General features: G+C 48.3%; 66 protein-coding genes, 1 pseudogene and 1 other annotated feature (2 of these 68 cut by a window edge). Of the genes and pseudogenes, 15 read left to right on the top strand and 52 right to left on the bottom strand.

Annotated elements, in window-relative coordinates; translation table 11 throughout:
• Positions 1 to 184: the end of a heme ABC transporter ATP-binding protein gene (locus FH968_RS04585; protein WP_139877866.1), read on the top strand. It extends 596 nt beyond the left edge of the window; only the last 184 of its 780 coding nucleotides appear in the window; its start codon lies beyond the left edge, outside the window; the stop codon is at positions 182 to 184.
• A gap of 14 nt (positions 185 to 198) precedes the next feature.
• On the opposite strand, the gene selO is transcribed toward FH968_RS04585, so the two are convergent.
• From selO to btuC, 7 genes are all read right to left on the bottom strand, one after another.
• Positions 199 to 1,644, bottom strand: a complete 1,446-nt coding sequence (selO, locus tag FH968_RS04580) for a protein adenylyltransferase SelO (RefSeq protein WP_139877864.1) — start codon at positions 1,642 to 1,644, stop codon at positions 199 to 201.
• Between the two features lie 64 nt (positions 1,645 to 1,708).
• Complete coding sequence (locus FH968_RS04575) at positions 1,709 to 2,440, bottom strand: EAL domain-containing protein (RefSeq protein ID WP_139877862.1); 732 nt, start codon at positions 2,438 to 2,440, stop codon at positions 1,709 to 1,711.
• A 168-nt stretch (positions 2,441 to 2,608) separates the two neighbouring features.
• Entirely contained in the window at positions 2,609 to 3,583 is a 975-nt protein-coding gene (locus FH968_RS04570; RefSeq protein ID WP_139877860.1) for a LacI family DNA-binding transcriptional regulator, read from the bottom strand.
• A gap of 19 nt (positions 3,584 to 3,602) precedes the next feature.
• Positions 3,603 to 4,064, bottom strand: coding sequence for an NlpC/P60 family protein (locus FH968_RS04565; protein ID WP_139877858.1), 462 nt, complete (start codon positions 4,062 to 4,064; stop codon positions 3,603 to 3,605).
• Positions 4,065 to 4,144: 80 nt separating this feature from the next.
• Entirely contained in the window at positions 4,145 to 4,894 is a 750-nt protein-coding gene (gene btuD / locus FH968_RS04560; protein ID WP_223271288.1) for a vitamin B12 ABC transporter ATP-binding protein BtuD, read from the bottom strand.
• Positions 4,891 to 5,439 (bottom strand): glutathione peroxidase, encoded by a 549-nt coding sequence (locus tag FH968_RS04555; protein WP_139877854.1) that lies wholly within the window; start codon positions 5,437 to 5,439, stop codon positions 4,891 to 4,893. The genes btuD and FH968_RS04555 overlap by 4 nt, the downstream gene beginning before the upstream one ends.
• A gap of 26 nt (positions 5,440 to 5,465) precedes the next feature.
• Positions 5,466 to 6,449, bottom strand: coding sequence for a vitamin B12 ABC transporter permease BtuC (gene btuC / locus FH968_RS04550; protein ID WP_139877852.1), 984 nt, complete (start codon positions 6,447 to 6,449; stop codon positions 5,466 to 5,468).
• A gap of 336 nt (positions 6,450 to 6,785) precedes the next feature.
• Between btuC and FH968_RS04545 the strand changes: the two genes are divergently transcribed.
• The gene (locus FH968_RS04545) at positions 6,786 to 7,733 is read left to right on the top strand and encodes a VirK/YbjX family protein (protein WP_139877850.1); all 948 of its coding nucleotides are present in this window, start codon (positions 6,786 to 6,788) and stop codon (positions 7,731 to 7,733) included.
• A gap of 57 nt (positions 7,734 to 7,790) precedes the next feature.
• Here the strand turns inward: FH968_RS04545 and ihfA are convergent, their stop codons facing one another.
• The 10 genes from ihfA to FH968_RS04495 form a co-directional block, all read right to left on the bottom strand.
• Positions 7,791 to 8,090, bottom strand: coding sequence for an integration host factor subunit alpha (gene ihfA / locus FH968_RS04540; protein ID WP_034455972.1), 300 nt, complete (start codon positions 8,088 to 8,090; stop codon positions 7,791 to 7,793).
• Positions 8,091 to 8,094: 4 nt separating this feature from the next.
• Positions 8,095 to 10,482 (bottom strand): phenylalanine--tRNA ligase subunit beta, encoded by a 2,388-nt coding sequence (gene pheT, locus FH968_RS04535; RefSeq protein WP_139877848.1) that lies wholly within the window; start codon positions 10,480 to 10,482, stop codon positions 8,095 to 8,097.
• Between the two features lie 14 nt (positions 10,483 to 10,496).
• Positions 10,497 to 11,480: a phenylalanine--tRNA ligase subunit alpha gene (gene pheS, locus FH968_RS04530; protein ID WP_139877846.1), complete on the bottom strand. Its 984-nt coding sequence runs from the start codon at positions 11,478 to 11,480 to the stop codon at positions 10,497 to 10,499.
• A gap of 55 nt (positions 11,481 to 11,535) precedes the next feature.
• Positions 11,536 to 11,659: a sequence feature (Phe leader region), on the bottom strand.
• The gene (gene pheM, locus FH968_RS23830) at positions 11,610 to 11,654 is read right to left on the bottom strand and encodes a pheST operon leader peptide PheM (protein ID WP_106120997.1); all 45 of its coding nucleotides are present in this window, start codon (positions 11,652 to 11,654) and stop codon (positions 11,610 to 11,612) included. (Overlaps the previous feature by 45 nt.)
• 119 nt (positions 11,660 to 11,778) lie before the next feature.
• Positions 11,779 to 12,135 (bottom strand): 50S ribosomal protein L20, encoded by a 357-nt coding sequence (rplT, locus tag FH968_RS04520; protein ID WP_000124850.1) that lies wholly within the window; start codon positions 12,133 to 12,135, stop codon positions 11,779 to 11,781.
• A gap of 45 nt (positions 12,136 to 12,180) precedes the next feature.
• On the bottom strand, positions 12,181 to 12,378 hold the full coding sequence (gene rpmI / locus FH968_RS04515) for a 50S ribosomal protein L35 (RefSeq protein ID WP_005968897.1): 198 nt from the start codon (positions 12,376 to 12,378) through the stop codon (positions 12,181 to 12,183).
• 96 nt (positions 12,379 to 12,474) lie between these two features.
• Positions 12,475 to 13,017 (bottom strand): translation initiation factor IF-3, encoded by a 543-nt coding sequence (infC, locus tag FH968_RS04510; protein WP_139877844.1) that lies wholly within the window; start codon positions 13,015 to 13,017, stop codon positions 12,475 to 12,477.
• A gap of 3 nt (positions 13,018 to 13,020) precedes the next feature.
• Positions 13,021 to 14,949 carry a threonine--tRNA ligase gene (gene thrS / locus FH968_RS04505; protein WP_139877842.1) on the bottom strand — a complete coding sequence of 643 codons (1,929 nt, stop codon included), beginning with the start codon at positions 14,947 to 14,949 and terminating at the stop codon, positions 13,021 to 13,023.
• A gap of 477 nt (positions 14,950 to 15,426) precedes the next feature.
• Entirely contained in the window at positions 15,427 to 15,678 is a 252-nt protein-coding gene (locus FH968_RS04500; RefSeq protein ID WP_139877840.1) for a hypothetical protein, read from the bottom strand.
• Positions 15,679 to 16,071: 393 nt separating this feature from the next.
• A complete protein-coding gene (locus tag FH968_RS04495; protein ID WP_139877838.1) occupies positions 16,072 to 16,830 on the bottom strand; it encodes a YdiY family protein in 759 nt (252 codons plus the stop codon).
• Between the two features lie 288 nt (positions 16,831 to 17,118).
• On the opposite strand from FH968_RS04495, the gene pfkB reads away from it, so the two are divergent.
• Both pfkB and ghoS read left to right on the top strand, forming a co-directional pair.
• A complete protein-coding gene (pfkB, locus tag FH968_RS04490) occupies positions 17,119 to 18,048 on the top strand; it encodes a 6-phosphofructokinase II (protein WP_139877836.1) in 930 nt (309 codons plus the stop codon).
• Between the two features lie 89 nt (positions 18,049 to 18,137).
• Positions 18,138 to 18,434, top strand: a complete 297-nt coding sequence (gene ghoS, locus FH968_RS04485; protein WP_139877833.1) for a type V toxin-antitoxin system endoribonuclease antitoxin GhoS — start codon at positions 18,138 to 18,140, stop codon at positions 18,432 to 18,434.
• Between the two features lie 170 nt (positions 18,435 to 18,604).
• On the opposite strand, the gene FH968_RS04480 is transcribed toward ghoS, so the two are convergent.
• From FH968_RS04480 to FH968_RS04465, 4 genes are read right to left on the bottom strand one after another with little or no spacing between them, the layout of a single operon-like run.
• A complete protein-coding gene (locus FH968_RS04480; RefSeq protein WP_139877831.1) occupies positions 18,605 to 19,093 on the bottom strand; it encodes a DUF2514 domain-containing protein in 489 nt (162 codons plus the stop codon).
• Positions 19,090 to 19,569 (bottom strand): TIGR02594 family protein, encoded by a 480-nt coding sequence (locus FH968_RS04475; RefSeq protein WP_139877829.1) that lies wholly within the window; start codon positions 19,567 to 19,569, stop codon positions 19,090 to 19,092. Before FH968_RS04475 ends, FH968_RS04480 begins: the two co-directional genes overlap by 4 nt.
• Entirely contained in the window at positions 19,566 to 19,853 is a 288-nt protein-coding gene (locus tag FH968_RS04470; protein ID WP_370451471.1) for a phage holin family protein, read from the bottom strand. The genes FH968_RS04475 and FH968_RS04470 overlap by 4 nt, the downstream gene beginning before the upstream one ends.
• Entirely contained in the window at positions 19,837 to 20,241 is a 405-nt protein-coding gene (locus FH968_RS04465) for a putative holin (RefSeq protein ID WP_139877827.1), read from the bottom strand. The genes FH968_RS04470 and FH968_RS04465 overlap by 17 nt, the downstream gene beginning before the upstream one ends.
• Before the next feature lie 196 nt (positions 20,242 to 20,437).
• Between FH968_RS04465 and FH968_RS04460 the strand changes: the two genes are divergently transcribed.
• Complete coding sequence (locus tag FH968_RS04460; protein WP_139877825.1) at positions 20,438 to 21,448, top strand: acyltransferase; 1,011 nt, start codon at positions 20,438 to 20,440, stop codon at positions 21,446 to 21,448.
• 35 nt (positions 21,449 to 21,483) lie between these two features.
• Here FH968_RS04460 and FH968_RS23825 read toward each other — a convergent pair whose 3' ends face one another.
• Positions 21,484 to 23,835 (bottom strand): hypothetical protein, encoded by a 2,352-nt coding sequence (locus tag FH968_RS23825; RefSeq protein WP_223271286.1) that lies wholly within the window; start codon positions 23,833 to 23,835, stop codon positions 21,484 to 21,486.
• 96 nt (positions 23,836 to 23,931) lie between these two features.
• On the opposite strand from FH968_RS23825, the gene FH968_RS04450 reads away from it, so the two are divergent.
• Both FH968_RS04450 and FH968_RS04445 read left to right on the top strand, forming a co-directional pair.
• Entirely contained in the window at positions 23,932 to 24,303 is a 372-nt protein-coding gene (locus tag FH968_RS04450; protein ID WP_370451470.1) for a hypothetical protein, read from the top strand.
• A gap of 84 nt (positions 24,304 to 24,387) precedes the next feature.
• Positions 24,388 to 24,540, top strand: coding sequence for a transmembrane anchored protein (locus tag FH968_RS04445; RefSeq protein ID WP_139877823.1), 153 nt, complete (start codon positions 24,388 to 24,390; stop codon positions 24,538 to 24,540).
• A 34-nt stretch (positions 24,541 to 24,574) separates the two neighbouring features.
• Here the strand turns inward: FH968_RS04445 and FH968_RS04440 are convergent, their stop codons facing one another.
• The 16 genes from FH968_RS04440 to FH968_RS04365 are packed head-to-tail and all read right to left on the bottom strand — an operon-like array spanning position 24,575 to position 41,544.
• Complete coding sequence (locus tag FH968_RS04440; RefSeq protein ID WP_139877821.1) at positions 24,575 to 24,850, bottom strand: hypothetical protein; 276 nt, start codon at positions 24,848 to 24,850, stop codon at positions 24,575 to 24,577.
• Positions 24,847 to 27,612: a hypothetical protein gene (locus tag FH968_RS04435; RefSeq protein ID WP_139877819.1), complete on the bottom strand. Its 2,766-nt coding sequence runs from the start codon at positions 27,610 to 27,612 to the stop codon at positions 24,847 to 24,849. The genes FH968_RS04440 and FH968_RS04435 overlap by 4 nt, the downstream gene beginning before the upstream one ends.
• Positions 27,612 to 29,498: a hypothetical protein gene (locus FH968_RS04430; protein WP_139877817.1), complete on the bottom strand. Its 1,887-nt coding sequence runs from the start codon at positions 29,496 to 29,498 to the stop codon at positions 27,612 to 27,614. The genes FH968_RS04435 and FH968_RS04430 overlap by 1 nt, the downstream gene beginning before the upstream one ends.
• Complete coding sequence (locus tag FH968_RS04425; RefSeq protein ID WP_139877815.1) at positions 29,495 to 32,335, bottom strand: hypothetical protein; 2,841 nt, start codon at positions 32,333 to 32,335, stop codon at positions 29,495 to 29,497. The genes FH968_RS04430 and FH968_RS04425 overlap by 4 nt, the downstream gene beginning before the upstream one ends.
• A gap of 9 nt (positions 32,336 to 32,344) precedes the next feature.
• The gene (locus FH968_RS04420) at positions 32,345 to 32,884 is read right to left on the bottom strand and encodes a hypothetical protein (protein WP_139877813.1); all 540 of its coding nucleotides are present in this window, start codon (positions 32,882 to 32,884) and stop codon (positions 32,345 to 32,347) included.
• Positions 32,884 to 33,348, bottom strand: coding sequence for a hypothetical protein (locus FH968_RS04415; protein ID WP_139877811.1), 465 nt, complete (start codon positions 33,346 to 33,348; stop codon positions 32,884 to 32,886). The genes FH968_RS04420 and FH968_RS04415 overlap by 1 nt, the downstream gene beginning before the upstream one ends.
• Complete coding sequence (locus FH968_RS04410) at positions 33,348 to 35,825, bottom strand: hypothetical protein (protein ID WP_139877809.1); 2,478 nt, start codon at positions 35,823 to 35,825, stop codon at positions 33,348 to 33,350. The genes FH968_RS04415 and FH968_RS04410 overlap by 1 nt, the downstream gene beginning before the upstream one ends.
• A 1-nt stretch (position 35,826) precedes the next feature.
• The gene (locus FH968_RS04405; protein WP_139877807.1) at positions 35,827 to 36,432 is read right to left on the bottom strand and encodes a hypothetical protein; all 606 of its coding nucleotides are present in this window, start codon (positions 36,430 to 36,432) and stop codon (positions 35,827 to 35,829) included.
• Positions 36,432 to 36,752, bottom strand: a complete 321-nt coding sequence (gene gp10 / locus FH968_RS04400; RefSeq protein ID WP_139877805.1) for a capsid staple protein — start codon at positions 36,750 to 36,752, stop codon at positions 36,432 to 36,434. The genes FH968_RS04405 and gp10 overlap by 1 nt, the downstream gene beginning before the upstream one ends.
• 50 nt (positions 36,753 to 36,802) lie before the next feature.
• Positions 36,803 to 37,153: a hypothetical protein gene (locus FH968_RS04395; protein ID WP_139877803.1), complete on the bottom strand. Its 351-nt coding sequence runs from the start codon at positions 37,151 to 37,153 to the stop codon at positions 36,803 to 36,805.
• 9 nt (positions 37,154 to 37,162) lie between these two features.
• Complete coding sequence (locus FH968_RS04390) at positions 37,163 to 37,597, bottom strand: Bbp16 family capsid cement protein (RefSeq protein ID WP_139877802.1); 435 nt, start codon at positions 37,595 to 37,597, stop codon at positions 37,163 to 37,165.
• A gap of 54 nt (positions 37,598 to 37,651) precedes the next feature.
• Positions 37,652 to 38,635 (bottom strand): major capsid protein, encoded by a 984-nt coding sequence (locus FH968_RS04385; protein WP_139877800.1) that lies wholly within the window; start codon positions 38,633 to 38,635, stop codon positions 37,652 to 37,654.
• Between the two features lie 11 nt (positions 38,636 to 38,646).
• Positions 38,647 to 39,360: a peptidase gene (locus FH968_RS04380; protein WP_139877798.1), complete on the bottom strand. Its 714-nt coding sequence runs from the start codon at positions 39,358 to 39,360 to the stop codon at positions 38,647 to 38,649.
• Positions 39,357 to 39,656: a hypothetical protein gene (locus FH968_RS04375; RefSeq protein WP_139877796.1), complete on the bottom strand. Its 300-nt coding sequence runs from the start codon at positions 39,654 to 39,656 to the stop codon at positions 39,357 to 39,359. The genes FH968_RS04380 and FH968_RS04375 overlap by 4 nt, the downstream gene beginning before the upstream one ends.
• Complete coding sequence (locus FH968_RS04370; RefSeq protein WP_139877795.1) at positions 39,653 to 41,326, bottom strand: portal protein; 1,674 nt, start codon at positions 41,324 to 41,326, stop codon at positions 39,653 to 39,655. Before FH968_RS04370 ends, FH968_RS04375 begins: the two co-directional genes overlap by 4 nt.
• An 11-nt stretch (positions 41,327 to 41,337) precedes the next feature.
• Positions 41,338 to 41,544: a hypothetical protein gene (locus FH968_RS04365; RefSeq protein ID WP_139877793.1), complete on the bottom strand. Its 207-nt coding sequence runs from the start codon at positions 41,542 to 41,544 to the stop codon at positions 41,338 to 41,340.
• A 210-nt stretch (positions 41,545 to 41,754) separates the two neighbouring features.
• Between FH968_RS04365 and FH968_RS23630 the strand changes: the two genes are divergently transcribed.
• Together FH968_RS23630 and FH968_RS23820 are read left to right on the top strand one after the other, a co-directional pair.
• Positions 41,755 to 41,892, top strand: a complete 138-nt coding sequence (locus tag FH968_RS23630) for a hypothetical protein (protein WP_189388986.1) — start codon at positions 41,755 to 41,757, stop codon at positions 41,890 to 41,892.
• 74 nt (positions 41,893 to 41,966) lie between these two features.
• On the top strand, positions 41,967 to 42,494 hold the full coding sequence (locus tag FH968_RS23820) for a hypothetical protein (protein WP_223271285.1): 528 nt from the start codon (positions 41,967 to 41,969) through the stop codon (positions 42,492 to 42,494).
• An 8-nt stretch (positions 42,495 to 42,502) separates the two neighbouring features.
• Here the strand turns inward: FH968_RS23820 and FH968_RS04355 are convergent, their stop codons facing one another.
• The 14 genes from FH968_RS04355 to FH968_RS04290 all read right to left on the bottom strand — a co-directional run bounded on the left by FH968_RS04355 (position 42,503) and on the right by FH968_RS04290 (position 51,236).
• Positions 42,503 to 43,969 carry a terminase gene (locus tag FH968_RS04355; RefSeq protein WP_139877791.1) on the bottom strand — a complete coding sequence of 489 codons (1,467 nt, stop codon included), beginning with the start codon at positions 43,967 to 43,969 and terminating at the stop codon, positions 42,503 to 42,505.
• On the bottom strand, positions 43,962 to 44,552 hold the full coding sequence (locus FH968_RS04350) for a terminase small subunit (protein WP_139878040.1): 591 nt from the start codon (positions 44,550 to 44,552) through the stop codon (positions 43,962 to 43,964). The genes FH968_RS04355 and FH968_RS04350 overlap by 8 nt, the downstream gene beginning before the upstream one ends.
• A 122-nt stretch (positions 44,553 to 44,674) precedes the next feature.
• Positions 44,675 to 45,013 carry a hypothetical protein gene (locus FH968_RS04345; RefSeq protein WP_139877788.1) on the bottom strand — a complete coding sequence of 113 codons (339 nt, stop codon included), beginning with the start codon at positions 45,011 to 45,013 and terminating at the stop codon, positions 44,675 to 44,677.
• Positions 45,006 to 45,455 carry a hypothetical protein gene (locus FH968_RS04340; RefSeq protein ID WP_139877786.1) on the bottom strand — a complete coding sequence of 150 codons (450 nt, stop codon included), beginning with the start codon at positions 45,453 to 45,455 and terminating at the stop codon, positions 45,006 to 45,008. Before FH968_RS04340 ends, FH968_RS04345 begins: the two co-directional genes overlap by 8 nt.
• A 36-nt stretch (positions 45,456 to 45,491) precedes the next feature.
• Entirely contained in the window at positions 45,492 to 45,965 is a 474-nt protein-coding gene (locus FH968_RS04335) for a hypothetical protein (RefSeq protein ID WP_139877784.1), read from the bottom strand.
• Positions 45,962 to 46,351 (bottom strand): hypothetical protein, encoded by a 390-nt coding sequence (locus FH968_RS04330; protein WP_139877782.1) that lies wholly within the window; start codon positions 46,349 to 46,351, stop codon positions 45,962 to 45,964. Before FH968_RS04330 ends, FH968_RS04335 begins: the two co-directional genes overlap by 4 nt.
• Positions 46,348 to 46,962 carry a hypothetical protein gene (locus FH968_RS04325; protein WP_139877779.1) on the bottom strand — a complete coding sequence of 205 codons (615 nt, stop codon included), beginning with the start codon at positions 46,960 to 46,962 and terminating at the stop codon, positions 46,348 to 46,350. The genes FH968_RS04330 and FH968_RS04325 overlap by 4 nt, the downstream gene beginning before the upstream one ends.
• The gene (locus FH968_RS04320) at positions 46,959 to 47,438 is read right to left on the bottom strand and encodes a hypothetical protein (RefSeq protein WP_139877777.1); all 480 of its coding nucleotides are present in this window, start codon (positions 47,436 to 47,438) and stop codon (positions 46,959 to 46,961) included. The genes FH968_RS04325 and FH968_RS04320 overlap by 4 nt, the downstream gene beginning before the upstream one ends.
• Before the next feature lie 101 nt (positions 47,439 to 47,539).
• A complete protein-coding gene (locus FH968_RS04315) occupies positions 47,540 to 47,884 on the bottom strand; it encodes a DUF1064 domain-containing protein (protein WP_139877775.1) in 345 nt (114 codons plus the stop codon).
• A gap of 194 nt (positions 47,885 to 48,078) precedes the next feature.
• The gene (locus tag FH968_RS04310; protein WP_189388983.1) at positions 48,079 to 48,570 is read right to left on the bottom strand and encodes a replication protein P; all 492 of its coding nucleotides are present in this window, start codon (positions 48,568 to 48,570) and stop codon (positions 48,079 to 48,081) included.
• The gene (locus FH968_RS23815; RefSeq protein WP_223271284.1) at positions 48,548 to 49,258 is read right to left on the bottom strand and encodes a DnaT-like ssDNA-binding domain-containing protein; all 711 of its coding nucleotides are present in this window, start codon (positions 49,256 to 49,258) and stop codon (positions 48,548 to 48,550) included. The genes FH968_RS04310 and FH968_RS23815 overlap by 23 nt, the downstream gene beginning before the upstream one ends.
• A gap of 250 nt (positions 49,259 to 49,508) precedes the next feature.
• Positions 49,509 to 50,678, bottom strand: a complete 1,170-nt coding sequence (locus FH968_RS04300) for a DNA cytosine methyltransferase (protein ID WP_139877771.1) — start codon at positions 50,676 to 50,678, stop codon at positions 49,509 to 49,511.
• Entirely contained in the window at positions 50,675 to 50,869 is a 195-nt protein-coding gene (locus tag FH968_RS04295; RefSeq protein ID WP_139877769.1) for a hypothetical protein, read from the bottom strand. Before FH968_RS04295 ends, FH968_RS04300 begins: the two co-directional genes overlap by 4 nt.
• Positions 50,870 to 51,017: 148 nt before the next feature.
• Positions 51,018 to 51,236, bottom strand: a complete 219-nt coding sequence (locus FH968_RS04290; protein ID WP_139877767.1) for a hypothetical protein — start codon at positions 51,234 to 51,236, stop codon at positions 51,018 to 51,020.
• Positions 51,237 to 51,390: 154 nt separating this feature from the next.
• On the opposite strand from FH968_RS04290, the gene FH968_RS04285 reads away from it, so the two are divergent.
• The 6 genes and pseudogenes from FH968_RS04285 to FH968_RS24155 form a co-directional block, all read left to right on the top strand.
• Positions 51,391 to 51,972, top strand: a complete 582-nt coding sequence (locus FH968_RS04285) for a helix-turn-helix transcriptional regulator (RefSeq protein ID WP_139877765.1) — start codon at positions 51,391 to 51,393, stop codon at positions 51,970 to 51,972.
• Between the two features lie 162 nt (positions 51,973 to 52,134).
• Positions 52,135 to 52,284, top strand: coding sequence for a hypothetical protein (locus tag FH968_RS23625; protein ID WP_189388980.1), 150 nt, complete (start codon positions 52,135 to 52,137; stop codon positions 52,282 to 52,284).
• 278 nt (positions 52,285 to 52,562) lie between these two features.
• Positions 52,563 to 53,759 (top strand): annotated as a pseudogene (locus FH968_RS04280) (PD-(D/E)XK nuclease-like domain-containing protein); the annotation flags it as partial.
• Between the two features lie 14 nt (positions 53,760 to 53,773).
• Positions 53,774 to 54,853: a RecT family recombinase gene (locus FH968_RS04275; RefSeq protein WP_139877760.1), complete on the top strand. Its 1,080-nt coding sequence runs from the start codon at positions 53,774 to 53,776 to the stop codon at positions 54,851 to 54,853.
• A 52-nt stretch (positions 54,854 to 54,905) separates the two neighbouring features.
• The gene (locus tag FH968_RS04270) at positions 54,906 to 55,160 is read left to right on the top strand and encodes an AlpA family transcriptional regulator (protein ID WP_139877757.1); all 255 of its coding nucleotides are present in this window, start codon (positions 54,906 to 54,908) and stop codon (positions 55,158 to 55,160) included.
• Positions 55,087 to 55,234: the beginning of a PerC family transcriptional regulator gene (locus FH968_RS24155; protein WP_370451469.1), read on the top strand. 329 nt of this gene lie beyond the right edge of the window; only the first 148 of its 477 coding nucleotides appear in the window; it begins with the start codon at positions 55,087 to 55,089; its stop codon lies off the right edge, out of view. Before FH968_RS04270 ends, FH968_RS24155 begins: the two co-directional genes overlap by 74 nt.

Raw genomic sequence — 55,234 nt, 5'->3', positions numbered from 1 at the left:
TGATTTGAATCTGGCCGCACTTTGGGCTGACCGAATTGTGTTGTTGCATGAGGGGCGATTAGTCGCAAATGGTTCGCCGCAAGAAGTGTTGGACGAAACCACGCTGCAACACTGGTATCAGGCTGATCTCCGGGTATTCCGTCATCCAGAACACCCGGTGCCACAGGTTTGGTTAAAACAATGAGCGAGAAAAATGCCTTAACTTGAACAACTCACTTCTAACCGTTTTCCCCAATCAGGTGGGCGTTGAGTGAACTCGTTCGGGTGTTCGGCATACGGTTGTTTCAACGTTTCATGCAGTTGCGCCAGAACACTCACATCGCCCTGCTCTGCGGCGTCGATGGCTCGCTGAGCCAGCCAGTTTCGCAAAACAACTGAAGGATTCGCGGCTTTCATTGTCAGTTGGCGCTGCTCATCGTTTATCTGCTCGGTCTGTAAACGTGCACGATAACCCGTAAACCAGCTATCAAAACCGGCGCGGTCGATAAATTCATCGCGCAGCGGCGAGCTTGCTGAGTTTTGTTCAGTCAGGCTTAACATTCTGAATGTACGCGTGTAATCACTACCTTCTTTTGCCATCAACGCGAACAATTCCGTGAGAATTTCGTTGTCAGCGACTTGTTCGGTCACCAGCCCCAGTTTGCCTCGCATTAACTCCCCAAATGCTTTCATCAATGCGAACTGATAGTGTTCGAGCAATTCGTTGAGCCATTCCACAGAAATAAACGGTGACAGCGTTTGTGCCAGGCGCTGCAGGTTCCAGAGCCCTACAGCCGGTTGATTATCAAAGGCATAGCGCCCCTGATGGTCAGAGTGGTTGCAGATGAAGCCGGGCTGATAATCATCAAGAAAACCATACGGGCCGTAATCCATGGTCAAACCCAGAATCGACATGTTGTCGGTGTTCATCACACCATGCGCGAATCCTACTGTTTGCCAGTGGGCAATCATCTGCGCAGTGCGTTCGACGACATCACGGAACCAAAGTTGATATTTGTCAGTTTCATCAAGAAGATGTGGCCAATGATGGGCAATGACGTAATCCGCCAGTTGCTGAACTTTTTGCGGTTCACGGCGATAGTAAAAATGCTCAAAGTGACCGAAGCGGACATGGCTTTGTGCGACGCGCAGCAACATGGCACCTTGCTCGGTGGTTTCACGTTGTACCGGCGTATCGCTGGTAACAATGCTCAGCGCACGCGTGGTGGGAATACCCAAACCATGCATCGCTTCACTGGCCAGAAATTCCCGCACGGTTGAGCGCAGCACTGCTCGTCCATCACCCATGCGTGAATAAGGCGTTAAACCCGCCCCTTTCAAATGCCAGTCGAATTTACGGCCATCAGTTAATTGTTGCTCGCCGAGCAAAATGCCCCGCCCGTCGCCAAGCTGGCCCGCCCAGACACCAAACTGGTGTCCGCTATAAACCTGCGCTAATGGCTGCATACCCTGCAGCAGCGTTTCACCGCTCCAGATACCGACGTGGGATTCGTCAAACAGTGAGGCATCAAGCTCAAGGTCATCGGCCAGGGGACGGTTATAATAAAATAGCCGGGCATTATGCAGTGGCGTTGGTTTTAAAGACGTATAAAAGCCGGGCAACTCGTCGTGCCAGCTATTGTTAAATACAGGTTTATTAGTCATGGAACCTCCTGCCGATAGTGTAGTGCTTGTGCGCAGTTTTAAACACGGCACATTGGCAGGGGTATTAGCTCAATGTAGAAGAATCCGGATTAGGCCAGTCTTCCAGCGCTTGAGGTGTAATCCCGGGCCAGAGATTTCCTTGCATGCAATATGTGCTTAAAGAAAGTACTTTCTGGTGAGCGACTTCGTCATCAATACCGGTAATAACTAATGATTGGCACAACGGTGAAAGTTGCGCGAGCATCGCTAACATGAAGGGCTCAAAAGAACGCTGTTTAATTTGTTTATGTATAAATGTTTTATCCAAAAACACACGTTTAAATAGCCCATCACAGAGTGATTTAGTGGTCGCAATTCCTGCACCAAAATTTGCCAGTGCTAATGGATAGCGCTTACTTAATGCGACTAAACGGGCATTTTCTTTCCCCATATTTAACTCGGGAAAATCCTCACTGATGGCAAATTCAATGAACGGAAGACGCGCCAGGCGGGAAAACAACTCTGTATTGGCTAAAATTTCCTCAGCGATTACCACGCTTATATTAAGCCAGGCAACTATACTTTGAGCCTTAAAGAACTCTTGATAGTTTTCAATTAATTCTATTTTCTCTTTGAATAATATTAATTGTTGTTCTGCTGTAACAACCGGCATAACTAATTCTGTAGGAATACGCACCGGCGCATCAACCCCAACAAAATTAGCTATTAATTCAAAGCCTAAAACCTCACCATCTGGCAAGTAAACAGGATTAAAATAAAAATCTGGACGATATTGTGCATCGAGTGCAAGAATCATTTTGCCAACCGTTTATCGAAAGAGGTGGATGGCATCGCGACACGATGAGCATCCAGCGTTAACTGGATTGATTTTATTAGAATTAAATGCAATTTCATCCCTGATGAGTGAATTAGAATCTTCTTTGAATCTAATTATATTATCCTGGATATCTTTCTATCGCCAGTTTTAGCGAATATGGCGAACAGAATCACGGTAGATTATCTCAGGAGAAAAAGATTCATTCTCACATTGGATATCTAATAATTTCCTGATAGCAGAACGAGCCATTTCTGTTATTGGAAAATGGACACTGGTGAGTGCCGGACGAACAAAGGCTGCACGTTCCCCGCTGTCGTAACAAATAAGGGAGATATCCTGGGGAATTCGCAGACCACGCTCGGTGATAGCCAGCATGGCACCGATTGCCAGTTCTTCGTTACAACAATAGATTGCCGTCGGCTGCATATTTTCAAGCAATTGAGAGGCCAGCTGATAGCCAGCAGGCATATCATACTCTCCGCCAAGCACGGCTATGGGTTCAAGCTTTGCTTGCTTCATTGCATCGATAAATCCCTGCTTGCGCAGCAGGCTTGACGAACGCCCGCTCGGCCCGTGCAAACACGCAATTGCAGTATGGCCCGCATCGATAAAGACTTGAGTTGCAAGCTTACTCGCCGCACGGTGATCAAACACGACACAACGTTGTTCAAGACCCGGGACATCACGGTCTAATACAATGAATTTGCGGTCTTGCTCTGCCAGATGTTGAAGGGTTTCATCTGTGATGGCGCGAACGTGCAATACCAGGCCATCGCAGCGCAGATTAAAAAGGCGCTGAATCGCGTTCAACTCTTTTTCTGCCGTGTCACGCCCTTGTGTCACTAATAACTGCTTACCATGTAATTCGGTTTCGCTTTGTACGGTGTCCATCAACGCGCCAAAAAAGCCGCCTCGATAGGAAGTGGTGACTAACCCTAAGGTGTTGCTTTGGCTGGATGCTAATGCGCGTGCCGCCGGATTCGGTGTATAACCTAATTCGATAATCGCCGCTTCAACTTTGATTCGGGTTTGCGCTTTGACTTTGCTGTCGCCATTCACCACGCGTGAAACGGTTGCCCGGGACACACCTGCACTTGCAGCAACATCTTCCAGAGTAACCATGAACTATCCTTTCGAAGGACTAGATACGGCGAGCTTGCCAGAACTTTTTACGCCAGTAGACGTTATCAAGTGACGAACGCATGACACCGCGACTGGTCGAAGCATGAATGAATTGATTGTCCGTGTCGTATATACCAACGTGTAGGCCACTTTCACCAGAACCCGTTTTAAAGAAAACCAGATCGCCAGGAAGTAAATCGTCTTTATCAATTTCAGTACCAATTTGCGCCTGTTGGCGGGTTTCACGCGGCAATTGCAGCTCAAATCGGTCACGGAAGGTGAGTGAAACAAAACCGGAGCAGTCGACACCCCGACGGCTCATTCCACCATAACGATACGGTGTTCCATGCCAGCCGTTGAGTTGATCATTGAGCTTAGCAATAACCGTTATCGAGTCTGAAAGACGAGAGTTAGGTGGCGGTGCATGATGGCTACACCCTGCGAGTACCAGACACGCCACTACAATAATCCATACACGCATTTTCAGGCTAATCCTCACCCGTTTATAATTTCCAGTAATTTAGCGCTTACCCATGATTTGGTGCAAGTTTTTACCATCAACTAGAGTGGGGCTATTAGCATACTGTGCCCTTCTATCTGCAATCGACGAAAGTGCATGTTATAGGCTGTAGCTAAATGTTGTGGTGACAACACTTCATCCCGACTTCCCTGCGCAATCATTTTACCTGCGCGCAGTAACCAAACGGTATGCGCGTGTCGTAAACTGTGATTTAAATCATGGCTGCTCATCACAACTGCAACGCCCGCCTCACACAAAGCCATAAGGATTCGGTCAAGCGTGGTTTGCTGGGCCACATCCAGACTGTTCATTGGCTCATCCAGCAATAGCAGATGGCCATGCGAGTTTATCTCAGGATGAATTTGCAACACGACAGCAGCCAGCCTAACCCGTTGCCATTCACCACCCGAAAGTTGGTTAACACCGCGGGTGAGTTTATCTTTCAGACCTAAATCGTCGACCAGCTTGAGCATTACGCTATCACCCGGACTCACTGCCTGGTGCAATTGCAGATAATGCCAGACCGGCATTGAAAATGGCGGCATCTGTTGCTGAGAAAGGTAAGCGCGATGATGAGCCAATTGCGTCGGCTGCCATTCGCTTAGATTAATTCCAGCAAACATTATTTGCCCGGCACCAGAGCTTAACCCCGCCATTCGCGTTAGCAATGTGCTTTTCCCGGCACCGTTAGGCCCAACAAGATGAATCAGTTCACCCGCTTGCACAGTGGCGGAAATCGGCCCAAGCCGCTCCGCCACAGCAACATCGTCTAATTGCAACAACGACATTATCTCGCCAGCGCCGCTTTGATAGCGTCAACAACAACCGGATCTTCTGGTGTCATATCCGGTGAGAAGCGTTGTATAACCTGACCATCACGCCCTACGAGGAACTTTTCGAAATTCCAAAGGATATCGCCTGCATGAACCGGTGCGCGGCCTTTGCTGCTCATGCGCTCAAAGAAACCGCTGCCTTCTGGCGCAATGGCATTAGGTGCTGCAGCGACCAATTTTTTGTACAGCGGGTGACGATTTTCACCGTTCACGTCCAGCTTGCTAAACATCGGGAACGTTACGCCGTAAGTGGTGCTACAGAACGTTTTGATTTCTTCTTCGCTACCAGGTTCCTGTCCAAGGAACTGATTGCAGGGGAAGCCCAGCACAGAGAAGCCTTCATGTTCTAGCGTTTTTTGAAGATTTTCTAATTGTTCGTATTGCACCGTAAGGCCGCACTTAGAGGCAACGTTCACCAGCAACAGCACTTTACCTTTCCAGTTTTCGAGCGTTGTTTTTTCACCGTCAATGGTAGTGACTTCAGTATTCAGAATATCTTGCATTACGTCCCCTTGATTAACATCGTGATTCAGTACTTTCCAGCTTTTAATAATAGCCAGATAAATACAGGTGCGCCCAGCGTTGCTGTCACAACGCCTATCGGTAATTCTGCTGATGTCAGTGCCAGACGAGCAATGATATCAGCGGCAAGTAGTATGGCAGCGCCTGCCAGCGCACTTGCGGGTAGCAAGATACGGTGATCGGTCAGGCCTTTGAGACGCAACATATGCGGAATGACCAGGCCAATAAAACCTATTGCTCCGGCGAGAGCCACGCTCACCCCTACCAACCAGCCCGTAGCAATCACCAAAATATTGCGCCAAAGCCAGATGGGTAAACCTAGTTGACGGGCCGACATTTCACCCAGCGCCATTAAGTTCAACGGTGCATAGTTGCGACATAACCACACTATCACGGGCAGCAGAGTTATCATTAACCACCATTGACGCCAGTCCACACCGCCAAATCCCCCCATCATCCAATACATTAATTGCCGTAAATCGAGGCTGGAACTGAAATAGATAGCCCATGTCATGAGTGCGCTACAGATAATCCCCAACGCAACGCCCGCAAGCAGTAAACGACTGTTAGAAAGATGACGCCTGGAAAAACGTAGCAAGATAAAGGTAATCACCAATGCACCGGCGATGGCACAAATACCCAGCACCCAGTCAGGTAACATACCGTGTCCAAGCAACACGGCGGCCACCAGCGCGACACCTGCGCCATTTGAAACGCCCAGAAGGCCCGGTTCTGCCAGAGGGTTTTCGAATAATGCCTGCATAATGGTGCCAGAAATCGCCAATGCCGCTCCGACAAGCAAAACAGCTACTGTGCGAGGCAGGCGTATCTGCCAGATAAACAATTGCGCATCCTCACGCATCCAGTGTTGTGGGGCAAACCACTGGTCGCCTGCGCACAAACTCAGTACAGCCATGCCCAACATGATGGAAAACAAAGCGAGTAGCCAGAGGCGTTCGAGACGTTGCTGCCTTGCGACAAAAGTGTGCATCTGGTTGATGAGATCCGATTATTAACAAATTATGCATCTGATTTTACGGGGAGTTTAACGTGCAGGACAAGCAGTAAAGGGTAGGATTATTGTGAGGTTATATTTTATTCATTCTACCCCTGCAATATTATATAGAAGCTAAACGAACGATAGATTACAGAGGAAAATACATCAGCATTATAATTCGCAACAAAAAATAAAATAATTTCCTTAACTATCAATCACATTGATAAATATAAATCATCAATAAACAAACGTTGAATATAAAAACTCGATAAGAAACATTCCAGACTGAAGGCATTAAAATAAAGGTAAATTCATCTGAAGGTAATTATCGTGTCTGACAACACTCTGCTAAATACATATGTGCAAACCCCGCGCAGAAATCTCATTTCAGATCTCATCACTGGAAAGTTGCTCCCGGGCGCGATATGGCACAAGCGTAATTACCGGTTTAAATTTATGATGCGAACCGCCCTCTTCTACTCACCTACTCGGCGGATGCTTGATAATCTCGCGCGGCGACCTGACTTTGAACAGATGTTAAAGACACAGGTAACATTACCGAGCAAACCACATCGCGAGTATTTGGTTCGGGGATTAAATGCCAGCCAGCGAGCCGATGCGATAATCGGGCATTATCAATTCGTAGACTCGCTATCTTCCCGGCAGTTAGCCAGTGCATTAACTGCGGTACAAGAAACCCTGTTGCTAACACTTTGTGGCAAAGACGAAAGCCAATTTACCCTTTCCGCATCTTGCGCTGGAAGCGCCGAACGTGAGGGTGAAAGTACGCTGTGGTTACGAGACGGCAATCAGCACCTGCTTGCCAGCCTCACCTTTAGCGTTATTCGTGAAAAAGACCATTGGCACCTCGTGATAGGCGGCCTTCAGGGACCGAGACGACATATTTCTCACGATGTGATTAAGCAGGCAACACGTGCCTGTCACGGTTTGTTCCCTAAACGTATGTTGATGGAGTTTATCTGGCAACTTGCGGCGCAGGGAGGGATTACCGGGATTTATGGCGCTAGTGATAATGGCCATGTCTTCCGCGCACTGCGTTACCGACTGAGCAAAGGTCGCCACTTCCACGCAAGTTATGATGAGTTCTGGCAATCTATTGATGGAGTAAAAGAAAGTGCCTGGCGCTGGCAGTTACCGCTCCAACTAGAAAGAAAAACGATCGAGAGCGTCGCCAGTAAGAAACGAGCTGAATATCGCCGCCGTTTTCAACTATTGGATGATATGGCGTCACAAGTTGGCAACCTGACAGCAAGATAAGTTTGAATTTCAAGCAAAGAAAAGGCCGCTATACGCGGCCTTTTTGGTTTGTTCAGGTTACTCGTCTTTTGGCGACGCGTTTTCAACCCTACTTTTCAACTTCTGACCAGGTCGGAAAGTCACTACACGGCGTGCCGTGATAGGAATATCTTCACCGGTCTTCGGGTTACGCCCGGGACGTTGGTTTTTATCGCGTAAGTCAAAATTACCAAAGCCTGATAGCTTAACCTGCTCACCGTTTTCCAGAGCGCGACGAACCTCTTCGAAAAACAGTTCTACCAACTCTTTAGCATCACGTTTGCTAAGCCCTAGCTTATCAAACAGATATTCTGACATTTCAGCTTTTGTAAGCGCCATACGTTCAATCCCTCAATGATGCCTGGAATCGCTCTTTTAATGCCTCTACACATTTTGCAACGGTAGCGGCAATCTCCTCTTCTTCGAGTGTACGGCCTGTATCCTGGAGGATAAGGCTTATGGCAAGGCTCTTATAACCTTCGGCTACACCTTTGCCACGGTACACATCAAATAAGTTTACGCCAACTACCTGATTTGCGCCAACTTTCTTACATTCGACCAAAATATCTGCTGCGGGAACGTTTTCGGCGACCACAACAGCAATATCACGGCGGTTTGCAGGGAATCGTGAAATCTCTTTCGACTCAGGCACAGCGCGGTCTGCAAGCTTGTTCCACAGCACTTCGAACACCAGTGTACGGCCATTCAGAGATAGCTTACGTTCAAGCTCAGGATGCACAACACCAATGAAACCAACGTATTCCCCACCTAAATAAATGGTAGCACTTTGACCTGGATGCAAGGCTGGGTTGCTAGCCGTTTTAAATTCGATGTCAGAAAGCTTGCCAGTCAAATCCAGAATCGCTTCCAGATCGCCCTTCAAATCATAGAAGTCGACAGTGTTACGCGCCAGATCCCAATGCTCTTCGTAGCGATTTCCGCAGATAGCACCTGCCAGCATAAGATCCTGACGAATGCCCAGGTCTGCCTGAGTATCAGGAACAAAGCGCAAACCTGATTCAAATATGCGCACGCGGCTCTGCTGGCGGTTTTGATTATAAACCACGGTACCGAGCAGACCTGTCAACAAGGACAGACGCATTACAGACATTTCGCTGGAGATTGGGCTAGGCAGAATCAGATTTTCTTCACCCGGGTGCAGCAATTGCTGAACTTTCGGGTCAACAAAACTGTAGGTAATCACTTCCTGGTAGCCTTTATCGACCAGCATGGTTTTCACACGCTTGAGCGAAAGGTCTGCTTCGCGATGGCTTCCCATGATAAGACCCGCTTGAACAGGCTCATCTGGAATGTTGTTATAGCCATAAATGCGAGCGACTTCTTCAACCAGATCTTCTTCGATCTGCATATCAAAACGCCAGCTTGGAGCAACTGCCGTCCACTGGTGGTCACCTTCAGTCACTTCACAACCCAAGCGACGCAGAATGTCGCTTACCTGCGCATCGTCGATGTGATGACCAATCAGGCGGTCCAGCTTGCTGCGACGCAGTGTAATAGTGGCAACTTTTGGCAGGTGTGCTTCGTTGGTTACGTTAATAACTGGACCGGCTTCACCGCCGCAGATGTCGATCAACAAACGAGTAGCACGTTCCATCGCTTTAAATTGCAGTGCAGAGTCCACACCACGCTCATAGCGGTGTGAAGCGTCAGTGTGCAGACCATGACGACGAGCACGTCCTGTGATGGACAGAGGACTGAAGAATGCGCACTCAAGCAGCACGTTCTGGGTTTCGTCATTCACACCGGAATGTTCGCCACCAAAGATACCGCCCATTGCCAGCGCTTTGTTGTGGTCAGCAATTACCAGCGTATCTGCATTCAGCTTCACTTCGTTACCATCGAGCAGCGTCAGGGCTTCGCCCTCTTCCGCCATACGCACAACGATGCCACCTTCGATGCGGTTCAGATCGAACGCATGCATCGGTTGGCCGAGTTCCAGCAACACGTAGTTAGTCACATCAACCACAGCATCAATAGAACGAATACCACAACGACGTAGTTTCTCTTTCATCCACAGCGGCGTTGGTGCTTTAACGTTGATACCTTTGACTACACGTCCCAAATAGCGCGGGCAGGCGTCAGGTGCATCCACACGAATTGGCAGCGTATCAGCAATAGTCGCAGCAACAGCAGGCATTTCTGGTTCGTTTAATGGCAGCTTGTTCAGTACCGCGACATCACGAGCAACTCCGATGATACCGAGGCAATCTGCACGGTTTGGCGTCACGCTGATTTCGATAGTGTTGTCATCAAGATGCAGGTATTCGCGAATATCAGTGCCAATCGGCGCATCCAGTGGCAGTTCGATAATACCGTCATGATCGTCGGAAATACCCAGCTCCGAGAATGAGCACAGCATGCCTTCAGACGGCTCGCCACGTAGTTTCGCAGCTTTAATTTTGAAATCACCGGGCAGTACAGCGCCGACAGTTGCTACTGCAACTTTCAGCCCCTGACGGCAATTCGGGGCGCCACAAACGATGTCTAGCAGACGATCGCCACCGACGTTTACTTTTGTGACACGCAGCTTGTCAGCGTTTGGATGCTGGCCGCACTCAACCACTTCACCCACAACCACGCCATTAAATGCGCCCGCAACGGCATCAACACCATCAACTTCAAGACCAGCCATAGTAATTTGGCTGGAAAGCTCTTCACTGCTGTTGGCTGGATTTACCCATTCGCGTAACCAGAGTTCACTGAATTTCATTGGATATCCCGCCCTTATTTGAACTGTTTGAGGAAACGTAAATCATTTTCGAAGAATGCACGCAGATCGGTCACACCGTAACGCAGCATAGTCAGACGCTCCATGCCCATACCGAACGCAAAACCTGAATAAATTTCTGGGTCGATACCGACGTTACGCAGAACGTTTGGATGCACCATGCCACAACCTAATACTTCCAGCCATTTGCCATTTTTGCCCATTACATCAACTTCTGCTGAAGGCTCAGTGAACGGGAAGTAGGACGGACGGAAACGGATCTGTAGATTTTCTTCAAAGAAATTATTGAGGAAGTCGTGCAATGTGCCTTTCAGGTTGGTGAAGTTGATATTGGTATCAACAATCAAACCTTCCATTTGATGGAACATTGGAGTGTGAGTCTGATCGTAATCGTTACGATACACGCGGCCTGGCGCGATAATGCGAATCGGCGGCTGCTTATCTTTCATGGTGCGAATCTGCACACCAGACGTTTGGGTGCGCAGAAGACGGGTCGCATCGAACCAGAAAGTATCGTGGTCAGCACGAGCTGGGTGGTGCCCAGGAATATTCAGTGCATCGAAGTTATGATAGTCATCTTCAATCTCAGGACCTGTTGCTACAGTAAAGCCCAGCTCACCAAAGAAGCTTTCAATACGGTCAATAGTGCGTGTTACCGGGTGCAAACCCCCATTTTCAATTCGACGACCAGGCAGTGAAACATCAATGGTTTCTTCGGCCAGACGCGCATTCAGTGCTGCACTTTCCAACTGATTTTTACGAGCATTTAGAGCTTCTTGCACTTTCTCTTTAGCTTCATTAATTACTGCACCAGCGGCTGGTCGCTCTTCTGGTGGCAATTCACGCAGGGTGGTCATCTGGAGGGTCAGATGCCCTTTCTTCCCCAAATACTCGACGCGTACGTTGTCTAACGCGGCAACATCCTGGGCCTCGTTTATGGCGGCCGTTGCGTTGGCAACCAGCTCTGCGAGATGTGGCATGGTATTCCTCTTATGCCGGCACAATTGCCGGGGTAGTTGATCCGGATACAAAAGCAAAAAAAAAGCCTCCAAAATGGAGGCTTCAGGCGCTATTTTTCGTTTCTTTTCTTACGCGCAAAGCCCCTTGATTCAGGCGCTAAAGTAAAAAAAGAAACGGAAAATAGCAGCATTCATGCTTGCAGTTACCTTATTTGTCAGCTTTAAACCTTGCCTATTGAAAGGGGATGGTCCAAAAAAGTCAACAATTTGATTGTGTTGAAAATTAAAAGAGGGAGACAAGCTCCCTCTAATAACTGGCTTACGCCAGAGCTGCTTTCGCTTTCTCAACCAGTGCAGTAAATGCCACTTTGTCGAATACGGCGATATCAGCCAGGATCTTACGGTCAATTTCAACAGAAGCTTTTTTCAAGCCATTGATGAATTTGCTGTAAGAGATCCCGTTCTGACGAGCTGCAGCGTTGATACGTGCAATCCACAGCTGACGGAATTGACGTTTACGTTGACGACGGTCACGGTAAGCGTATTGGCCAGCTTTGATAACAGCCTGGAAAGCAACGCGGTATACGCGTGAACGCGCACCGTAGTAGCCTTTGGCTTGTTTAAGGATTTTTTTGTGACGAGCACGTGCGATTACACCACGTTTTACGCGAGCCATATTAGCTCTCCTGTTCTATATTCTGAATTAATTAAAAAATGCTACTTATGCGTACGGCAGGCAAGCGATGACCAGGCCCAGATCCCCTTTGGAGACCATACCTTTCGGACGCAGGTGACGTTTACGCTTAGTAGACTTTTTAGTCAGAATATGACGCAGGTTAGCGTGCTTACGCTTAAAACCACCACCGGCGGTCTTTTTGAAGCGCTTAGCGGCGCCGCGTACAGTTTTAATCTTTGGCATTTAATAACTTTCCACTTCGCATTGTTAATAAAACGAATCAGAAGGCGAACAAATCTCACGAGGCAGAAGCCTCGCGAGAACTGTTACTTGATGGCCTTACTGTTTCTTCTTCGGAGCGAGCACCATGATCATCTGACGGCCTTCGATCTTCGATGGGAAGGATTCGACCACTGCCAGTTCACTCAGATCGTCACGGACGCGATTAAGCACTTCCATACCAATCTGTTGGTGAGCCATTTCACGACCGCGGAAACGCAGTGTGATTTTAGCTTTATCACCCTCTTCCAGAAAGCGAACCAGGCTGCGGAGTTTTACCTGATAGTCGCCATCATCGGTACCAGGTCGGAATTTAATTTCCTTGACCTGAATAACTTTTTGCTTTTTCTTCTGTTCCTTAGAAGATTTGCTTTTTTCATAGAGAAACTTGCCGTAGTCCATAATGCGGCAAACAGGCGGTTCAGCATTAGGACTGATTTCGACTAAATCAACTCCTGCTTCTTCGGCTTTTTCCAAAGCTTCATTCAGACTGACAATACCAATAGGTTCGCCGTCTAAGCCTGTCAGACGAACTTCTGTGGCACGAATTTCTTTGTTTATGCGATTAGGACGCGCCGGTTGAACTCTTTTTCCGCCTTTAATACTCTATTCCTCCAGTTGATTAAGATTGCGACTGCGAATTTCTAGTTGCAGTTTTTCAATCAATTCGTTTACGTCCATGCTTCCCAAGTCTTTGCCGCGACGAGTACGAACGGCTACTTTGCCTGCTTCGACCTCTTTATCGCCACAAACTAACATATAAGGGACACGACGCAACGTGTGTTCACGGATTTTAAAGCCAATCTTCTCATTTCTCAAGTCTGCTTTTACACGAATGCCTGCATTTTGCAGTTTACGGGTCAATTCGTTAACGTAATCAGCCTGTCCATCAGTGATATTCATCACCACTGCTTGTACCGGCGCAAGCCAGGTTGGGAAGAAACCCGCAAATTCTTCGGTTAGGATACCAATGAAACGTTCCATTGACCCGAGAATAGCACGGTGAATCATTACCGGAACCAGGCGTTCGTTACTTTCGCCGATATAAGACGCGTTGAGGCGCGATGGTAAAGAGAAGTCTAGCTGTACAGTACCGCACTGCCATGCGCGATCCAGGCAGTCGTACAGGGTAAATTCAATTTTAGGGCCATAGAATGCACCCTCTCCCGGTTGATAATCAAACGGAATATTATTTTCTTGCAACGCAACAGCTAAATCCGCTTCTGCACGATCCCACATTTCGTCGGTACCGATGCGCTTTTCCGGACGGGTAGACAGCTTAACAACGATTTTTTCAAAACCGAAGGTGCTGTACATGTCATAAACCATGCGGATACAGCTATTTACTTCGTCACGAACCTGCTCTTCTGTACAGAAAACGTGAGCATCGTCCTGAGTAAAACCACGAACACGCATCAGGCCATGCAACGCACCTGACGGCTCATTACGGTGGCAGCTACCAAACTCAGCCATACGTAATGGCAGGTCGCGGTAGGATTTCAGGCCTTGGTTAAAGATCTGAACGTGGCCCGGACAGTTCATTGGCTTGATGCAGTATTCACGGTTCTCAGAAGACGTGGTAAACATTGCATCTTTATAGTTGTCCCAGTGGCCGGTTTTTTCCCACAGCACACGGTCCATCATGAACGGGCCTTTCACTTCCTGGTATTGATATTCTTTGAGCTTGGAGCGTACAAACACCTCTAACTCGCGGAAAATTGTCCAGCCGTCGTTGTGCCAGAACACCATACCTGGAGCTTCTTCCTGCATATGATACAGGTCAAGTTGCTTGCCAATTTTACGGTGGTCGCGCTTAGACGCTTCTTCCAGACGTTGCAGATAAGCATTCAGCTGCTTTTTATCTGCCCACGCGGTGCCATAGATACGCTGCAACATTTTATTGCTGCTGTCGCCACGCCAGTAAGCACCGGAAGTTTTCTGCAGTTTGAAATGATGGCAGAAACGCATATTCGGTACATGTGGACCACGGCACATATCAACGTATTCTTCATGATGATACAGACCGGGCTTATCATCATGGCTGATGTTTTCATCAAGAATTGCGACTTTGTAGTTTTCACCACGGTTCACGAAAGTTTCGCGGGCTTCATGCCAGCTCACTTTTTTCTTGATGACATCGTAATCTTTCTCAGCCAGCTCGTGCATACGTTTCTCGAGCAGCTCAAGATCTTCCTGCGTCAGCGTGTGGTCAATATCAACGTCATAGTAAAAACCGTTATCAATAACCGGGCCAATCGCCATTTTGGTGTGCGGCCACAGTTGTTTGATGGCATGACCCAATAAGTGGGCGCATGAGTGGCGGAGAATCTCCAGGCCAGCTTCATCTTTAGTTGTGATAATCGCAAGTTTGGCATCGTGCTCAATGAGGTCGGATGCATCAACCAATTCGCCGTCTACACGACCCGCGATACAGGCTTTTGCAAGGCCCGGACCGATGTCCAGTGCCACATCAAGCGGGCTCACAGCGTGGTCGTAATGGCGTTGGCTGCCATCAGGAAGAGTAATAACAGGCATTATAAGTCCTTATTCTGCAGTGGTGACCCACACGTAAGATCACATGCAACATTTATTTTGCTTTAGTTTCAACTGGTTGCGTCGCCATCTCGCCTACAATTGCAAGGCCGGGTTCACAATTTATGCGTGAGCGTACAGTCCACTACTTCACGACGGTTGAGAATACTATCACTTTAAGGAGGATATGTCGCGCTTTGCAGTCCATGGTAATCATGCGGAGCTAATAATAACCGACTGTTTTGCCCCCATTTTCTTACTCAATTATCAATGCAAATACATTTTTGCGGAAGCACCAATAAGAGTAATTAATAAGATTTGCTAACTATTGGCCTCTACAAATAATTATATAGTAGGATTAAAAAATTATGCACATAAAAAAACCGGGTATCTTGCTCCGGTTTTTCATTTCATGCGTCGTTGATAAGTAAGCGATCAATTAGCACGTTCGCACAAAGGAAAGTTATTCAATATTAACAATTAATACCATTCTCCCGCGACCAATGTATGGACATCAAACGCATCATCCATTGAACGGCCTGTAGATTGAGCGGCTGGTTGTATATTTGAACCAGCTTCAATATCCGTGGCATGCCAGGTGGCTGACGGTTCAGTTTGTGCGGCGGTTGTAGTGCTTGCTAAAGTGGTGGTAGCTGCAGGTTGAGCTGCAAATGCACCGAATGAAACCACAGAAAGTACGACTGCTGCAGCGGTATATTTAATAGTTTTCATATTCATTCTTCTCTTATTTAGTGGACCAGCAAGTTATAATCTCGCTACAAAATAATAGTAGATCCAGATCACACTTCTGACAAGGCTATTTATTTATCAATTCGTGTCAAATATATAGATAAATATGACGAGACGGCAGATTAAGGAGAAATTATGAAGAAAACCAGAGATAATCAATTTTATTTAAAATGAAACCTTGGGCCAAAATAATATTAGCACGCATTGATAAAACAAAACAATATACTCTTTAGCATTCGCGTTGCTGATAACGGCAAGGAAGCTTATTCCGATGGGCTTACTTTAGTATGTGATTCGGGTAAGTGAGTGCAGCCAATCTCAATGCGGATGGAAGGATAATGGATAATAAAGCCGGGAGCTACCCGGCTTCGCCAATTACATCTTATACCCAAGAGTAACTGCGGTACGTCTATCTGTATGTTCCGGCGCTGAATCTGGCGGATTCGAGTTCCAGGTGACGTTATAACCCACCCGCAAACCAAAGTGCTCATTGATTGCGACTTCAAGCGCGGTCTCAGAGTTTACCGTTGTATCTTCGCTACCCAGTACAGAAACACCCTGAATAAATTTGGCGTTTTCGGTCAACTGCCAGTTATAAATACCAGATGCGTAACCTAGAGGCTGAGTTTTATGGCCGCCATCAGTGTATTCGTCATAACGTACACCAGGACCAAATTCCAAACGCAAACTGTGAACCGGGCCATTGAGGAACTGACGACCGTAACCGGCGGTCAGCACATCACGCGTTTGGTAACCGTTGTAACGGTCAGTTAACCAGCTCGCCTGACCAAACAGGTAATCGCTGTCGGTCATGTTGTAACGGCTACGACCGCCAAGCGCATAAGTCTCAGAAGAGCGTTCATCGTTGGAGGAAGTGTTGTTTGCGTTACCCCACAAAGACCATGCAGTCGAGGTATTGTACCAGGTCATGTTGGAGTTAGCGGTCAAAGATGAGCTTGTGGTGTTACCTGATTGCGCAAGGTAGCCTGCATTCAGATTACCTTCGAACGGTTTCTTTGCGGTAGATGGGTCATCCATGACAGTGAAAACCGAATTATCTGCAATTGCAAAGTGACTTAATAGCGCACTTCCGGTCAGCAAAATTGCAGCCGGTACTGTCTTAACAAAATTCATTTAATCGTCCGTACAACATAAAAAGAAACCATCAAGGTTCCGGAATCTCTTCTGTGGATCAAATATTTATGAGCCAAGAAAGGTTACAAATTATAAAAAAGCCCGAATAACATAGCAATGAATTCTTCTTTCATTTTTTGAATAAGAGAGCTCTTAAAACATCTTTATTTTCATAAACATAGTACATAGTTGCTTTTTACAAATCATTTGATAAATCATGGTGTTAATTGACATTATTTAACCAAAACAGTGCTACGCTTGATCCCAATGCTAAATTAAGGAGGATACATGACCCGCATTTATACGCTAACACTTGCCCCCTCTCTGGACAGTGCGACTCTGACAGCACAAATTTATCCCGAAGGTAAACTGCGTTGCACTGCCCCCGTGTTTGAACCGGGTGGTGGCGGTATTAATGTTGCTCGAGCAATTGCCCATCTTGGTGGACAAGCCACCGCTATATTCCCGTCAGGCGGAGCAACCGGGAAGCACCTCTGTTCCCTTCTGTCAGATGAACACGTCGCGATTGAAACCATAGATGCCCACGACTGGACGCGACAAAACCTGCATGTTCATGCGGAATCTACCGGTGAACAGTATCGCTTTGTGATGCCAGGAGCCTCACTGACTGATGATGAATTCCATCGCCTCGAAGAAAAGGTATTATCCATCGAATCAGGTTCCATTCTGGTTATTAGCGGTAGCCTTCCACCGGGCATAGATGTTTCAAAACTTTGTACTTTGGTGAAAGCATCTCAAAAGGCCGGGATACGTTGCATCGTTGACAGTTCAGGCGAAGCGTTAAAGGCCACTCTTGCAATCGGCAATATCGAACTGGTTAAACCCAACCAGAAAGAACTCAGTGCATTGGTAAACCGCGACCTCACACAACCCGATGATGTGCGTAAAGCCGCGCAAGAAATTGTCAACAGTGGCAGAGCCAAACGCGTGGTTGTTTCACTTGGCCCACAAGGTGCGCTGGGCGTAGATGCCAGTGGTTGCGTACAGGTTGTGCCGCCGCCAGTGAAAAGCCAAAGTACGGTTGGCGCAGGTGACAGCATGGTCGGAGCGATGACACTAAAACTCGCTCAGGATGCACCTTTATTAGATATGGTCCGCTTTGGTGTAGCTGCAGGGAGTGCCGCAACCCTAAACCACGGGACGCGTTTGTGCTCACTGGAAAATACGCAGAAAATCTACGACTACCTACGTAATTAATGAGACTGGCGGCTTGCCGCTTCGGCAAAAGTCGCCATTTCACACAAAAAGGCTATGCTAAAACCTTCGGGATAACAACGAGGTGAACCATGAGTAGCGGAGACATTGAGCGCTATGTTGTCACATTGACGTTCCAGGAGCACAGTCTCACAGACCTTAACGAGTTGAATAACCATCTGACCCGCAGCGGTTTTTTGCTTACTCTGTCTGATGATGAAGGAAAAATTCACGAATTGGGCATCAACACTTTCGGTTTGATAAGCCCATTAAGCCCGGTGGAAGTTGAAGAGTTAGCCCGCGGCCTTGGCAAACTGGCGTTAGGCGTTGAACCAGAAGTTTCAGTTACAACCTGGGATAACTGGCATCACGAGAGTGAAAGCAAATAGCCTCATATCAAATATCATGACCGGGGATGTGCGTTAGTTCGAAGTTTGACCCGGTTAACAGCGATAAGCTGACTAACTTTAAGCATTGCAACATGCTAATAAAAAAGGGATATCTCATGCATCAAGATATCCCATACCGTCTTTAATACCGTCACTTAGATGATGTACCTCTAGTTTTCACCCTTCAACGAATCGTACTGTCGTTCGCAGGTTCTCCCTGCTTCTGCGGCCCTGTCAGCATACTCTGCCAACTGTAGGTTTCTTTCGAGAGATTGGCTGAGCACGTCGGCAAGCAGTACTCCGGTGTCACCGGTTGACGGGCCAGCACCGATAGAGGCGGAATACTCTGTGAGTTGCTTCCGGATAGCTGCAATTTGTTGCTGCAACCTGCCAGCACGCTCGGCAGCAATACGAGCATCATTGCGAGCTTTATCAATTCTTTCCTGAGCCTCTCGTTCATTCTGTACTTTCTCCCGCTCACGCTCTTGCTTGGTTTTGTCATCGGCTATCCGTTGATCTGCCTGAGCCTGAGCGTAACCGGCATCGTAACGGGCTGTGCCGTGGTTAACCCATGCGACCCAGCAGCCGACAGCCATCGCTGCAAGCAACGCCAGGATAACCAGCGGTTTCCAGTATGCTTTCAGGAAGGAATAACTCATGATTCAGATACCGAACGAGCCCCGGCAATCATAGGTAAATCACGATTGTCTTTTGCCACATTAACCGGCCACCGATAACCAGAGACACGCAAACGAGAGAATGCTTTGATGTTTACTGCATCACTCTGGTTTCCCCCCATCACCATCAGGTCACCATTTTGCTGTTGACCGACGACAAATCCAACATGCCCGCCGCCGTCACGACTGAATACCACCACACACCCATAGGCTGGTTCGCGAAGCTCTGCCCCCCAGTTGAGGTAAGATTTTGCTGACTCGAAACGACTTGATTTGATTCCGACACGTTCGAGCATTGCCCCAACGTATGCTGCACACCATGGAGTTTCATCATCTTTGATACCGCCGCGCTTAATGTCCTTCCAGAACTGGAGTATTAAAGGGTTATGACGGGGACCTTTTACTTCCATTTGCCCGATATATTTACGGCCCTCAGCGAGCCAGGTTAATTCACTCATCTTGACCTCGACATTTTAAATATCTGGACGACATTGCCACGCGTCTTCAGCACAGCAGCCAGGAGAATTGCATTGATAATCAACTCAGACCAATCGGCAGAAGTGTAGTGACCGTAAAAGGTACGGATTGGAACGCTGGCTGATACAACAATCAACAGGTAGGCAAGCCACCCACCCCACCTGCGATGTTGTGATCCGTCACGTCTAAAGAGAAGAACGCGGCACGCGATGGAGCCGCAGATGATTGAGTTGGTAAAGAGCAGGATTTCAGGACTTGTCATCATCTTTACTCCCCGAGATAAGCTCGCGTGGATTCTCAGAACGGCGATACATGTACCTGCCAAAGCTAACTGCAACGATCGCTGATACAAAAGCTCCTGCAGAATAGACAATTCCCTTTTCGAACATATCTGGCGTGACGGATGGTACGAGCGAGGCGAACCCTATCAGGATTGTTGCAGTTGGTTTGTAAAAGAGAAGTCCGCAAAAGAAGCTGATTACAGCAAGATATAACCGGCGTTTTATCTGGTACTCTGCTGCAAAGGTAACAAAAATCACTGCACCAGCAAGAGCACCGATCACTACTTCAAATGGCACGCCAATTAACCAGGCTGCTAATGCACCTGTACCAAGCCCTTGATTGATATCAGACGCTGTCATTGAGGCGGACATAGAAACCACCGTTTATTGCGCATTTGAACCCCCTTAAGTTAATGGCTACATCATACACAATAATTCATATATGGTTAAAGTTTACCATTGCATTTATCAGCAAATGGTGGAGTGGGACAACTCCTTGTTATCAGGTAGATGTGTTAAACTAAAACTATCTACTTGTTACCTTCAAATGAGCAGTCTTATCTAAATCATGAAAAGAAATAACTCTTTCGATTTTATTAGGCATATTGCAGCATATATGGTTCTGTTTTCTCATCAATTCGCACTCTCAGGTATTCAAGAACCAATATTTTTTAAATGGAATACGCTTGGGTTTATTGCGGTAGCAATATTTTTTAGTATATCTGGTTACTTCATGCCAAAAAGTTTTGGAAGTTCTGAGAATTTCATTGAATTTATGATTAAAAGATGCAAAAGAATATTCCCAGGGTTAATTGCTTGTTCGTTGTTGATGTACTTCTTCATCGGGTTTTTCTTTAACACTCACTCCCCGTCAGGTTATTTACTTTCAGGAGATGCTTTAGTCAAGACGCTCAGAAATTCTGTTTTTATACAAGAGCAGATCCCTGGGGTATTTTCAGACTTTAAATATAAAGATGTTATAAACGGGAGTCTGTGGACACTACCAATAGAATTTTTATGCTATATAATAATTGGTATTTTCCTTTCTTTCTCTAACTCATGGAAAACACCCGCACTACTTTTATGCATTGCTATGATTTCAACTGTAGCAATAAATTACTGGACTGATCTGTATGCATATTATTCTATTCCATTTAAGTTTTTTGCGTTGTTTATGATTCCATTTTCTTTTGGGGCCTTACTTTCGCTGACTAAAGATTCATGGTGGAAATACAGAATTAAATTAATATTAATATCCTGCTTGATGCTTGCCGCAATATCAGGGAAGCCAGAGATACAAATAATTGGATTGCTTTGTGTTTCCATGTTAACTATCGCGATAGGGCTATCAATAAACGATAGGGTTGTAGCAGGAAGGTTTGATGTATCTTATGGGATTTATATTTATGCATTCCCTGCTCAGCAGATTGTTATCAATACATTAACAGATGAATTTTATATCAGCCTAGTAATTTCTATAGTAATAACAACTGTATTAGCTGTGGTATCATATAAATATGTTGAGTTGCCATTTTTGAAGCGCGAGTTTAAATACCCTGAAAGAAGTACAGAAAATTAGAGCTCAAATAAAAGGAGGGGTACCCCCTCCTATGTTTAAGGTGTTATATAAGTATAATCATTTTTTTCGCGCACAGTCTGCTCATAGGATTTTCCATTAGCTTTATAGCATAGACCAAACTGCCCACGATTCATTCTGAATGCTGTTATATACGTAGTCATAGCTGAAACCGAAGAGTTTCCAATTTCGACCGTAATAAATGATTGAGAAGAGTTAGCAAACTGAGTCGAAACTGTTATCGTAAACTCTTGCCATGAAGGGCCTGAATCAATTGTGCGCAAATCTAGTTGAATTCGAGTGCTATCCGGATTGTAAATAGAAGTTTTAACAACATTAGTAGTAAAAACAGATGTGTTTATTAAAAATTGAATAGTAACATACTCATAGTTAACAAGATCTGCTCGCGGGAATTCAAAGTAGAATGAACTCTGAGCGTTTGCAATAGCGGAAAGTGAGCCAACATATCGTGCGTTTCGCAAATCTCCTCGTGGAGACCCGGATCCAGTTCTGTTGAATACAGCAGCAGAAGTGGATTTCACATACCACCCTGGTGCAACTGCTGTTGATGAATTAGCCGGAACGTTAACTAAACTATTATCCATGTAGACTAAGTCAGAGTTCAAAGCTGGAATATCCTGGCTATACATATCAGTCACACTAACATAGTTAGTAGTAAGAGGAAGCAAGGAAGCATTCGGAGCAATAACCCTACCCACTATTATTTTTTGGTATGCAATATCATTGACTGCTATTAATGGTTGTATAAATCCTGTTGTTGGGATGTTTGATATAAATAGCTCATCCACTCTAATTTCATTTAGCAAAACCTCAGAGTTACCAACTGTAATAAATTTGTTGGTATTTCTACCGTGGAAATTACTATATACGTTTTGAATAACTATGCCGTTATACACATTTGATCCAAGTCGTGCAACATCATCACCGATCTGTATGACAACCTGGCCGCCTTGCGTCAACTCATTATACAATGTATGAATATTTGCATAGGAAGACGGCCATCCGAATTTAACCGCTATAAAACCATTTTCACTTGCATTATCGTGAATAGCAGCATGCACACCAGAGGTATATAACATTATCCCACCTTGCCCGGCACCGAGCCACTTGCATCTGTTTTGTGAAAAAACCAGTCTGCTATTTCCGGTATATTTATCAGCTTCAACACCTCCGTCATCTACGCAACTACAGAAATTTCCACCTTTATCTAGATAATCAGCAAAGGTATTTCCCCTAACAATCGGCCACCAGTTTTGTGCTTTAAAGTTAATAGCATACTTACTAGGCGATCCATTGTTTAAAATTCGGTTATTTTCAACAACAGCTGTATGAGATGTCCACGGTTCGAAGATTGCAATTTCAGCAGAGCCCCCGTCAAAGATGCCATTTTTTAATTCATAGCTATCCTGAGACCAGAATGGAGAACTTCCAGACTGATCATCTCTTCCAAAAGTGAACACCGGTCCTGAGGTTACATTCAGTGGGTCGCTACTGAATTGGAAATCAACATGCGTTGGTGTTTTAAATATGTAGTTTCTTAGCTGATGTCCGTCCTCGAAAATTGGCATCCAGTGCTTATTACCAGAATATCCGAAAGGTGGCACCTCGGTTCGTTCATCAAGACTGATGATGCGGCTGAAGTCTGTATCGTGCCGAGTAAGCGCAGTATGAACAGTCTCTGAGCCATAACCAACAAGTCCGGAACCGGTTGGTTTGGCAAGCTCTATCAGTACGTCAGAAGCAGAACCAGATGGCGGCAAAACGACAAAGGGATTTCCCTGGCCGTCAAAGGCGATAATCTTGTTGGCGCGTGTAGTTGCATCAGGTAATTGTGGGATCGACTCAGGCACGCGTAGCGTTCTGTTGAAATTGTTCCCTGCCAGCATATCAACATAGTTTTTGGTCGCGGCGTCCTGCGGGTCGCGTGGATCTCGCACATTCCGTATGTAGTTGTTCAGCGCATCGTACCAGTTTGCAATGCTGGATGGTTTCCGAAGTGCAAGCCCAAACATGGTACCAACCTGCTGTATCAGCATAGTTAGCTTATCAAAAGCTGTCTCATGAACTTCTGCGAAAAACTTTCCCTGATTGCGAAGATCTGTTTCCTGAGTCACAGGTAGTACACGCGACAGCGAAATCTTCCAGTCGATCGACAAGGGGCTGACGAGGATAATGTTACCACCCTGGTAGGAGCCTGCTTCTGTCACCGTAAAGTCAGTACCGAGTATTAACTCATTCTGGTTATCATCCAAATCCGCTGTAACAACAATAAGATCAGATTGTTTAAAAATACGGAAATGGTAAGGGAAAACGGTAGTAATACCATTACCTGTGTAGTCGTTGTGGTCAACTTCAGTTGATACTGTCATTTGTCTGCTCACTCCCAGAATCCGGCGCGCCAGTCGCGGCCATCTACCAGACATTCTATAACCCATCAACACTTTTATGAATTATCATTACCTTTAATGTCTATTAATATTACCCGTGAGGTATATAAAAAACGCTGGCACTTTCCTTTAACCTTTGATACTGTTTATTCATACAGCATTTACGTAAATGGAGCGCGAGTTATGACGTGCGATTATCATTACCCTCTTAAAGCTGACCAGAACAGAGTTCACTCGCCAGCTGGAGTAAGGGCATTGGTTGAGGATTCTGATTTGATGCGATTGCTCAGGGCTTTGGAGCATGACGGGTATGATGTCAGTGGGGCTGCTGCCGAGCTGGCGGCACTGATTAATTATGTAACAAGCGTAAACGTATCAACCAGCGATGTGCTATCACACCTGGAATATTGTGCGGTGCAGCTAAGGAAAAACCTACCAGCCAAGTCATAAGCGGGATTTTTGTGGGCGTAACCAATTAGCGGCGTTACAATTTCAGAGCCACGACTATGTGGTCTACACACACGGAAAGTAAAAATGAAAAAAGTATTTACTGTACTGTTAGTTTTGTTGTCTTTGGGTTCTGTAACACAGGCATACGCTGGAAGCTGTCAGCATGATAGTGACACCGCTGCAGATGGTTCCCGCTGTGGTGGTCGTTCAGCTGATTCTCGTCCTGGCGGCCGCTAAAAATTAAGGCCGCTTCGGCGGCCTTTGTGACATGTCACGAACCTTTAATCCATCTCACTATTTGCCCAATACCTAAATCGTAAAAATAGGAAAATACAGCCCCAAACAAAGCTAAATAAAATCCATAACACATGAAATTGTTATAGTTATTCCACAAATATGTATCAAAAGTAACTGACCGAATAAATTCTTCCCACCCATAAACAAAATCATCCGCAGCCCACATGATCCATCCAATAGCGAATAAAGCCAGGCCAATGGCTAAAACTAAAAAACCGATCCGTTTTACAGGTGTGTTCAACTGATTCATTTACCCATCGCCTTATCAAAATCTGGTGCCCTTCGCGGTACCATCTGCCCTAGCTCCCACCAACTCGTTGTATCGAATTGACGCTGCGCCCGATCCCTTACCCTGTCATTGTACCCAGGGTTAGACATTTCCTGAAGTTGTTGCAATATCAAGTGATTGGTAATTGCTTTTGTATACCACAGGTTGGCAAATGGTGTAATCATCCTGGCCGTTTTGAGAGCGTCAGCACCAAAGCTTGTTTCTTCACCCTGCAATGCTTTTTGAGGATTGGTGACCAGTAGCTTCATCAACTGCTCTGCAAACCCAAGAACTGGGCCGCCAATAATTCCGGCAATACTCGAACCATATTGTGTATGGTCCTGGAACAGGAAGTCACCATAAACACCGAATGAACCACCTTTCAGCAATGCCTGTATCCAGGTTGTTGGCTTTGTCATGTCCAATGGGTCATTGCCTGTCAGTAATGCATTCATTTGGTTGGCAAACATGCCTGCCAACGTGGTACCCGCAATATATGAAGCCAGAAACTTAACTGCTGGTACACCATCAAGATCCAGCGCGCGGTTAACCAGTTGTCGAAAACCAGCAAATGGGGTTGTTTTGAAGAGCATGAAGCTTTTAACCAGTTGCCCTGCTTCATCTCTGGCGTATGTATCAATGCCGGTTGCCGTAGTAACTGCACTGGTCATTTCACCATGAGTAATGCCCAGTAATTTCTGTGCTGCTTCTGCTCTGGCATTACGAACCATACGTGTAATGGTCTGTTCTGCTTCAGCGTCGAAAGCCTCTTTCAGTTTCGCACGTCGAGCATCTGGCATATCCCCAAGCGCGGCAAGAGCCGTGTCGCTACCAGTTCGCACCTGTTCGATACGGTCAGCCATAATATGGTGGATAGTTGCATCAGGAACCGCATATATCGCATCTGGCGTCATGCCCATATGCCCTGCAGTTGTCATCGGGCGTAACTCTGCGGCTGACATAATGGCCCAGTCTTCGTTACTCCAGCCCTTGCTTGCAAGAATAGTCTTGTCAGACCCCTTAACATCGTCCAGCGTCTTAAACTGCCTGGTGAGTTCACCGATATTCTTGTACATCAGCAGGCCGAACGAAGCTTTATTTGCACGGTCCATAGCGATAAGACCTGACCATTTCAGGGTTTTCTCTGCAAACCAGCCGGTGATACCGCGAGACAGATCGAAGCCACCCATCTTGGACACCACAGCCGCATGCGAGTCCACCAGCAAGCCTAGCTCTGCGTTCGCGCGCTTTGCATCACCATTAAACAGGTTGCGAATCGTGTTCGCTGACAAGTGCATTCCACCACGCGTAAAGCCAAGAGCCTGCGCATTTGCCCGCATAATTGCCTGGTCTGATGCCGCGGTGAAAACGCTTGTACCGAGCATCGCAGAGGTCATCAGATTACGCAGACCACCAACCGCAGACGTAAACACACTGGAAGCCTGAGCACCATTCAGACCAGCCATTGAATTAAACATGCGCTCAACCATCTGGCGCTCGCTGTTCATCTTGCCAACATCACGGCCAGCGCCATCAACTGCGACAGATTTCTGGTAAACGCGATCCAGTACCAGATTAAAGTTTGCAGCGGCATCCGGTCCAAACGCTTTAGCCGTACCAAGATCTCGAGAGGATGATTGCAGGTGTGACATCATCACACCCGCTACTGGCTGTTCTGTGTAGCGCTCCATGTATGCAAAATGAGAGGTGGCATCTTTGAATGCCATTACCCTGCTTTGCGAACCACGATTTTTTATGCCACCTGTCCCCATGAAAGCGCCAGGCTCAATCTTGTTAGCCCCATCAGTAGCTTTAGTTTCGTAAATTGCATCGAGCGCCTGGCGATATTCAATATCGCTCATTGGTGAGCCATCAGGATTAACAAACTGCGTGCGATCCTGAGTGTTGTAAACATCGTTTACCCATGCCTGCCGGGCAAATTCAATCGGCGGCTGGCGACCAGAGACAACGGCCATAGCACGTTCCGCAGCGGGTAATGATGCCAGCCATTCATCGCGTCCAGCTTTACGGATGAGATCAGCGTCATCCACATACGGCAGATGCCAGTCATCACGCAGGCCTATATCAAAGCCGTTGTCATTCATTTCCTGACGGGCACGGTCAGTTACATCCCCCCAAACCTTGGCAATTTTCTTCGCTGACGCATTGCCCGTATCCTCGCCATACAGTTCTTTGAGGATCTGCAGCTGACCAGATTTTGCCGCCTGCTGGTCAAACAGACTTCTGAAACGTTGCTCGCCCATGGCTTTTGTCTGGTTGAAAAACTTCTGAACATCTTCACCGGCATTAAGCATTTCTGCACTCAACTGGCGTGACCAATCCTGATATGCGCCGGTTGCCAACTCCTCTGCCGACGTCACATCGATGTCTTTTCCGTCCATAGTTTTGCGTCCTGCAAAAATAAACTGCTGAAGGCTGGCAGGAGTCTGTTCATTAGGGGTGAAGTTTCGGTCAAGGTTGGTGTTAACTTTATTGATAGCAATGGCATTTAGAGCAAGACGCTGGCGTTTTTTATAAACTTCGTGGACCGCACGTTGTGCAACAAGGTCGGCAGCCTGGCGGTATGTTTCTGCATCCGGGATGCCTGTTTTACCCTGCTTTGCATTCTGGTGGTGTACCTGCCTTACCGCTTCTTTAATGCGGTTCTCAATATTCTTCAGTTCATCAGCTTTTGGCTGGCGGCCTAATGTCTGTGCAATAGCTTCAATGCACTGCTGTTTCATTATGGGTTCCTCAGGAAGCATGCCGCCGCAACGGAGTAAACTTTTGATTCCTTCTGCGTCGTGGCTATTTGTTCGTCGAACTGTGCCAGAGCTTCAGAAAGCTTCACCGGCTGCCCGGTATCAGGATGTGTTATCGTCATATCAGCATTGGTTAATGCCATGTCACGCGCTGACATCAAGTCAAAATTATTTGATGAAATAGCCGAACCGGTATCTGGATCGATGCTCACTTGTCCAACATCATCAGCAGCCGCAAAAGCACTATCACTGCGCATCACTTGAGGTTCGCTAATAGCTTCGCGTGGCGTGGTGTAGCTAATACCATTTTCCTGGAAAACAGATTCCATTGCATGGTATTGCTCGGTAGCTGCGTCAAATACACCAGGCCTGACAACACCATCAAGTCCACGGGCTTGCATGGTGATATTGACCGGCTGACCATCATTGATTTGGCGCGCCGCTTCATCCATCGCCGCCACATGGCTGTTGATGCTTTCGTTTGTACCATGCAATACCGGAGCCGACTCAATGTCGTAATACAGACCTTCGTTGAGCGTATGCGCTGCGTCTATATCACTTGGCTTAACAGGTGTTTCAGGTATTAGCCCGGCCATGCTCTCTGGAATAATTCCCTGCTCAAGGCGTGACAAATCAGCCTTAGCCTCAAAGTATTTACCGCCCCGAGTATTGTCAGCCAGTTGCTGCCGCTGCTGCTCAAGATTAGCGCGAGCAGGTTCTATCTGTACATCAAGTGCAGCCATATCGCGGTCACGGATGCGGCGTGCACTACTGGTGGTTGCTTTCCCATCCTTCAGCACCTGGCGCTGCTGCTCAAGTCCATCCAGTGAACGCTGTGCTGAATAGATATCTGATGCCAGCGACTTACGGTCGCCAACAGGAATTAACTGCTCTGCCAGTCCCTGTAATTCAGAGACACGCGAATCATACGTTGCTGCTGGTTGTGCATCAGAACTGGCAGACTGAGGTTGCTCAACTGGTGTCAATGATGGCTCAACTGGCTGTATGCCCTGCTCTGTACTTCCTACCTCTGCTGCGGGTATAGCTGCTTCTGGTTCGACATTCCGCACTGTGGGAGTTTCGGAGCCACGCGCTGCCAGGTGATGAGCACCACCAAATGCGCCGCCCAGTACAGCATCAATCAAAATTGCTTGTCCATCCCAAACACGATACTGCTTTGCCAGATCTGAATAGCCTTTCTCTTCCAGAGTTTCCCCAACTGCAAACCGGTTTACACCACCGAACGCAGTGTTAATCAGAACGCCAGAAGCAATACGGGTTGCCAACTGTTTACCGACAGCAGCAGGAAGCCCCATGCCAACAGCGTTAAGCGCACTCTGCCCAACAGCCAATTCACGAGCCGTCGTCTGATCCACCCCTTTAGCCGTAAAATCCTGAGCTGCCTGCTCATAACTGGTTCCAAAGGCAACAGAGCCGCCAACGACGGGACCACCCACAGCAGTTGCACCAATAGCGGGAACGAACTGCCCCAGCCCGTGAAGCACACTTGCTGCGGTACCCTGGCTACCTGCATCAGGCTTAACGTATTCCCTGGCATTTTTAAGTTGTTTACCAACTGTGTCGTATGTTTCATTCAGCGTTTTATCAGCATCTGGAAACATAACCCGGAATGCGTTAATTGTTGGTGCCAGGGTATAAGAAAACGCTGGATCACTAATCAGACGCTTACTGAAACCAACAGCAGACTGACCAAGGCCAACAGCGCCTTCAGCTATACCTGAAGGGATGGCTGAAATAGAGCCCTGGAAAAATGTCGGGTCATAATCTTCAGGACGCGCAGGATTTGCTGATGTCTTATCATCCGTCCAGGACTGTCCCTCAGGAGCCAGAGAAAATACATCACTCATTGCGCCACCCTCACAACAATAGGCTGGCCAGTCTTTGGATCCGTTGCCCAGCGACCACTGCCACTAACCATACGATACTGGTTGTTACCGATATTAACTGGCGTGAAGTTTGACTGAGAATTAGGGTTAAGCCCTGCTTCTGTCAGAGCAGATTGTGCTGACTCGGTATAACGGTCTTTGAATGTGCTCTTGTCCATACCAAACGGCATGACAACATCACCACCATTAAAACCCTTATACACACCACCCGTTGCCATCTGCGCAGCTTTTTCGACTACATCGGAGTTAGCCGCATCAGTTCGCGTCATTGCGGAATCACCAGACTGATAGGCGATACCGGCATAAGCTGCCTTGAACAGGCTGTAAGACATCTGCCCGGCTTGTGGATTATTAGAGAATGCGTTACCAACTTCATCAGTAAATGCGCGCTTGAGTTTGTCCTCACTTGGCAAAGCAACAGGTTGGATACCTGCATCTTTCATCTGCTTCGTTGGGTTAAGAAGTTGATCGCCAGAGAGGATGGTTTTTGAGACGTCATATTTATTCATCGTTGGCTTATACCCAACGAATTGACTGTAAGCGATAGTGCCGCTTTTCTTGTCGTACTGATTATCAGGAGTGCCAAGCAGCAAAGCTGAATAAGCTGTAGCCGCGCTGTTTGGTGCAATGGATGTTGCTACCATACGCATGGCGTTAGGCGGTAGAGTCTGCCCCATGCTTTGCAGCAGACCTATAGTCTGATCAACATTCGTTGTGCCTCGTACCTGCTGCGTTAACGCACTGGCTTCCTCGCTCGAAAGTAATGGCGCATTTATACCCAGTCCGCGCAAATTCTCTTGAGCAGAGAAACGGTTTGCTACTTCAGAAGTAATGGCTGCTGGGTTGTTGCTGGCTATCGGCTTGTACACGCCAATATCTACCGCAGCATTGAATGGGTTGTTCTGGCGTTCAGAGATAACTTTCGTGGCCGCAGCAGCAACATGGTCATACATCTGAGCTCGCTCTGCGTACCCATCCCCTGTTTCACCAGTATCCGGCTTAAGTTGCTCAACATAAGTTGTAATGCTGCTGCTCGGCATCGTGCGGAATGAGCCAATATACTGCCCGGCGATCTGCGCGTTCCTGAGTTCGGTATATCGATTATTACCTTCACGAAAACCATAAGCAGCGATGAAATTTTCCTGCGTTGGTGCATCAGGGAACTCTACGCCGCGCATATAAGCCGCAGTAGCGTCCCGCACTTTACCGTCAATGTTCGTTCTGTATTCAGCCTGTTGCTGTTTTCTGATCTGGTCAGCCTGGCGGAGAAATGAAGCCTGAGCCTGTGGTGATGCAGCATCGAATGCAGCATTACCGGTATAGCGCTTCTGACTGGTTGGTAGCGACATCAGGCCAAGCGCTGCACTGGCACCTGCATTTAGCTGCTGGTCACTGAATGGCTGGTCGCCATTTTCATGATGGATGATTGCAGCACTTAGTTTTTTTAATGTATCCGGGTTACTGACATCCAGCTTCTGATCCGGGGTAGCGCCAATTTGATCACATACCGCTTTGATATAAGCAGCAGTATCGTTGTTATCTTCCGGTGGTGCCCAGCGGGTGATGATGTCACTGACTGTGTCGTAACCCTGGCGCTGATAAGAAATCAGATTTCGACCAAGTGCTCGTATCCCATGTTCAGGGGTCTCGAATTTAGCAAAGCGCCCATCACTACCTGTCTGACCTTCCCATGGATTCGAACGACTGAACTCAAGATTACCGGGGTTGTTGTTCTCAATTCCCCTAGCACCATTGGATTGGCTACCTTTGATATAATAATCTTCCTGCTGGTTATGCAGAGTTTCAGCGTATGCCGTTGCATCGTCAGGATTATCGAATACACCGAGATGCTTACCAGTTTTTTCATACTGAGCAATGGCATCTTCATCAGACATTATCTTCCCACTATCGCTGACAGTTGGGATGAGAACCTCTCCATCATCGGTACCGATAGATATTGTTCTTACCGTACTAACTGAACCATCCGCATTTTTAACCTTAGGGCGATTATAAATATCGATATTGCCTTGGGTTTTCATTCCCTTCGTTGTTTCTGGTTCACCCCCATAAGGACTTGCTGTAGCACGTTTCGAACCAGAAACTGTATCGCTAAGCTCACCATTGCTGTGAATAAACTCAATGCTGTTTTGATTAGACCAGTTTGATAATGCGTTATCAGCAACCTTTTCTTTGAACTCGATTTTCTTTGCAGTAATCTGCTCGTCGCTCCAGCCATGAGCAACACCGTACTGATCAATCTGGTCAAAAGTCTGCTTATTTGCTGAAAGATACGCGGCATTATCTCCGTACAGGCCAGCGGCACTCTGCGCGTTATTAGTGAGTGTGGCCGCGAACTGCCCTTGTTCATAAGCATTTACCTGGCTTACTTCATGACGACCAGCCTGGGTGGTGAACTGAATTCGCTGCTGCTGGGCTTGCTGAAGGTAAGACTGACGGGAAGCATCATCCGGCAATGTGGCACCAATCTGTTCGGCGGCCTGGTCAAAAGCGGTTGTGTATTCCATACCTTTGCCAATTGCATTTTTACCCTGCAAATTGAGCAAACCCTTTTGCGGGTCATTCAGTAGTGAGCTTGCTTGCTGGCTTAACTGCAAGGATGCATCCTGAGCCATAGCGACGTTTGCACGCTGCTTCGCTTCAGCGAATGCACCAACGTATTGCTCGGCAACTTTAGCCATTCCACCCAATAGATCAGACTGAGGCTGCATGCTGAAACCACTGGTCGACACACCCTGACTCTGGACCTGACGGCCTTGTACAGTAGGTACTACTGGCATAAATACTCCTTATCTACCGGTCGGTGTTCCAACAGCCGCAGTGATTGGCGCGGCTTGAGACTGAGTAAATGGACTCCATGAACCACCAGCAGTCTGGTATGCGCCATAGGCTTTCAGCGGTGCGCTCATCAGCGTCAGTGTTACTGCATCTCGCCCCTGGGATTCGGCAGCTTTAGCCTGGGCTTGAGCATTCGTGCTTTGTACCTGATATCCGTATGCTTCACGTTGTGCGTTATTTACTGTGGTAAGAGCATCAAGCTGTCCGAATTGCGCCGTATCACCGAAGATATCCAGTGCATTACCAGTACTGAGATCTGCACCAGTCGCGCCCATTGTTGCTGTCTGTGTCCCAGCGGCCTGCCGGTTGCGGCGTCGTACTTCTTCGGCCTGAGCGTTACCACGGTTTATGGAGTCCTGTGCCTGCGCTTCTGCAATATCTGCGTTCTGGTTTGCTACAGCAGATTGATATTTGGCTTGTTTGTTCTGGCTATATGCCTGCATGGCCGACATCGCAACCATAGCGACGCCTACGGCAACTGGTCCGCACATTATCTTTTCTCCATATGGAAGCGATGGAACGGTAATCCCTGTACGCCATAAGGCGCTGGATCTTCGAGTTTGAAACCCAGCCAGTGCAGCCATGCTTTAGCCAGGTGATTACGCTGGTCTACATAGTTTTCGAGGTGAGGATAAAGCTCAAGCATGCCCACCAAGGCAAGCCTAGAACCTTTGAGAAATGCACGTTTATGTAGATCGATATGGTCAGATCCCACCATCCACGGGATGCCTTTACCACCCAGTAGAGACGCCGGAGCCACACCGAAAATATTGACTACGTTACCGTCTGCTATTCCAGCCCATGCCCGGGTTGATACTCGCAGGGCAAGATTAAGAACTTCTTCAGGTGTCTGGCCTGATGCGGCAATAAACTCGTCAATGTCAGCCTGGCGAACGCTTGGAAGAATGGCCTGAACGTGCTCAGTTGTCGCTGTTTCAATAAAGGTTTTGACCATCAAAAACCTCCCACTGTGAAGCGAGGTAAGACAGCAAGCACAGATAAAGGTAACGGGTCAGTTTGTCGGATGTATACGCGCCCGTTTTTACTCCAGTCGGTATCGAGTTTTATTTCTACTACACCTGTAGCGTCATCAACCGGATCGTCATAGAACTCAAATTCACGCTGCGGATATTCGTACAGCTTGTCTTTGTCGGTTCCTGCAAAAATACCGCGGCTGGCGTTAACGATAAGACTCACGGTCGGCATGAGCTTTTTCTTATCGAGCAACGTTTCCTGCCCGTTGATATTGATATCCAGCGTTTCAAACTCAGCAGTAATTGGCAGGCCGATATGCACCACAGCGCCTGGAGACTCAAGTGTAACCACACCAGATGTGACTACCTTTTGAGGTTCAACACTGCCGTCTGAAAGAATGTTAACAGTCTGCCCTTCGAGATGACCAAGGCCACCGAACATCATGCGTGCCATGCGCCAGTTGGTTGTGGCCGTTCCCTGCAATTGCTCTGGGATATTACGATTAGCCTGAATTGTTACCGTGTTACCGTTTGTGAATGCCACTATTTCGCAGCGCAACTGCTTATTCGTTGTTGTTCCTGTTTCATCCGTTTCGGTGTACGGGAACTGTATTTGTGCGCCAACATCACTACTGGTGAAATATGCTGAGCCTGAGGTCGTCAGCGTGTAGTTGTTACGATAATCCCAGTCACCGGTACCACCAGTAATAGACATTGCTCGCATTGTGGTGTTTCGTCCGTCATAACTCAGACCGCAGTCTACAAAGAATGCATCCTCGTCACTGGTGAACTGACGGGTTTGCAGGCGCTCGACATAGCGTTTTGTTTGCCCGTTAATGGTTCGGTTAACCACGAAATACACGGCATCCTCGCCGCCTTCACTGATACAGCACGTAGATTCGTACTTACCGGTAGAGGGTTGTGGTGCCCAGGCAAAGACCTGCTGTTCACGGAGATAGGTCAGCGCCAACAATGCGCCGTCGTCACGAATGGCCCATGCGATGGAATAAGGCACGATAGAAAATGACCAGTCGATAAGCGTGTGCTTCGTGAAAAGGTGGTTAGCCAGAATGGTCAGGTCGTTACCCTGGTATCCGTCAACATCGAACGAGTAGGCAAGGTCACGTACTGCGCTACCTTTTTCCTGAACGAACAGCGCAATGTTTGCCACAGCGATTGGTGGGATATTGCTTGATCCGTTAGAACCCTGAGAGCTAAGAGAAAATGAACCCGGGGTCAGCACCTTGTTCTGGTCGCCAGTAATGACGTACTCACCACCTGAGGTAAGCGCAACCAGAGAACCAACATCAATCAGATGACGAATCTCATTAACCTGACGCCCGGCATAGGTGTAAATTATTCGGTCATCATCCTGAATAGGGTTGTTCTTGCCAAAGTCTTTATAGTCACCAGTGCGACTGGCCCAGATGGTTTGCGGGTAAGCAGAAGACGCAGCGAAGTACAGGCGCTGCTGATAATACACAACCGTGCCCGGATAACCGTTGACAGAATTCCATACATAGCGAGCCCACTTGTAACTAACATTGGTTGAGCCAACTACCTGGGAAGGGATGAATGATACAACCGTAGCTGTGGCTGTTGTTCCATCGCCACCAACCGCTGTTATTTCGGCAATGCCAAATCCTGAATGCAGGTATTCCCACTGCACACCAGTATCGCCATCACCACTGCCACCCCAACCATCCCACGACATACCCTCAGTGTGCGATGGGCGCAGCGTACCGGTCTTGCCTGCGGTATTTGCGCAGTAATAGTTGCTATCGGCGCGACGTACATCGTTAATCGCTGTAGTTTTACTGGTTTCCCAGACAGGAACGGAATCAACAGCGGGCTGCTCAAGATAGAAAAGTTTCCCCACCTGCTCCGGTCCGAAAATTGCAGAGCTGGCCGTAAGGGTTACGCTTCCTGTGCTTGCGCTGGAATAAACAGTGATCGTTTCATCAACGTTAATATCTTCAAATGGGCCATTCTTGGTTTCAACTGCAACAAGCTCCCAGTTATCGTGGGCATAACGGCGCAACTCCATTGGAGGGTATAACGGGTGAACAATAGTAAGAACGTCAGCAGACTGAGTGTATTTCAGGCGGAATAAATCAGCTTCCGCATATGGCGTAACCAACTCATAAATCGTGGTGGTATTGGTAACCAGAACCTGACCACCGTCTTTGTAGACGCGCATATACTTGTCGCCGAACTCCAGCGCATAGGTTTGCACCGTAGAGAACTGAAACGGGATAAGGCGGCATTTCTTATTATCGATTTTTGCTGCTGCAATAAACCGGGTGCCAGGTCTGTTCTCAACACCGCCATACTGACGCACAAGAAAGTTACGACACTTTCGCAGAGCTACAGAGTACTTCGCCATATCAATGCGTCCGTACAGTGACGGACCAATCTCACCACCAGCGAATGATGGTTGGATCCAACTCATTGCCATATCAGCCTAACCTCGCCATGGTGAATTCACTTTCCGGTTGCTGAGGTTCCTGTGATTCATCCATGCTGCGAGAACCAGCGCTAAGAATCACACTCATGTACATCTGGCGGCACATGTTCCCCATATCACCGCTACCTGTTATCTGCATCGCAATTTCGCCAGCCAGACGCCATGACAGAGCATCACGGAATATATCGTCGAACATGTTCACATCGGTGATTAGCGATACGTATTTCAGCCACGCCTCAGGCAGATCGGTGTAAATGAGCTTGCCTGTACCGTTAGCATCTGCACCTGTGAAATACTGAACTCTCATTGCAGCCGTTGGGTTGCGGATGCCAGGAACCATAATTTCGATGATACGTTTGCAGTCTGTTGGGTAGCTGTAGGCGAATTGCCAGTCTGGTGGCGGAGTTCCAGTGTCAGCCAGTGCCACGCGCTTAGTGGCAAAGTTCCACGGGAAGTCGCTAAGAGTCGCATCACGGCAAGCTTCATAGTGCAGACTGCATGCACCAGCTTCTTTGCTCTGCTCTTCAAGGCTATTTATGGATCGGCTGTTACCGATTCGGCTCAATGCTATGTTGCAGATCTCGATAACAGACGGCATTACTCAGCACTCCCGTACAATGTATCCGCTGCTGTTTTTTGCTGAGTTGCTTCAGCCGGAGCAATTGACATGTCGGTGATCTGCAAGTCAGCGCTGCGATAAACGCCATCTTCACGTTCACGTTCGGACGTTGACTTAATGACAGCCCTGGCAGTAATCATCACTTCAGTGCCAACCTTCTGAGGCTGCGCGCCTAGCTTCTCCAGTGTCTCGTTATCGAGATACAAACAAAGCCCATATGGATAATCATCACGGGTCTGAGTCTTACCGCTTTCATCCTGGTAGCTGTCGGTGCCGGTTTTTAAATTGACGAGTTCCATGGGTGACTCCTACGAGAAAGGGGCCGAAACCCCTGTTTTATTAGCGAGGCTTAAACGCCAAGATCTTTGCGCTTCTGCGCAATTTTCTCGCGGAGAGTTTCGGCTTTGACGTTGTGATGAGGCTTCTCGTTAAACAGCGCTTCATATTCATCACGCAGTTTCTCAAGATCTTCATCACTACCCAGACCGGTATCACCCAAGTTTTCACCCTCGGACTTAGGGACCTCAACAACAGGAACCTTTCCACCAGTAGCTTTAGCCTTTGCCTGTATCGCGGCATCGTTTAACGGCTCCAGTGCACTACCTGGCACGCCGTCATATTCGATTTCAGCGCCTTCATCGTGAAGCTGCTTGTCGATATAGGACAGGCGCAGAACGAGATATTTTGCTTTCTCAGTCATCGACTACCCTTACTTAACGGTGAAACCAGACGGGTACGCATAATTCGCGTCAACGTCCAGGTTAATACCGGAAGTGAATGCACCGGCTGTTAACGGGCCAGTGGCAACGACATAGTTCACGCGCAGGTATTTCAGTACCCCCTGTGGAACCTTGGTAGAGAGGATACGTTTTCCTGCCACCAGCGATGCCAGCGCCAGAGAACCACTGTCATACAGGGTTACCCACGTGGCGTTATCAGTGCTGGTTTGCAACTGAACGTTCAGAGTTGCAGCACCTGCGGCGGCCGCAGTGGTGTTGACGTTAGTCCAGAATTCCAGTGGATTACCTACGCCAATATCGCGCTTAGTCCCCTTGATTGGACCAAGATCGATAACATCCGTAGAAGCAGCGGTTGCAGTAACCGCCTGCGACTCGGAGAACATCAAAAGTTTATCGATGATCATATTTCTTTCTCCTGTTACGGACTGGAGAACCAGCCCGTTGATTAATGCCAGGCGTTAAACAACGCGCGCTTCTGTTTCCAGTAGTGCGTCAGTTTCACGAATTGGGACGTTACGGAAGGTGGTCCAGAATTCACCCTCAGTTTCTTTCACAGACAGAGCCAGTGAGGCTTTGTTCAGCGATTGAATATCGAGGTATTCATTCAGGGTGCGGTTCATGTAGAACACTGGTTTGCCCATACCACGGTTTGGAATACGGTGAAGTGCTTTAATCATTAACTTCACACTATCAACTGGCGTGGTGGCATCCAGATCGCTGACATCAATGTTTGCAATACGGACCACATAACGCCAGTCACGTAACGCAAGACCATTATCCCACTTGTAGTGGGTACGATAGCCCTGGTATTTACCACCATTCGCATCAATGAGTGTTTGCTCGCCAAGGTCCTGAGTTTGTAGACCAGCTTTCTGACCTTTAGGGAAAATACCGTGAACAGTATTCTCACCCCACACCACCAGCCAGATAGAGGCGTTATCTGTACCAGTACCACCAGCATCAATGATGTTCTGTGCATTACCAGCAGCAAGGCTGGAATAACGAGAAGACAGGCCCATAAACTGCTGTGGGTTTAGACCTGCATCACCATAAAATAGCGTCTGTGCCATGGACTGATTCATCGCTTCCAGGAACGCGCGGTCTTCTGACATCCGGAAATCATTAGAATTTCCGTTCAGATCGGCCAATGACTTATCAACTTCCGAGTACGTTTCCAACATCCCGCACGCATCGGTGATCTGCACTGTGGTCGATTTGCTTGGCTGCACACCATAGTTCAGCAACCGCCAGGTAGCCTGCGGCAGGCCAGAACGAACTGTAGTTCGGTGACCAGTAGGAAGGTTACCTTCAACGAAAGGCATGTCCTGCAGGATTGGGTTAGTCTGTGAAAGCAATTCTGTAATTACCGCGATTTTGCCATCCGGGTCTTTTCGTTTACCCCAGTCAGCCAGCGTTAGAGCTGTAGTGCTTTTAACAGCCATATATCAGTTCCTCACTTATTTCCGTACAAAATATCGGCCTGACTACGCTGGCCACTGTTATTGGTCATGACCATGCTGTCTTCTGACATGGACTTGCCCACCTTCATGAATGCCCGAATGATTTCCGGATGGTTACCCAGGCCGGTTGTGTTCAGGTATTCTTTAAGCTCAGGACTACCAAACTGGTCGAAGGCTTTCTGTGCCAGACCAATGTTCGCTGTCATGTTGTCGCCGCCGATTTCCTTGTCAGCCTTGGCATCAACCGCCCACTGCTCAGTTTGTTTCGTCCATTGCTCTACCTGCTTCTGTTGCAGTTGCGGAACGATTTTCGATGCATACAGATCGACAAACTTTTGCGCCTGTTCCTGATTCAGGTTCAGCTCACGGGCAATAGGCTCAAATTCTTTCAGTGCTGTTTCATCAAGTTCCTGACCTTCAGCAGGCTTAAACTCATATTTTTCCGGCGCACCTTCAGGCTTCTTGTCTTTGTCGTCGCCTTCTTTTGGCTTTTCTTCGACAGGCTTGTCGCCTTCCTTCCCAGGCACCTTCTCTTCACCAGTTGGCTTTTCTTCACCTTCAGCTGGTTTATCCTGCACGCCGGGCTCAGCAACTTGAGCCGCTGGATCTGCTGATGCCTGAACTGGTTCCGCAGCTGCCGGAGCACCACCATCGACGGGCTCAGCATTGTGCAGACGGTGGAACATAAGACGTTGGAACAAATTCATAGCGACTCCTGCTTGCTGGCCTCATCGGCCATCGTTAGATACAGGTCAGGGCAAACCGCCATAACCTTGCTGAATAAGCTCAGGGCCAGATTGCGCTGCCCCTCGTTGAATGCTGACACCTGCGCATCGGCGGCGAAAGTTGAGGCGAATACCTTTCCTCTGCCCAGTAAATCCCACACAACACGACGGCCCTGCTTGCTGGACATGACAAACTTGATGTCGTTGTCTTCCCGCTGCTGACGTTCTTTGGCTTCCGCTTCGATTACCGCATGCTGATCGTCGTCATACTCGGTCATTGTTGTGCTCCGCCCATGGCACCAGTGACAGCAGTAAGAGCGCTTGGGTCGGTGGTTTGTGTTTCGCTGAGTGTTTTGGCACCCTGCGCTGCTGCCATACCCATCTGCATTGCCTGTTGCTGTTGAATCTGTTTCTGGCGATCAACACGTATCTGTTGCGCTTCTTCAGCCGGAACGACCACCATCGGTGATACGCCAGACATATCCGCATAACTGTCGATAGCCTGGTCAACGTTGATTTTGTCCAGAGCTTCTGGCTTGGCCTGTGCAAGTCCACCCACGAACCCTACAAATCGCTCAAGGCTGCCAAGGCCGATTGATTTCTGTGCCTGAGCCATCACGGATATATATTCAATGCCCAAAGGGATACCCTGCATGACATCCGGAGGCGGTGGCAGAAGGTTTTTGCGAACCATGATTGAGAAAGCGCGATCGATTAGCGGATCGAGGAATTCATCATTCAGACGCTCAAGCACAGGACCGAGCATCAACAGCTTTTCTTCTTTCATCTCAATAACGGCTTCAACCGGCATTGAGCGGGTATTCACGTTCTGAAGCATCATGAACAGGTCGACGAAGTACGAGCTGTTGATAATGCTGCGGGTGTCCTGAATATCAGCCAGCAGGTCGGCAGTATTCGGATTGACCAGATAGGCAGGCTTAAACCCGTCCTGCTGGCCCATCTGATCGATGTAGGTAATATCGCCAGGCAATAGAGACACGCGTTGATTCTTCAGCGATGAAGGGCCAACCATTGGCGGGTTTGTTGCTTTGTCGATAAGCTGGCTTTTACGCTTCTGCTCGAGTTGCAGGGCTTTAACCTGACCAAGCGCAAGCATGCCTGGGCACGAAGATCCGTAAACGTCTTCGCCGTTAACTTCCCAGCGCGGAGCCAGTACAGGGAAATCATCAAAGCCAGATTCACGCAGTACTTTGTTGCTGTCTCCACCCTCTTCGAAATACACGGATTTAATACGTTTGTTCTTGGAATCAAGCTTTCCGGTATCACGATCGACGTTCGGATAAACGGCTTGCACGACACTAATCCACTGTTCATAGGTGCCGCTTTCCCACATCCCTTTAACGCTGTCGCTGACCTTATCAATGCCGAACTCCATCACCAGTTGGCGAACGGTCATAGAAAACTTGCGGTAGGTTGTGTCGACGCTCAGTCGTGGGCTGTTGGCAATGTAGAAGCTACCAATCGGGAACGGATAGGTGCGGATAATGTCTTCGTCATCTTCCATTACGGACAATGCAGCAGTGCCGTAGGTACCAAGGCTGCTGTAGATAATCGGCAGGGACTGATACAGATTCGACTTGTTGAACATATCGTTCATGCGGTTCTGCACCACTTCCAGCCACTGCTTGACCGGTCCGTAATTCATCATCGCCGGATCAGGTGTCGCCAGGCGGAACCATGGACGCGCCGGGCTTGTGATACCCGACATCATCCCACTTGAAAGTGTGCGGTTTGCCATGCTGGCGGTTGGGTCAACAATTTTGGTATTTCGGCGCTCGCCACGATTTACATCAGAAGTCAGAAAGCGAGAACCTCGCGGATTGATAAAATCGCTCAGGTCACGCCAGTGCGGTTCGAAAGAATTGCGCTCGGTTTGAAGTTGCCCGAGTTGCTTAGTCAGCCTTTCCTTCAGAGTTTCCGCAGCCATTCAATAAGCCCTTACTGACCAAGCAGCGTTTTACCGCTGGTCGTTGCTGTAGATGTGTCACCCTGCGAACCAGTGAGAATGGTAGAGCTACGCCCAGCGGCGGCACGGCGGCGGCGCTCTTCTTCATCGCGAGCTGAAGTTACAGCAGCGTCCTGTTCTTGAGGGGCTGCCTGAATCTCTGGTGCTGCCGGTACTGACGGAGTACTTCCCATGCACATATGCTCACCCATTATCCAATCAAATTATCACCAATTTAACCATATAAGAATTATTTGTCGTAGTATATTGACAGATTAATGAATAATTATTACCTTAAAGGTAATTAATCAATGTATGGAACATGCGTCGTTAGCGGTCCACCAGCGTCCTTGACAGTACTACGCTGACGGGTAGCCGGAATGTGCAAGCCGCCGCGCTAACAGGTGGGTATGCGATTAACCATCGTGGCGATTCGGTTTGGCACCTCGGAAGCAGACGAGGATACAACAGATAAGAGTATTGGCGTCACCGACTCCGCGCTAACCACCATAGTCGACACAGTGGCAATGCTCTTATCGTTGTGGTGAATGCGCAGGCTGATGCGCATCGCTTAGCAGGTGAGAATGGGTAAGGCATAAGCCTGTGTTGGAAGACAAGCTGCGTGAATAGCCGGAAGACAGGATTACCCACTAAGTTCAGTGAAAATCATGATGCGTATCCTCGCTCGCGAGTGGCAGCTAACACTGAATATATTTCATGCCGGAAACCAGCACCGGCCACCACAACCAAACACGTTGCCAGCGTGGTATCAGAAGTAGGCAGTACCCATGTGAGAAGGAACTCAGAAAACCCTCATTGCTTCCAGTTAGCCCACTTCGGTGGGCCTTTTTTTTATCCTCTTTTGAATATTTGTGTACAATCTCAGCTGAGAAATATTCGAGAGATCATTATGCACAATTTCAAAATGTACATTGGCGGCATTAACGACATCACCTACCGATACGATATTAAAAAGCAAGGCGATATCTTTCACGTTCGCATCTTCAACATAATTAACAAACAGCTTGTTGAAGCAGGAACAAAATCCATAGGCCACATCAGCCCTCACGCCGTGATGGAAGAGTGTGCATCTCATTACAATCGCAATGCAAAAACACTGCGCAATTTCTTTCGCTGGCTGGGGTTCTGAGCCTGCGCTCAGGCATATGGGTCGTATTCGGTCAGCGCCTTACCCTGTTGCTGTCCTGGGTGATGCATCTTTTTGGTGACCGGAAATGCAAACGTCAACAGCAACCCATCACCCTTACCAGGCGAACGCCCCAACCTCTCTTTGATATCCTCTTTCGGCTCCATGACAATCTTGCCGTCAACCCTGACTTTGTACTCAGCCGCTGACAAATCGTCTGCGGTTTCCTGGTCATCCAGTGCGCCGCCTAGCCTGAGCCATGTTTTGCAGCTATTGAACATTTCACCGCGCTTATTCAACATCTGCGGGTCACTGCTTCCACCACCAAAGGGGACCAGCGTCCACGCCCGGCCCCATCCGTCACCAATGGATTTCAGACCGGTACCGTAACCGAAATCTATAAACACAGCATCAGCGCCGTACTCATCCTCATAATCAGCAACACGCTTCGCCATAATTAGATCGTCGGTGGTCTTCGCGCCAGTCCAGAGCACTTTGCTGTGCAGCCCCTGCCGCAGATAAATCACGGCATCATCGACACCTGAGTAAGCAGGGTCGACGCCGATAATCACTGGTGCATGCGCAACCTGTGCGGCGGTCACAATGCGCTTCATTGCGGCATCGGTCATACCTGTAGGGATAAACTGAAGTTCTGACGCATCCGGGAAGATCCCCCGCACACGAACCTTCACAAAATCGCTATCTTCGCCATAGTCGTCAACCCACTTTTGCAGTTGCTCTTTATTGGTGCCTTCAACTGTACGGCTGTCAATCTGCGCTGTTTTCCAGCGGTGCTTATATTTGCGGAAGCATTCACGGAAACGGCCAGTGTTACGTGTAGGGTTTCCGAACGCCACCCAGATTATCTCCGTGTCCTCATCCGTCAGCGCACCCTCGGCAACTTCCCACACCAGATCGGCAATGTTGGACGCTTCGTCAAACACCAGGATGATACGTTTACGTTCGTTGTGCAAACCGGCGAATGCTTCGGTGTTGTGTTCACTCCACGGAATAGCATCAGCACGCCATCGTTTATCGTGGTCTTTCTCCGTGCTGTACATTGCTGTAGCCGTGGTAGTGAACCAGTCTTTGGTGATAGCCAGGCTGGACCACTTGATGATTTCCGGCCATGTCTTGGTGCGTAGCTGGTTATCGGTGTTGGCGGTCACCACCACCTTACAATCCTCGCAGGTAGCCATACCCCAGTTGATGAGCATCGATATAAATGCCGACTTACCGATACCGTGTCCGGATGCGCGCGCCAGCATAATTGGCTGATGTCTGGTCTTTGGGTTGCGTAGGTGTTGGCCTATTTCGGCGAATGCATCAGCCTGCCATTTACGCGGACCGGATGCATGAGCTAATTCAGTACCCTCTTCTGCCCACGGAAAGGCATAAAGCGCATAGCCCAATGGGTCATGTGTGAAGCTGGCAATATCGTCAATCAACTCAAGTTCTGCGTTCTGGATTTCACTCATCGCCGCTTCCCAGTTCCTGAATGCGTTTGCGTGCAGCTGCCATACGGTTAGCAATGCTGACGTTCACATTAACCTCGAGGCGCTCTTTGAATGCGTTGACGTCGACATGCTTGCCTATGAGTTCAAGGTTCTTCACTTTGTCAGGCCATTTAACCTTTTGCAGAGTGGTTTCGATATCGCTCTCTCCATCCTTCAAAGACATGTTGATTCGATTAATATCAATTGCACTAAGGGAAATTCGCCAGACCTTCGGCCACTGGCTGACGGGCTTCAGGCTGCCGTCATCCTCCAGAATATCCAGCACGTCCATCTGATCGATTTCAACCAGGCGTTGCAGCACGTAGTCAGCACTGACCCGCAGGCGTTTATTGCGCTCGGTCATCAGTTCGGCAATACGGTCGATTACACGCTGGTCACGCATGTTTTGGCTGGCGAACTTCGCTGCGGTCTTTTCTGAATACCCAGCACGGACGGCGGAGCCTTTCTGGTCTTCCGGAGTCTTCACATACTCCTGGCAGTACGCTTCCATTTGCGCTGTCAGTGGCTTGAATTGGGTTGATTTTCGCTTAGGGTTAGCGACCATAATTACCATTTAAGTAACAATTACCAATATAGTAATACTATCACGCAAAACAAAACCGCCATAGTCGGCGACCTGCGTCAAAATCCATCAAATTCGTCGAGCATGATTACCCCCGTGACATGTCACATTATAAGCTTGGTTTCGTGCCAGCCTTTTGTTAACCAGCACTGACTATCGCCGTCACACACACATTCCTTCACTGGTAGACTGTCTCCACACTTACCGCAACATTCAGTGCTCATGCTTTTGAGTTTTCTAACCAGTTCGGCGTTATCTTTGCGAATCAACAGCGTTAGATACTCAACCATGTCATACGGTTCACGGCCTGGACGACGGAGTACGCAATTCTTTTCTAGCATTTGCAGTTCCTGCGCATCCATCAGCAATTCAAACTTACGTGCACCGGATTCTGCGAGGCGCTCACGCTGCGCTGCCTTGCGTTCTGCTGCTGTTTTAGCCATTACCACCAACCTTACGAGCTACCTCAAGCATTCTTTTCCACCGACGAGGGAAAGGTGGATGCTCCCACGGCAACCCAATAGCCTCACTCATTTCGTAGGTTGGCTCAATCGGAACCAGCGCGTAGCCTTTAGGCACTACAGGAAGTTGAGGGGCTGCGTAGAGTTTAACCACGCTGGCTGGGTCTGGTTTTCCCATTGCTCGGCGAGACTTAAACATGCTGGCTCGTCCAGAATCATTCATTTCGTCTAGTTCGAGTTTGTCAGTCCACGCCACAGCCTCACCACTGGCCTTGCGGTATGCGAGTAGTTCGCCTGTAAGTGCTGTGAGTAATTTCGCGTTAACTTCAACTGAGGCTGTTTCCGTCGCGTAAGGTTTGGAGTCGATTACCTCCATAGTTTCAGCGTGGATTATTTCCAGGCGCTCAATGCTTAGGTTGGTCATAGTGTCACCTTAATTGCGAATAATTGAGCTTCCATATCACTCACCCTCGATAACAGTGCCGCCTGCAGAGCGGATTGCTTTCATGGCGTCTTCGCGATAGTGATTCCATCCTCTGTCGAAATCAGAGGTAATAGAACCATCTTCATCAAAGCGTTCGCCTGGCAGCTTCACGCATGGTTTGTTGGTTTTCAGTTCGGCTATTCGGTTGCGCTGCTCATTCCATAGCCCAGTGACACTAGCGATAGTTTCAAGCTGTACTTTTCTTTCCTGCTGCGCCTGCTCCAGCGCCGCTATCAGCGCAGCGTTACGCTCCAAGGCTTCTTCTAGAGCACATTGCAGATTTCCATAATTCTCAGCATCACAGCAAGACGCACAGATTGAACTGTTGTCGCCATTCAGAACCGTACCCTTGTGATGCCCACAAAAATCACAGGTTCTCATAACAGATGCTTGCCAATTGCGAACAATTCTTTTCGGCATGCTGGCTGTCAGTGCTTCTAAGCTATTCATTTGGCCTCCTTGCGGGGTGCGCCGCGGTATTCCGGTTCAGGTTTATACATCGGTGTTGCGATGGTGTTAGCTAGTGCTGCTTTCCATGTGGCGGCGTTATTGCGAAGCCAGCGCCCATTGTCGTCGTCAAAGAAACCAGGATTAACCGGATGCGAAAGAGGCTCCAACACATCACATGGCACGGCCACGTTGTCACATCCGCAATTGTAATAAGCCAGTTTCGATTTAATGAGGCTTTCCGGGTAGCGCCCGGCCGTCTCAATGCGTCCACGGTAACCGGAGTTGTCAGCAGCCCACAGAACGATGTATGGATTACTGCGCTGCGTATGGCCGACACTGAGCACGAAATATTCGCGCTCCTTCAGCGCTTCTAGTGAGTTAGTCATGCTGCACGCTCCGCTAAAATTTCAGCTTTTTGCTCGTCAGTAAGGATGTCATCAGAAACAATGGCAACCTGATCGCCGCCACTCCATGACACCGCCGAACTTTCTTTGATTGCTTTATTCAGCGCGTCAGCAGCATCGAGTATTTCTTGCGGGAGAGAGTAGCAATCGCCACCGTCCGGGATGATTTCTTGGCAATGCTGTTCTATATCGAATTCAGAAGGGTAATTAGCTTCACAGATGAGAAGTTGCAGCTCTTTGGGAAAAACGGAGTTTTCACGGCAATAGTCAGCCAGAGATTCTGCATCGAAGAAATATTGGTCACCATCGAAAATAACCAATGGTTCACCAGCCCAAACCGCACGTTCCATTTCTGCAAACTTAGCCTGGCGACTTTCGCGATAGCATTCTTCGCAGTAACCATGCGTGCTGTGAATCGGGTGTTCGTCTGGTTTGTTTTTGCATTTGCGATGAGTTGCCCCGCACCAACGAGCCTGATACTCGTCATCTCCCCAGAATCGTCCATGACGGTCAACCCAGCCAGTTAAAGTCTGAATACTTGCCGCTTCAGGCGAATCCATGAGGATTACTTTTGCTTCGATGTTATTGCTCATTCGGCCTCCCTTGCATATGACGCTTTCATTTCCTTATATAGCTCTCGACCGTCGCCAGATGAATACAACTCTACCCAGCGCTCCCAATTGTTAGCCACGGCTTCCCACTCAGGACCATGATCGACAAGTAGATGAATAAGCCCCTTGAACTCAGGAACAGCCTGAACAAGTCGCATGCAGCGGCCAAAATCATCAGGGTCACGCGGGTAATTATTTGGCGCAGTGAAATGACCATAAGAAAGAACCGAGGCCATAAATTTGCTGCTTAGACCGGTATCATCGCTGGCAAGCCAGGCAGTCAGGCCCATGCCCCTGGAAGCCACTACTAACTCTCGCGAATACTCAGCGCAGATATCGTTAGCGGCCTTGATGATGACATTCATTCTGTCGTCAGCTGGGAGTTCAGGTTGCTGTCGATTCAACTCTTCCGTGATGGCGCTAATCAGCGCTATTTGGTTAAAGCGTTTAACTGTCATTTCTCATCCCTCAGTGCTGAGTAACTTTCTCGATAATGGCTTGTCATAATCACCCCTCATAACCCGTTAAAATCATTGATTTAATTGATTAATAAAACCTTTCAGAACTCTTCAATTTCCCAGCCACCACCCGCCTTTTTAGGCTTTGGCTTCACTGCGATAAACCTGAACGGGTACTGTTCTGCGGCGACCTTAATCTTTACTCTGGCGTCGTCAGTCCAATGCCCCTTAACCTCATGGATCTCCATCTCACCAGTGCTCAACATCACAGCAAAATCAGGTGAATAAAACGTGTTGTCAGCCAGCCTCAGCTTGATGCCTTCGAAGCGGTACCAGGCGATTTCCCCGGCACGTTTGCGTAACTCCAGAAGCTGGCAATAGTCCGACTCGGTTTTGTTCATGACGCCGGTCTTAAGTCGGCCTAAAGCCTGTAGTGACCTTTTCATAACTCACCTTATTGGTAATAATTACCCTACAGGTAATAACTGTCAATATAAAAAACGCGCTAACAGTGAAAATACCCACCACCGTTAAAACGCCCCCAAAAGCCTTTTAAGCTACTTTAACGTCTAACCATACGTTTCCACACCTGACACCGAGTTATCACAATGCTGGGGCGATTGGCTGCGGAATTTTGGCATTAATAATTCTTTTGTGAATTAACACTCCGAAGTTTTGCCAGCATCTCCATTGCAGTTTTATGCCCGTAGTCCCCTGTCATGCGTGGTGCCGTTGGTTTTTCTGAAAGTAGTGGTTTTGGCTTCGGTATTTTCTCCCCGCTCTTCACCTTTTCGCCCCAGGCTTTGAGATGCACCGCTGCGCGCTTCTCCAGAGCCATCTCATTCAGATTGTTTTGCAGCATTTCCCTGCGCATGACGCAGCAGATCCAGTACAGCACCGGCTGGCTCCACGGGAATGTTTCCGGGCAGCTGTACTGATAGCGTTTCTTGCAGTAACGATTAAATTCAATCATCACGTCTTCAGCACTGAGGCCGAATGGGTTGGTTACACTCTGACTGACAATCGCCATGAACTCAGCCAGGTCAGGAGCGAAAGCATTACCATCACAGCAACGCTGGACGCAGGCGTTTACAGCAACCTGCAACTGCTCATCGGTGAGCGCTGAAATCACCTGATTCCAGCGTAATGACGGTGCCCTGCCGTTCTTCGCCCGCCATTTGTCCGAGTAAATCCCGATCATTTCCCCCCAGAATGTGGCGGATCTCTGACTCACTTCTTCCGTTTGCTCGTAGCTGCTCTGCCATTGCGACGATGGAGTCCTCGACTGCATCGCCTCTCCAAGGGCCACTGTACCCATCAGCTCGGATATTGGTTTCATCGCGTTTATCTCCGGTTTGTTTGTAACGACCCTGATTGCGCTTCAGTGCCTGGGCGAATTTCTGTTCCCACTGGACGTGGTGGAATACCTTCCCCTCTGCCTGCCAGTACGTGATGAACTCAGCCAGAACTGTTTCAGGTGGTGGTTCGGTAAGTACCAGCCCCCACTGCGCAGCTTTCAGCAAAAAATCATCATCCGGTCGCCAGCCTTCGAACATGGTGAACTTGCCAACAATCCCTGTCCCACCAGCAGAAGGTTGTCGGTTATCCATAATCTGGTTTGCCACCTTTGGATCTGACGGCCTTTCGCGCGCACCCGCGCTAGAGAGGGGTTTATCTTTTAGATCTTCTCTTCTCTTCTCTTCTCTGGTCCGCTTTTTGTCCTCTTCCGATGCGGACACTTTGCGGACGTTTCTTTTACGGTCTGCATCCTGCGCACGACGCTTAGCCGACTGCCCGTTATGGGCTTCAAACCTTGGCATGACTAGATTGTCACCTTCATCCTGTAGCCATCCAACAGCAATCATTGCCCGTGCAAATCCGGGGAATCCGATCAGGTCGTCGAGCGTTTCAGGGCTGTATCCGTCAAGGTAACCGTCAACGGAATGGACATCGAAAAGACACCAAGCGGAATGTAGTCCGCCAACTATCCGTAATCTGTCCGCTTTCAATGCGGACGACATGCGGACAACTTTCGGATGTGTGTGCAAATCAGCACGCATTTTTATCCAGTCACCGGCCATCGCTCACCTCCATGTAACTACGAATGAAAGCGGCAGCAGCCTCGGCATTTATGGCGTTGCCGTAGCCTTTGAGTCTCCCCGTTCGATTACGTCCAGCCAGTGCTCGTGGTGAGGACTTGCTGTGTCCCATTCCTTTGGCAAACCTTGCAACCAGCGGGAATGTGCCGGGTTCAACTGGACGCCATTGTCCATCCCGACATAACAGCCAGTCTGCATCACGCCAAAAACCGTTAACCTCAAGGGTCCGCATGTGTAAGCCTGGCGAGGTAGTTGGTCCAGTCGTTCTTTCCCGTCCCGCTGAGCTGTCATTCCCGACGAGTCTTTCCAGTCCCTCGAGGTTGGTGTCACCCATCCCGCCAAAGCTGCCGCCCAGCCGATTTTGTTCGGCCTCGCTCGACCATCCCCGCTCATTTGAACAGCTGTCTCGTTGGTTATTTCCGAGACTTGCGGAGTTGGCCAGCCCGTTAGCAACGCCGACCCTGGTAGCTTCAGGCATATCTTTGGCGACCCGTCCTGATTCTTCCCGCTGTAACAATGAGTCGAACCGGTTGAGTCGTTCGCCATCGGCGTTTGCCATCCCACTAACCGAGCCGCTCCGGATACATTCTGCAATCCCCGTCGCGTTTCCGGTTGCGGGTTGGTGTTGCATGTCGGCGTGGGCCACCCAGTAAGCTCGCTCTCTGATATGCGGCGCACCGATGCTCGCTGCCGTGAACGGCGTAAGCCCAAAGGCGTATCCCATTCCTTCCAGGTCTGCTTGTACAAGGTCGAACCATACATTTGCGTTACCAGCTGCAACTTGCTCGCCAAGGATGTGCTCAGGCTTGCACTCTTTGATAAGCCACTGGAAGGCTGGCCATAGGTGCCGCTCGTCATCAAACCCATTGCCTTTGCCTGCCGCGCTGAAAGGTTGGCATGGGCAACTTCCTGTCCAGACAGGTTTGCTGTCGGGCCATCCTGCCTGGCGTAATGCGTAACTCCAGACTCCAACGCCGGCGAAAAAATGGTGCTGGGTAAATCCTCGCAAATCGCTTGGTGTAACATCTTCAATACTCCTTTCGTCGACATAGCCAGGTGCTATCTGTCCGGCTTCAATAAGATTGCGCAACCACTGAGCTGCAAAGGGGTCGATTTCGTTATAGTAAGCCCAAGGTTTCATACCGCCCCCTGGGCTGCCCTTAGCAGTTCGGAAAACTCGTTACGGTGCCGGTTCGCACTTTCCATTGCGCACTGCACGCAGGTTCCATTGAGAACATAGCGTTCAGCTTCATGCCCGTTCCGGCAGGATTTCCCGGTGTAGTATTTATTCAGGCCAGACTTAGCAGCCTCGGCCCGGGTAATGATTTTCACTTTTTCACCCTCCGGTTTTGTTATTGCTATTGGTTATTTTGCACGACGACACGGAAAGATCAACCATAAATGGATTTTTGTTACCACCCTGCAAAACCCAATAAAAAAGGCCGCACAGTGGCGGCCTCGTTAAGATGATTCATGGCTATCAGTCGTAGAAGAACTCAGCAAGCTGTGCTTTGTTACTGACCCATTCACGGGACTTGCACGCTTTAAATAGCCCATCCATCAGCTTCTTACCGGGCATTTTCCTTTTCCCGGTTAAATGCGTCTGGATGTAATGACTTGTTGTTCCGGCTTCCGTAGCAAATGCTTCTCGCTCCTCAGGTGCCAGACCCAGCCAGTTTTTTTTGAAGTTGAAAACCATAGAACTCTACCCTGCTGCTGGTCATGTCTCATAATAATTACCTGAAGGGTAGCAGAAATCAATGATTATTACCTAGCAGGTGCATTTACCTTTGCGGTAACATTGCTTTAAATTGAAGCTATTAACGGAACCCTACAGGCGTAAATCAATACCAATGAAAAGCATTAATGACATCCGCCGTGACAATTTGCGCGACATCATAGACCGCGATTTCAACAGAACGCAGTCTCGTCTTGCCGAACGTCTGGAATGTCAGCCTAACCTCGTAAGCCGCTGGGTTAAGGGTGTTAAGACGATTGGTGATTCCGTTGCGCGCAAAATTGAAAAGGCTGCTAACAAACCGACATACTGGCTCGATGTTGACCATTACTTATCTATCGCAGCTGGTACTGAGCAAGCAGAAGATAATAGCGAGATCGGTGTTGTTGTTGCCGGGAACCTTCAGCGCTGGATGGATAGCAACCGCGCTCTGTCATCACAGCAGAAAGTTGCCGAAGCAGCTGGAGTCAGCCAGGCCACTATAAACCGACTGCTGCGTAACGAAGCCAGCATAACGTTAAACAATCTGGCAGCCATCGCCGCCGCGTTCGGGCGTCGTCCGTATGAACTGATTGTTCCGCCTGGCGATGCTGGCATGATTAAATATGACCATTCCCGCTACGCTTTGTTACCTGAAAACGAGAAAGCAAAGATCGAATCTTTCATAGACTTTACCTTCTCGCAGAACCAGTCATAAGTATTTATAAATCATAGAGTAAACATCTATAGCCCGCCGTGTAGCGGGCTTTTTTACGCCCGTACACATTACCTTTAAGGTAATTTTTTATTGTCATAACTATTGACATCAAATCATATACGCATAATTATTACCTCACTGGTAAATATTGAGGGATACAACATGCAGTGGAAATTCAGCGACGGTTTTTACCTCGTCACCATTTGCGGCCTCATGAGTTGGAAATTCACCAGCCTGCGCGACGGGATCGAGTGGGCTTTTATAACCAAAGAGGCCAGCAACGTGGCCAATGAGATGGGTACAAAGCAATGACTGACAAACTTAAAGCAACGATTGCGCTTGGCATGTTTATCGCAAGCGAAGAGCAGTTCACAAAAGAAGCGCAGCAACACGCATTAGATCTGGCCGCAGATGATAAACATCCGCTATCAGGCATGTTCACCTCGATTGAGTTTGCTGTTCGCTGCGTTCCGCATGCTGATGAACTCTCGAACGACAAGTTGTTTGGCATGGTTAACGCGCTAAAAGAAAGCTTCTCGGACGTTACAGGCGGGAATGCAGCTCGTCGGGATTTTATGAAGCAATGGTTAATAAGTGCTGAACAGCCACGAACACAACAACAAAATATTCCGGAAATTATTCCAAGCATGCCACCGCACTTTGAACTGGGCCGTTACGAAGGTATCAGCAACAACGACTATCACGCTTCTAATGGGATTAGTTCAAGCCAGGTTAAGGATGCGCGTATCAGCCTCATGTATTACCAGGGCCGTCATGTCACTCGTACTATTCAGAAAGAAAGTACTGAAGCTTTGACGTTCGGGACTCTGGTACACGCTCTTGTCCTGGAGCCGGAAACCATTGATGCAGAATTCAGCATTGAACCAGTAATACCTGAAGGTGCATTTACTAACACCGCCAGCATGAAAGCGTTCATTGATGCTCACAACGCCACCCTGCCGCCGCAGCTTGGTATGGGTTCATCTGTTGATGAAACGCGTGAGATTTACGCCAGCTTGCCTGTTGAATTCCAAAAGATTGAAGCAGATACAAAACAAACCGCCGCTGCAATGAAGGAGTGCATCAAAGCGTACAACGCCACCCTGCCGCCGCAGCTTAAAGCGGGTAACTCGAAAGAAACAGCATCGGAAGCGATACGCAGCATTAAACCAGATGCCGTGTTTGCCGACGAAATCATGAATACCTGGCAGCAGAACGTAGACGAAAAAGTGATGGTAACTCGACGCATGATGACGTTGGGTACCGCTATTCAACAGGCCGTATTTAATCACCCTGAAGCTGGGCAAATCGTTAACCACGAAACTCGCGCAGTAGAAGTTAGTTATTACGGAATGGATGAAGATACAGGTCTTGAAACACGTGTTCGTCCTGACCTTGAAATAACTTACGGCGGGATGCGTGTTGGCTTCGACCTGAAAACGGTAAGTCTTGGCCGCATCAAACAGGATGCACTGCGCGCCAAACTGCACCGCACCATCATCGACATGGATTACCACGTCAGTGCTGCTATGTATTGCGATACCGCTGATCTGGACCAGTTCTTCTGGATCTTCGTGAATAAAGACGAGAGTTATCACTGGATAGCGATTGTTGAAGCATCACCGGAAGAACTGGAACTCGGTCAACTCGAATACAAAAAAACCCTTAAAGACATTCGTCAGGCCATGGATACCGGTATCTGGCCAGCACCATTCACATCTGCATTAGTTGATGAACTTAACGATTTTGACCTGCGCCGCCTTGATGCGTTGCGCACCAACGCTTAACAGGAGAAAGAACAATGTCTCAATTAACCACGACTGAGAAAACCAATGCAGTAATGAATAACGTATCCATGCTGTTCAGTGAAAATGGCATGGAAAGGATGATTCGCTTTGCTGAATTAATGGCTTCAGGTGCAGCTACCGTCCCTCGCCATCTTCAGGGAAAGACATCCGATTGCTTGGCAATCACCATGCAGTCAATGCGCTGGGGAATGGACCCATTCGTCGTTGGCCAGAAAACACACCTGATAAATGGTGTTCTCGGTTATGAAGCCCAGCTCGTCAACGCTGTAGTTACCAGTTCAACAGCAGTTCAAGGCCGCTTTCATTATGAATATGGGGGTGAGTGGGAGCGCATCGTTGGGCAACCGATGGATAAGCGTGATGAAACAGGGCTGTTTGTCAGGGTGGGTGCAATCCTCCGTGGAGAGTCAGAAATCACCTGGGGTGAACCTCTGTACCTGGTTGAGGCCACCACTCGAAATTCACCTCTTTGGAAGTCCAAACCTAAACAACAGATTGCTTACCTTGCTGTGAAGTACTGGGCGCGTCTGTACTGCCCTGAGGTAATTCTTGGTGTGTACACACCTGACGAGGTAGAGGTGCGCACTGAGCGTGAAATTAATCCCACAGGGCGCACAGCTAGAGCAAGCATTTCAGATATGGCAAGAAATGGTAAGGCAGCAGAAACCTTCTCAGCTGACCAAAAACCAATTGAAGGTGAGTTAAACAAGGGTGAACCAACTGATGATCAGGCAGTGAAGATGGAAGCAGAATATCTTGAGCAGATCGAACTTGTTGAAACCTGCGAAAAAGCTACCGAAATCAGATCTGCTATTGAAGAAAATAAAGCTGTGCTGGGCCGTTCACGTTATACCGCATTGAAAGGTAAGGCAGTGGCTAAATATCACCACATCGATGCAAGAAATGCGGTGGAAGCGTCAATTAACAGTCTGGAAGTAGGCTCAGAGTTTGCTGAAAGCGACTTCAAACGCACTGAACAGCTGCTTGCTAGCCGTCGAAACCATCTTGGCCAGGAGCTGTATGACGCATTCATGATCACCATGAATGACTTACGTCCTGAGTTCCAACAGTAATCACCTGCGCGGCGCTTAGGTGCCGCAAGCATTAAAGATAAGAGAGGCAATTATGGAAGCAGCACTGGATAAAGATCAATTAGTGGAAATGACTTCACTTTCTACTTCAACCATCGACCGCCTGGAGAAATTAGGTGAGTTCCCAAAACGTTTTTATATCACCGACCGTCGCGCCGTATGGAATGCCGACGAGGTTAAAGCCTGGTTGGATCTGCGTCAGATGAACAGCCCTGATGAGTTCACAGGGAAAAAGCCACCAGTGGAAAAACGCCGCTATCGTCGAACAGCAACAGGGATTGCCGCGTGATATCGGCTATCCGGAAGCACTTCACCAGACGCGCAGACTGGTATGTGTTTATCGGCGCGGTTGCCGCCTGGCTA

Origin of the sequence: Buttiauxella sp. B2, from assembly GCF_006376615.1 — a bacterium.
Classification (GTDB): Bacteria; Pseudomonadota; Gammaproteobacteria; order Enterobacterales; family Enterobacteriaceae; genus Buttiauxella.
Note: the sequence above shows the minus strand (reverse complement) of the source record. Positions and strands in the feature narration are given on the sequence as shown.

Excerpts from the sequence above, each read along its gene's own strand:
- selO (WP_139877864.1), bottom strand. The coding sequence starts at position 1,644 with ATGACTAATAAACCTGTATTTAACAATAGCTGGCACGACGAGTTGCCC.
- FH968_RS04575 (WP_139877862.1), bottom strand. The coding sequence starts at position 2,440 with ATGATTCTTGCACTCGATGCACAATATCGTCCAGATTTTTATTTTAAT.
- FH968_RS04570 (WP_139877860.1), bottom strand. The coding sequence starts at position 3,583 with ATGGTTACTCTGGAAGATGTTGCTGCAAGTGCAGGTGTGTCCCGGGCA.
- FH968_RS04565 (WP_139877858.1), bottom strand. The coding sequence starts at position 4,064 with ATGCGTGTATGGATTATTGTAGTGGCGTGTCTGGTACTCGCAGGGTGT.
- FH968_RS04555 (WP_139877854.1), bottom strand. The coding sequence starts at position 5,439 with ATGCAAGATATTCTGAATACTGAAGTCACTACCATTGACGGTGAAAAA.
- btuC (WP_139877852.1), bottom strand. The coding sequence starts at position 6,449 with ATGCACACTTTTGTCGCAAGGCAGCAACGTCTCGAACGCCTCTGGCTA.
- ihfA (WP_034455972.1), bottom strand. The coding sequence starts at position 8,090 with ATGGCGCTTACAAAAGCTGAAATGTCAGAATATCTGTTTGATAAGCTA.
- pheT (WP_139877848.1), bottom strand. The coding sequence starts at position 10,482 with ATGAAATTCAGTGAACTCTGGTTACGCGAATGGGTAAATCCAGCCAAC.
- pheS (WP_139877846.1), bottom strand. The coding sequence starts at position 11,480 with ATGCCACATCTCGCAGAGCTGGTTGCCAACGCAACGGCCGCCATAAAC.
- rplT (WP_000124850.1), bottom strand. The coding sequence starts at position 12,135 with ATGGCTCGCGTAAAACGTGGTGTAATCGCACGTGCTCGTCACAAAAAA.
- rpmI (WP_005968897.1), bottom strand. The coding sequence starts at position 12,378 with ATGCCAAAGATTAAAACTGTACGCGGCGCCGCTAAGCGCTTCAAAAAG.
- thrS (WP_139877842.1), bottom strand. The coding sequence starts at position 14,949 with ATGCCTGTTATTACTCTTCCTGATGGCAGCCAACGCCATTACGACCAC.
- FH968_RS04500 (WP_139877840.1), bottom strand. The coding sequence starts at position 15,678 with ATGAAAACTATTAAATATACCGCTGCAGCAGTCGTACTTTCTGTGGTT.
- FH968_RS04495 (WP_139877838.1), bottom strand. The coding sequence starts at position 16,830 with ATGAATTTTGTTAAGACAGTACCGGCTGCAATTTTGCTGACCGGAAGT.
- pfkB (WP_139877836.1), top strand. The coding sequence starts at position 17,119 with ATGACCCGCATTTATACGCTAACACTTGCCCCCTCTCTGGACAGTGCG.
- ghoS (WP_139877833.1), top strand. The coding sequence starts at position 18,138 with ATGAGTAGCGGAGACATTGAGCGCTATGTTGTCACATTGACGTTCCAG.
- FH968_RS04480 (WP_139877831.1), bottom strand. The coding sequence starts at position 19,093 with ATGAGTTATTCCTTCCTGAAAGCATACTGGAAACCGCTGGTTATCCTG.
- FH968_RS04475 (WP_139877829.1), bottom strand. The coding sequence starts at position 19,569 with ATGAGTGAATTAACCTGGCTCGCTGAGGGCCGTAAATATATCGGGCAA.
- FH968_RS04470 (WP_370451471.1), bottom strand. The coding sequence starts at position 19,853 with ATGATGACAAGTCCTGAAATCCTGCTCTTTACCAACTCAATCATCTGC.
- FH968_RS04465 (WP_139877827.1), bottom strand. The coding sequence starts at position 20,241 with ATGTCCGCCTCAATGACAGCGTCTGATATCAATCAAGGGCTTGGTACA.
- FH968_RS04460 (WP_139877825.1), top strand. The coding sequence starts at position 20,438 with ATGAAAAGAAATAACTCTTTCGATTTTATTAGGCATATTGCAGCATAT.
- FH968_RS23825 (WP_223271286.1), bottom strand. The coding sequence starts at position 23,835 with ATGACAGTATCAACTGAAGTTGACCACAACGACTACACAGGTAATGGT.
- FH968_RS04450 (WP_370451470.1), top strand. The coding sequence starts at position 23,932 with ATGTCTATTAATATTACCCGTGAGGTATATAAAAAACGCTGGCACTTT.
- FH968_RS04445 (WP_139877823.1), top strand. The coding sequence starts at position 24,388 with ATGAAAAAAGTATTTACTGTACTGTTAGTTTTGTTGTCTTTGGGTTCT.
- FH968_RS04440 (WP_139877821.1), bottom strand. The coding sequence starts at position 24,850 with ATGAATCAGTTGAACACACCTGTAAAACGGATCGGTTTTTTAGTTTTA.
- FH968_RS04435 (WP_139877819.1), bottom strand. The coding sequence starts at position 27,612 with ATGAAACAGCAGTGCATTGAAGCTATTGCACAGACATTAGGCCGCCAG.
- FH968_RS04430 (WP_139877817.1), bottom strand. The coding sequence starts at position 29,498 with ATGAGTGATGTATTTTCTCTGGCTCCTGAGGGACAGTCCTGGACGGAT.
- FH968_RS04425 (WP_139877815.1), bottom strand. The coding sequence starts at position 32,335 with ATGCCAGTAGTACCTACTGTACAAGGCCGTCAGGTCCAGAGTCAGGGT.
- FH968_RS04420 (WP_139877813.1), bottom strand. The coding sequence starts at position 32,884 with ATGTGCGGACCAGTTGCCGTAGGCGTCGCTATGGTTGCGATGTCGGCC.
- FH968_RS04415 (WP_139877811.1), bottom strand. The coding sequence starts at position 33,348 with ATGGTCAAAACCTTTATTGAAACAGCGACAACTGAGCACGTTCAGGCC.
- FH968_RS04410 (WP_139877809.1), bottom strand. The coding sequence starts at position 35,825 with ATGGCAATGAGTTGGATCCAACCATCATTCGCTGGTGGTGAGATTGGT.
- FH968_RS04405 (WP_139877807.1), bottom strand. The coding sequence starts at position 36,432 with ATGCCGTCTGTTATCGAGATCTGCAACATAGCATTGAGCCGAATCGGT.
- gp10 (WP_139877805.1), bottom strand. The coding sequence starts at position 36,752 with ATGGAACTCGTCAATTTAAAAACCGGCACCGACAGCTACCAGGATGAA.
- FH968_RS04395 (WP_139877803.1), bottom strand. The coding sequence starts at position 37,153 with ATGACTGAGAAAGCAAAATATCTCGTTCTGCGCCTGTCCTATATCGAC.
- FH968_RS04390 (WP_139877802.1), bottom strand. The coding sequence starts at position 37,597 with ATGATCATCGATAAACTTTTGATGTTCTCCGAGTCGCAGGCGGTTACT.
- FH968_RS04385 (WP_139877800.1), bottom strand. The coding sequence starts at position 38,635 with ATGGCTGTTAAAAGCACTACAGCTCTAACGCTGGCTGACTGGGGTAAA.
- FH968_RS04380 (WP_139877798.1), bottom strand. The coding sequence starts at position 39,360 with ATGAATTTGTTCCAACGTCTTATGTTCCACCGTCTGCACAATGCTGAG.
- FH968_RS04375 (WP_139877796.1), bottom strand. The coding sequence starts at position 39,656 with ATGACCGAGTATGACGACGATCAGCATGCGGTAATCGAAGCGGAAGCC.
- FH968_RS04370 (WP_139877795.1), bottom strand. The coding sequence starts at position 41,326 with ATGGCTGCGGAAACTCTGAAGGAAAGGCTGACTAAGCAACTCGGGCAA.
- FH968_RS04365 (WP_139877793.1), bottom strand. The coding sequence starts at position 41,544 with ATGTGCATGGGAAGTACTCCGTCAGTACCGGCAGCACCAGAGATTCAG.
- FH968_RS23630 (WP_189388986.1), top strand. The coding sequence starts at position 41,755 with ATGCGATTAACCATCGTGGCGATTCGGTTTGGCACCTCGGAAGCAGAC.
- FH968_RS04355 (WP_139877791.1), bottom strand. The coding sequence starts at position 43,969 with ATGAGTGAAATCCAGAACGCAGAACTTGAGTTGATTGACGATATTGCC.
- FH968_RS04350 (WP_139878040.1), bottom strand. The coding sequence starts at position 44,552 with ATGGTCGCTAACCCTAAGCGAAAATCAACCCAATTCAAGCCACTGACA.
- FH968_RS04345 (WP_139877788.1), bottom strand. The coding sequence starts at position 45,013 with ATGGCTAAAACAGCAGCAGAACGCAAGGCAGCGCAGCGTGAGCGCCTC.
- FH968_RS04340 (WP_139877786.1), bottom strand. The coding sequence starts at position 45,455 with ATGACCAACCTAAGCATTGAGCGCCTGGAAATAATCCACGCTGAAACT.
- FH968_RS04335 (WP_139877784.1), bottom strand. The coding sequence starts at position 45,965 with ATGAATAGCTTAGAAGCACTGACAGCCAGCATGCCGAAAAGAATTGTT.
- FH968_RS04330 (WP_139877782.1), bottom strand. The coding sequence starts at position 46,351 with ATGACTAACTCACTAGAAGCGCTGAAGGAGCGCGAATATTTCGTGCTC.
- FH968_RS04325 (WP_139877779.1), bottom strand. The coding sequence starts at position 46,962 with ATGAGCAATAACATCGAAGCAAAAGTAATCCTCATGGATTCGCCTGAA.
- FH968_RS04320 (WP_139877777.1), bottom strand. The coding sequence starts at position 47,438 with ATGACAGTTAAACGCTTTAACCAAATAGCGCTGATTAGCGCCATCACG.
- FH968_RS04315 (WP_139877775.1), bottom strand. The coding sequence starts at position 47,884 with ATGAAAAGGTCACTACAGGCTTTAGGCCGACTTAAGACCGGCGTCATG.
- FH968_RS23815 (WP_223271284.1), bottom strand. The coding sequence starts at position 49,258 with ATGCCAAGGTTTGAAGCCCATAACGGGCAGTCGGCTAAGCGTCGTGCG.
- FH968_RS04300 (WP_139877771.1), bottom strand. The coding sequence starts at position 50,678 with ATGAAACCTTGGGCTTACTATAACGAAATCGACCCCTTTGCAGCTCAG.
- FH968_RS04290 (WP_139877767.1), bottom strand. The coding sequence starts at position 51,236 with ATGGTTTTCAACTTCAAAAAAAACTGGCTGGGTCTGGCACCTGAGGAG.
- FH968_RS04285 (WP_139877765.1), top strand. The coding sequence starts at position 51,391 with ATGAAAAGCATTAATGACATCCGCCGTGACAATTTGCGCGACATCATA.
- FH968_RS23625 (WP_189388980.1), top strand. The coding sequence starts at position 52,135 with ATGCAGTGGAAATTCAGCGACGGTTTTTACCTCGTCACCATTTGCGGC.
- FH968_RS04275 (WP_139877760.1), top strand. The coding sequence starts at position 53,774 with ATGTCTCAATTAACCACGACTGAGAAAACCAATGCAGTAATGAATAAC.
- FH968_RS04270 (WP_139877757.1), top strand. The coding sequence starts at position 54,906 with ATGGAAGCAGCACTGGATAAAGATCAATTAGTGGAAATGACTTCACTT.